This is a genomic window from Alistipes sp. D31t1_170403_E11, assembly GCF_015553985.1.
GTDB lineage: Bacteria > Bacteroidota > Bacteroidia > Bacteroidales > Rikenellaceae > Alistipes > Alistipes montrealensis.
Map to the genome: position 1 here is coordinate 1 of NZ_JADNHQ010000001.1, position 57,671 is coordinate 57,671.

Here is a 57,671-nt window from a genome sequence, read left to right on the forward strand (position 1 = left end):
CTTCGTTTGAGTGTAGTCGGGAACTACGGCAGAAACGCGTGTCGCATCCGAGACGATAAGCTGGGCGGCGGACGCCCCCGAGCATACGACGACGCTAAACAAAGCGGCGAGGGCGAAAATTTGGATTTTTGTGTTTTTCTTCATCTTTTTCAATATGATTTTAAAGTTCGGTTAGTCGGTTACGTCTGCCATCCGGGCAAACATCTCGGCCAGCGCAGCCTGTGAAAGCAACCACTTGCGCCCCTCGCGGCCCCGGCCGCTCCAGTCGGCGAGAAAACCCCGGCTGTCGCGGGCATGCGTCCACGCATGGTCGAGTGTCTCGCGGAAAGCATCCAGATACACCTCACGGCCGTCTTCACGGTAAAGTTCGATAAATCCGCGCAGCATCACGGCATCGAACCAGATTTTGTCACGCCGCAGGATTCGGACGGAACCGCCGCCGGGTTTGTGGAGGGGCCGGAAAAAATGGGACAGGCAGGACGCTGCCGTCTCGCGCGCTTCGGCAAGGTAGCGTTTCTTGCCGGTGATGCGGTAAAGCAGGGCGCCCGCCTGGATCATCTGGCCGCTGTTGTAGGAAAACTTGGTTTTGTTGAGCGTTCCCTTCAGCGAGATATTGTCGAAATAGAGGTTGTCGGAGGGGTCGAGAAGCCGTTTGCGCGTCCACTCGTAAAGGATGCGGCCCTGTTCGAGGTAGTGCTCTTTGCCGGTCGCCAGGTAGAGTTTCAGGGCAAAGACAGCCCCGGGGGCATTCGAGCAGGTGTTCTTCGAACCTTTTTTCTGCTCGCACCAATAGATGCCGCCACCGAGTTTGTCGTCGGTTCCGCTGGCGATAAAAAGCCAGATACGCTCCGCCTCGTCGAGAAAACGCTGCTGACGGGTTGCGGTGTAAAGGTCGGTAAAGTCGATACCGAGCCAGATATTGTCGTCGTAGAAACGGTCCGAAGCCGGGGCCGAAGCAATATAGGAGGCATAGGCGAAAGGCCGGCGGCGCACATCGCCGTATTCCCGCAGCCCGGGCAGCACCACCGAGTCGAGCAGAGGGCCGTAGGTCTCCCACCCCTGCGTTTCGACCAGCACGGCGACAGCCGAGAGCGTTCCCGAGAAGGGCCACAGGTAGGAAAACTGATTGGCGGCGGATTCCCCGGCAAGGTAGGTGGCTTTATAGGAAGCGTCGTCGGGATAGTTTTCCCGGAGTAACCGAGTCCCCGGAACCGAATAATAGGTATAGAGCGAATCGAGCGTCGCCGTGGCGCGCCGGGCATATTCGCCGCCCCGGTCCGCGGCTGCGGAGCCCGAGGCGAAAACGACGCAGAAAACGAAGGCAAGGGCCGGGCTTTTGAAGAGTGGCATAAATAAAAAACGCTTTTTTGATTTGCATACAAATTTAAACAGATTCGCCGGTCCGGAACACCAATATTTGACCAATCGACGACATATTTCCGTCAATGAAGCACCTCCAGGCCTATTTTGACTAAATCCTGCTTTTTTCTGATCAAAATATAGCGGGTAAAGAATTATTATTTCCGAAATTTGTATTCGGAAACAAGACCTTAAAACCGACCCAACTATGAAAATCCCCGTAAATACTGCGTCGCTGTGCCGGACTGCGGGCCTGATCATTCCGAGTCTGCTGTTCGCCCTGTTCACCTCGTGCGCAGGAAAAGAGACGGCCGACGACAACCTCTTCGAAAATCCCATCATCCTCAAATACGAAAATACGTCGATCTATTTCCACGAAGGATTGTACTATTACATTACCAATTCGAACGGCAACCTGGGACTCTATGCCGACGCGGACCCGACTCGGCTCGAGCAGACCGAGCCCTGCGTCGTGTGCCGGGCCAAACAGGAATACGGGCTGCTCCACATCTGGCATCCCCAGCTTGTGAACATCCGCGGAAAGTGGTATATCTACCTCAGCGCCGACGACGGCAACACGGACAACCACCAGATATACGTGTTGGAAAATCAGGAAAAGGATCCCCGCACAGGGACGTTTACGATGCGCGGACGGATCAAAACCGACCCGGACGACAATTGGGCCATCCACGCCCATGCTTTCGAATACGACGGGGAACTCTACATGATCTGGTCGGGATGGGAATCGCGCCGTGTTTACGCCGAGACGCAGGGCATCTACATCGCCAAGCTGGAAAACCCCTGGACGCAAAGCACCTCCCGGGTACGGATTTCGGTCCCCGAATACGAATGGGAACGGCAATGGGTAAACCCCAACGGGTATAAAACCGCATACCCGGTCTATGTCAACGAGGCTCCGTTCTTCTTCGGGAACGACCGCACGGACCGGCTCTACATCTACTATTCGGCCAGCGCCATGTGGACCCCCTACTACGCAATCGGCGAACTGTCGGCAGCGAAAGGCAGCGACCTGCTCAACGCCGCGTCGTGGAAAAAGAAGAGCAAACCCGTCTTCTCGATGAACGACCCTTCGTGGAAAAAAGCAGCGGAAAACCAGACTCCGGCCGCGGCGGGCGTCTATGCCCCGGGGTCCCCTTTCATCATCCCTTCGCCCGACGGAACCGAGTATTTCCTGGTTTACATGGCCCGCGATATCGTAGGAGACCCCTACCGGCCCTATTCGCGCACGGTACGCATGCAGAAAATCGGATTTTCGGCAGAGGGAACCCCGGAGTTAGGAGAACCCGAACCGATCGGCAAAGCGCTGAAAAAGCCATCAGGCGTAAAATCTACATCTAAAAAGCTTAACATAACGAACGATGAATCCAAGTAAACTAATTCTTCCGGTTTCGCTCCTGACCGCAGCGGCCGCCGAAAGTGAGCAATGTGCGGCCAAACCCAAAAAGGACGCGCGGCCCAATGTGATCGTGATCCTGGCCGACGACCTGGGTTTTTCGGACATCGGCTGCTACGGAGGTGAAATCCACACCCCGAACCTCGACCGGCTGGCATCCGAAGGCCTGCGTTTCAACAATTTCTACAATACGAGCCGTAGCTGCCCGACCCGCGCGTCGCTGCTCACGGGGCTTTACCAGCATCAGGCGGGCATCGGCCGGATGACCTTCGACGACCACCTGCCGGGATACCGCGGCACGCTGTCGAAGAACGCCGTGACCATCGCCGAGGCGCTCCGCGAAGCGGGTTATCACACGGGCATGGTCGGAAAGTGGCACATCGCCGAGACGCCCCTGCGCCCCGACCAGCGCGAATGGCTGGCCCACCATGTTTACCACGAGGAGTTCGCCGACAAAATCAACTACCCCACCCACCGCGGATTCGAAAAGTTCTACGGCACGATTTACGGCGTGGTGAACTATTTCGACCCGTTCAGCCTCGTGGAAGGCGAAGAGCCCGTACGCGAAGTCCCCGAAGGGTATTACGTGACGGACGACCTTTCGCAGAAGGCCGTCAGCTATGTGAACGAATATGCGAAGGACGACAAGCCCTTCTTCCTCTACCTCTCCTACACAGCGCCCCACTGGCCGCTGCATGCCCTGCCGGAGGACATCGAGAAGTATAAGGACACCTACAAAGTCGGCTGGGAGGCCATCCGCAACCAGCGTTACGAGCGGATCAAACAACTGGGCATCTTCCCCGGACAGGAGGATTTCCTTTCGCAGCGCCAGTTCAACGACAAATGGGAAGACAATCCCACGGCCGAATGGGACGCCCGCGCGATGGCCGTACATGCCGCGATGGTAGACCGCATGGACCAGGGCATCGGCCGGGTGCTGGAAGCGCTGGAAAAGAACGGACAGATGGACAACACGCTGATCATCTTCCTCTCCGACAACGGATGCAGCAGCGAGCAGTGCCAGAACTACTCGCCCGGTGAGAACGACCGTCCCGACATGACGCGCGACGGACGCGCCATCGTCTACCCGAAAAAGAAAGAGGTGATGCCCGGTCCCGAGACCTCCTATGCATCGCTCGGCGCCAAATGGGCCAACGTGGCCAACACGCCGTTCCGCTTCTGGAAAGCCAAGTCGTTCAACGGCGGCATCTGCACCCCCGTGATCGCCCACTGGCCCAAAGGCCTCAAGAAGAGCCTGCAAGGGAAGGTGACCGACCAGATGGGGCACGTGATGGACATCATGGCCACCTGCCTCGACCTCTCGGGCGCCGACTACCCCACTTCTTACGACGGCAACGAGATCATTCCGCTGGAAGGCAAGAGCCTCGTACCCGTGCTGCGCAAAGGCCGGCGCGAAGGACACGACTACCTGGGCTTCGAGCACTTCAACGAACGCGCGTTCATCTCGAAAGACGGCTGGAAGATCGTCCGCCAGGGCAACAAACGCCCCTGGGAGCTTTACAACCTCAGCGACGACCGCTCGGAGCAGCACAACCTCGCAGCAGAGAACCCCGCCAAGCTCCAGGAACTGGAAGCGGCCTACGAAACCTGGGCGAAGCGCTGCATGGTGGAACCTTACCCCGGACAGTTCAAAAAGAAGAAGAACCAATAAATCCATAACCCAATTCTTTTATTAATTCGTAATGAAAAAAACGATTCTGACAACCGTGGCGGCACTGAGCGTGCTGTGCACCTTTGCCCAGTGGAAACCCGCGGGCGACAAAATCAAGACGCCGTGGGCCGAAAAAATCGACCCCGCCAACGTGCTTCCCGAATACCCGCGTCCGCAGATGGTACGTTCCCGGTGGGTGAACCTCAATGGCCTGTGGGATTACGCCATCAAGCCGATCGGCGCCATGGAACCTAAAAAAATGGACGGAAAGATTCTCGTACCCTTCGCCGTCGAATCGTCGCTGTCGGGTGTACAGAAAACCGTCACCGACAAGGACGAACTGTGGTATCGTCGTACGTTCAGCGTGCCCGCCGCCTGGAAAGGCAGCAACGTGCTGCTGAACTTCGGCGCCGTGGACTGGAAAGCCGACGTATTCGTAAACGACATCCTCGTAGGCTCCCACACGGGCGGTTTCACGCCGTTCTCGCTCGACATTACGCCCTACCTGAACGCCAAGGGCGACCAGAAGCTGGTCGTACGCGTATTCGACGGAACGGACGCAGGTTACCAGCCCCGCGGCAAGCAGGTGCAGAATCCCAACGGAATCTGGTACACGCCGGTAAGCGGCATCTGGCAGACCGTGTGGATCGAGCCCGTGGCTAAGAGCCATATTTCGGGTATCAAAGCCATTCCCAACCTGGACCAGAAGAACATCGCCGTAACCGTAGCAGCCGAAAACTGCGCGACGGGCGACCTGGTGGAGGTGAAGATTCTCGACAAAGGTACGGTCGTAGCTTCGGCGACGGGATTCCCCGGCAGCCCGCTGCGCCTGGGTATCGCCGAGCCAAAACTCTGGAGCCCCGACTCGCCGTTCCTCTACGACATGGAGGTATCGCTCAAACAGGGCGGAAAAATCGTCGACAAAGTCGATTCGTACACCGCCATGCGTAAGATCGGAATCCTGCGCGACAAGGGTGGGATCGCACGCATGACGCTCAACGACAAGCCGTTGTTCCACTTCGGACCGCTCGATCAGGGCTGGTGGCCGGACGGACTTTTTACCGCACCGACGGACGAAGCGCTGCTGTTCGACATCGTGAAAACCAAAGAGTTGGGTTACAACATGATCCGCAAGCACGTGAAGGTAGAGCCGGCACGCTGGTACTACCACTGCGACCGCGAAGGTATTCTCGTATGGCAGGACATGCCCTCGGGAGACATGGGTAACAAGTGGGAAATGTACACCTACAACGGCGGCACGGACAAGGACCGTACGCAGGAGTCGAAGGACAACTTCAGCAAGGAGTGGAAAGAGATCATGGATTTCTGCATGTCCTCCCCGAGCGTCGTGGTATGGGTTCCGTTCAACGAGGCATGGGGTCAGTTCGACACCGAGCGCATCGTAAACTGGACCATGGAGTACGATCCTTCGCGCCTGGTCAACCCCGCCAGCGGCGGCAACCACCGTCCCTGCGGCCACATGCTCGACCTGCACAACTACCCGGGTCCCGCCATGAAACTCTTCGACCCGCAGCGCGTGAACGTGCTGGGCGAGTACGGCGGTATCGGCATGGCCCTCGAAGGACACCTCTGGTGGAACAAACGCAACTGGGGCTACGTGCAGTTCAAGAACTCGGACCAGGTGACGGCCGAGTATGAGAAATACGCCAAAAACCTCATCAAATACGTGCGTCTCGGCTTCTCGGGTGCGGTTTACACCCAGACGACCGACGTGGAAGGCGAAGTGAACGGCCTGTTCACCTACGACCGAAAGGTGATGAAGGTAAACCCCGAGCGAATCAAGGCTGCCAACGAAGCGGTGATCAAATCCATGCCGCTGGACATGGAGTAACCGCTCCCGGATCCTACCAAAAAAAGACATCCTCTGGAAAGAGGATGTCTTTTTTGCGTCTTACCGGAGCTATTCCTTGGTGCGGACCGGTTCGATCGGAGGCAGCGGACCGAACTCGCCGTGCGCAGCGGCCTTGATGCTGAATCCCTTGTACATCCAGTTATCGCGATACCAGGTACACGGTTTGAACTCGTCGTTCAAGCTCTCCATTTTGGCAGCCATCGCATCCCGGAGCGCAGCGAGCACCTTCGCGTATTTCTTGTCGCCGGCAACATTATGGATCATATGCGGGTCTTTCTTCCGGTCGAAAAGCAGTTCCGAACCGTCGCGCAGATAGCGGGCATAGGTATAGCGTTTATCCCGCACGGCACGCCATTCGAAGCCGTTGCGCCAAAGGTGGGTATGTCCCATTCCCTGCATAAAGGCGAAAGACGGCTCCTGTCCCTTCCCGCCGCGCACGGCGAAACTCAGGTCGTCGCCCTCCATCTCAGCCGGGATACTGTCGGAAAGTCCGACCAGGCCGAGCAGCGTAGGCGCGATGTCCGGCGTATTGAGGCAAACGTCCGTCTTGCCCGTCTTCGCCCCGGGACAGCGCATGAGGAAGGGAATGCGGCACGACTCGTCGTAGAAGATCATCTTGAACATGCGGCCCTGCGAAGTCATCATCTCGCCGTGGTCCGACGTGAAAACCACGATCGTATTGTCGGCGATGCCCAGGCTGTCGAGAAGCCCCACTACGCGTCCGAACTGCTCGTCGATGGAGTTAGCCATCGCATAGTAACAGCGCATGGCCTCGTTATACCCTTCTCCCTTGACGAAATCGTCGCGCCAACTGGCCTTGCCGTTGAAATACTCGGAGAAAAAACGGTCCATATAGGGATCGGGATTCTCGTTGAAGTTCTCCGGAAGCTTGAATTTTACGTCTTTGAATTTCTCATAGCAATGTTCGGGAACGTTCTTGCGGACCCAGGGATCGTGCGTGGGACTCCACGAGAGCATCAGCGTAAAAGGCTGTTCGTCGTCGGCATGTTCGCGGATGTAGTCGAGTGCAAGCCCGGTGAAAACATCGGGACCGTACTGTCCCTTGAGGCTGACATGCACGGATTCGCCGCCGGGACCGTCCGTATCGTAGAACGCGTTGTAATTGATGTGGTTGAACGAATAGGCCGCCCAGTATCCGTCGAATCCCATGCGCTCGGGACCGGGCTTGTAGGGCCGGCGGTGGGCGTCGTTCCAATGGACCTTGCCCACATAACCGGTCTGGTAACCCGCATCGGTAAGCACGTGCGCCAGGGTCCGGTGGTTGGGGTTGAGGTTGAGTTCGTTGATGACCATGCCCGTCGACGAAGTGTATTTGCCCGTTATGAGGCTGGCGCGGTAAGCGGCGCTCACGGGACTGACCGACACGGCGTTGGTAAAATCGAGCGACTGGCGTGCGAACCGGTCGATGTTGGGCGTCACGGCCAGTTCGTCGCCGGCATAACCCAGCACGTCGGCGCGCAACTGGTCCGCCATCATGTAGATGATGTTGGGACGCTGCTGCGCCCCGGCAGACCCTGCAAGGCCTGTCAGCGTACCTGCCCCGAGCAGGTACAGCAATCGTTTGTTCTTCATTACTTGGATTTTGAGTTTTGATCCTTATATTGCTTGGGCGTCATGCCGAACTCCTCGCGGAAGCAGGCCGAGAAGTAGCTCGAAGTCTTGAAGCCCACCTGCTCGTAGATTTCCTTGATCAGGAAGTCGCCGCTGCGGATCATCTCGGCAGCCTTGCGCAGGCGGTAGGTTTTCATATAATCGTTGGGCGATATGCCGAACAGGCTCTTGACCTTGCGGTAAAAGTTCGAACGGCTCATAAACATATTCTCGGCCAACTGCTCGATGTAGAAAGTCTCCTCGCAGAGGTGCTCCTCGATATGGGTGTTCAGCTTTTCGATAAACTCCGCGTCGCGCTTGCTGATACCCAGCGATGCCGTGTCGGCATGGCCCGTATCGGCGAGCAGCGCACGGCGGATGCGTTCGCGGTTCCGGATCAGGCTGTCGATCTGGGCCATGAGGTGCTCCGAGGAGAAGGGCTTCTCGATATAGGCGTCGGCGCCGTACTCCAGTCCGCGGACCTTGTCCTCGACCGAGGTTTTCGCCGTAAGCTGGATGATGGGGATATGGCTGTACCGAAGTTCCGACTTGACGTATTCGCACAGCTCGTAGCCATCCATTTCGGGCATCATGATGTCGCTGACGATCAGGTCGCAGTTGTTGTCGGCGAGTACTTCGAGCGCTATTTTGCCGTTGGCGGCGGTCAGCACGTCGTAACGGGCGCCGATGATCTCGGCAATCACGCTGCGCAGGTCGTCGTTATCCTCGACAACCAGTATCTTACAGGTTCCATTGTCCTCTGCGGGGGGGGGTATTTCCGCACCCGGACTGCTCTCCGGCCCCGGTTCGGACGACACCCCGGACTCTGCGGCCGCGGGATTGAGCGGAATCTCCACGGTAAACACCGCACCTCCCTGTTCGCAGTTGGAGCACACGACGCTTCCGCCGTGCTTGATGGCCAGCAGGCGCGCCAGGGGCAGTCCGATGCCGGTTCCGCCCTTGCTGTTGCCCGACTGGTAGAAGGTGTTGAAGATGCGCTCCATGTCCTCGGGAACGATACCCTGCCCGTCGTCGGAGATCGTGATGCGGAAAAGTTTGCCTTCCGAGGCGAGGGTTACGCAACAGTTGCTCCGGGCATATTTCAACGCATTGGATAACAAGTTATTCACGATTTTGGAAATCGCGTCGCGGTCGACCCGGGCCACCACGCCGGGTTCGATGGACCGTTCGATGCTGATTCCGCCGACCTCCGCAGCCGGACCGAAACGCGCACACAGGTCGTCGACCAACTCCGAGACATCGCACGTCTGCATCGACGGCGTATAGTCCGTATCTTCGGTTTTGCGCAGGTCGAGCAGTTGGTTGACCATCTCCAGCAGGTTGCTCGTATTCTTCTCCATGACATGGAGGTAGTCCCTCACTTTGGGCGGAAAATGTTCGTCTTCCTTCAGGATCGATTCCAGGGGAACCTTGATAAGCGAAAGCGGCGTCCGAATTTCGTGGGCGACGTTGGTAAAGAAGTCGATCTTCGACTGGTAGTTGATCTTCTCCTGCTGCAAGGCAAATTCGGCGAGTTTCAGGCGGTGTTTCCGGCGGACATACCAGGTTCCGTACCAGGCCAGCAGCCCCAGCAGCAACAGGTAACCGACGACAGCCACCGTCGAGCGGTAGAACGGCGGCTGGATCACGAAGGCGACGGTAGCCGTATTCTCGCTCCATACGCCGTCGTCGTTCGAACCGCGGACCTCGAAGGTGTATTTACCCGGCGAAAGGTTGGTGAAATGGGCTTCGTTGCGATCGGAATAGACCCACTCCTTGTCCTGCCCCGCAAGCCGGTAGGCATAGCGGTTCTTGGGCGAAGACTGGTAGCTCAGCGCCGCAAAGGTGAAACCGACCGAGTTCTGGTTATATTTCAGCCGGAGCTCCTTGTTCAGGTGCAACGGGCGTTTGAGCGGCGAAGAGTCCTTGCCGCCGCGGTCGATCTCCACCCACCGGTCGTTGAGCAAAAGTCCTGTCACGCAGACCGACGGAACGAATCCGTTGCGCTGCAAAGTCTCGGGCCGGAAGGCCGAATAACCGTTGATACCGCTGAAATAGAGCCGCCCGTCGCGGGCGCGCAACGAGGCGCGGTCGTTGAACTGGTTGCCGGTAAGGCCGTCGCGCACGGTCAGGTGGTAACGCACCTCCTGCGTCTCGGCATCGAGGCTGAAGATACCGTTGTTGCTCCCGATCCAGAGCGTTCCGTCGTCGCCTTCTTCCAGCGTTGCGACCGCCAACCCTTTCAGGATGCCGTCGGCAGCGTTGAACGGCACGAAATGGCGCGTCTCCCGGTTCAGCAGGAACAGTCCCGTCTCCGTTCCCAGCCACGTATTGTCGCGGCCGTCGGTCAGGATACAGACGCTGTTGGGCGTACCGCTCCGGGCGAACATGTAGTGTTTGAAGTCCCCGGTCGAAGTGTCGTACAGGAATCCGCCCTTATTGCGCGCCAGCACCCAGATCAGGCCCGGCCCGGCCTGGGCGAAGTCACAGACGGAGAGGTCGTTGCCGCCTTTGTTCACCCGCACGAAGTCGTCCAGACGCCGGTCGTACCGGGCAAATCCCCACGGTGTTCCGGCATAGACCGTTCCGGCATCGTCGCTAAAAAGCGTCTCCACGTCGTCGTCGCAAAGCGATGTTTTCACCCCCGGATCGTTCCGGTAGTTACGCACCGCCCCCGTTTTCAGGTCGCAGGCGTAAACACCCCCGGACATGGTTCCCAGCCACAGGCGGCCTCCGGCGACAAGCATCGCCCGGACGTTTTTCGTCTCGCGGCGGAACGATTCGGACCCGCCGCGGAAAGGAGCCTCATCGACACGGCCCGCGGCATCGACTTTCAGGACGCCCCGCTTGTCGATCGCAACCCACAGGCTGCCGTCGTCGTCCTCGGCAAAGGCCGTGGCGAGCGTTTTACCCCTCTCCGCGATCCGGAGCGACATGTGCTCGATGGGTTTGAGCCGGCGGGGAAGATAAGTAATACCGTTATACTGCGTAGCGACCCAGATTCCGCCCTCACGGTCGCGGTAAAGTGCATTGACCGTATGGGTGTAGTTTTCTCCGCGGGCGGTCATGTCCGTCACGGGATCGACCTGCCCCGAACCCGTATAGTAAACGAACAGTCCGTCGTCGGAGCCGATCATCAGTTCTCCGCGTGAAAGCGGCAGCAGCACCTGCGCCGAAAGGTCCCGGCGGTGCGTCCACTTAGCCGCGCTGTCGCCCGACCACGTCATTTTCGCAAGTCCGTCGGTTTCGAAACAGCCCCACAGTTCGTCGTTACTGTAACAAAGCGACCGGATAGAGGGCACATGGCCGCCCTGCTCCTTCGAATAGACGGCCAGGCGCTGTTTTCCTTCGCTGTCGAACTCCGCGACCGTCCCGTTGCGGGCGCTCACGAAAACATTCCAGTCCGGACCGCCGACCATATCGGTCACGGCATCGGCCAGGCGGCTGTTCTGTTCGAGTTCGCCGTCCTCGGGATGGTAGATGAAAAAGCCCTGGGCCTCCGTACCTATCCAGATTTTACCGTCGCCGTTCTCAAATATACGGGTGATGCGTCCTGTGATGACCACACCGTACTGGGTACGCACGCTGAAAGGGAAAAATACATCTTTACGCTCATCGTACAGATAAACGCCCTGCTCGGTTCCGACCCACAGGCGGTTCTTCCGGTCGGCACACAACGCATGGACCGACGTGTTCAGAAGCCCGTGCCGGAGATTTTCGGAATTATAAGCGCGGAATGCAATTCCGTCGAAACGGTTCAGGCCGTCCGCCGTGCCGATCCACATGAATCCCCGCTGATCCTGGGCAATGCAGCGGACCGTGTTGTGCGAAAGGCCGTTATCGGCGTTGTAGCTGACCAATGCGTAGTTCCTGGCCGCGGCGAAGCCCGCGCATCCGATCAGGAAAAAGAGCGATATGATGAATTTTTTCATACGGAGTACCACAGTAAAGGTAAAAATTTGTTTCTGAACGGACAAATTTAATGTTTTCGTATGTCCTTCGGGATGGCACAGCCCGGACATAACGAGCCGCGGGGTCGCCGCGGCTCGTATTCACCGGCCCAAAACCGGCACAACACGGGGACGGCATCCAACCATCCCGGGCTGCGAAAGCTATTTGTTCAGTTTCTTCGGGTATACCTCGTGCGTGTCGGCCCACACCTTCCATTTGGCCACGAGTTCGCTGAGAATCTCGGGATGCTCCGCGGCGACGTTGCGGCGCTCGGTGCGGTCGGCGGGAATGTTGAACAGCTCCCACTCCTTCGATTTCTCGTCCTTGACGGCCTTCCAGTCGCCGTGGCGCACGTAGCAGTTGTCGAAATGCTCGCCGAACAGGTAGTCGTGAAGCACGGTCTTCGGTTTGCGGATCGTCGGCACGAGACTCTTGCCCTCCAGCGGGTGGATGTCGTTTCCGTTGTAAGAGGCAGGATATGTCGCTCCCGAAACGTCCACGAAGGTCGCCATCAGGTCGGGCAGGAAGCTCACGTTGTTGCGAATCTGGCCGTCGAAGCGCGAGAAGCGCCCGGGCCACGAAACGATCAGCGGAACGGCAAGTCCGCCCTCGTAGGCACGCACTTTATACTTGCGCAGCGGCGTATTGCTGACCTGCGCCCACGGCAGTCCGTAGGACGGAGCCACCCAACTGTTGGGGTCGTTGATATCGGCCACCGTACCGAAACCGGTCTCGGTGTGCGGTTCGGCGCAGGCGCCGTTGTCCGAGAGGAAGACAATCAGCGTATTCTCCTTTTCGCCACTCTTCTCCACCCAGTCGAGCACGCGGCCCACGTTGTAGTCCATGCAATGAACCTGTGCAGCATAGACCGACATGCGCAGGGCGGAGTTTTTCCGCTCGGTCTCCGTCAAGTCCTCCCAATGGCGCGATTCCCACTCGGCGAGTTCCCACGTGTCGTCCACGAGGCCCAGTTCGGCCATGCGGCGGAAACGCGCTTCGCGGGTCTTCTCCCAGCCCGCATCGTACTTGCCGAGGAACTTGTCGATGTCCTCCTGCTTGGCGTGAAGCGGCCAGTGGGGTGCGTTATAGGCAAGGTAGAGGAAATAAGGCTTTCCGTCGCCCTTGTTGCTGTTGAGGAATTCGATGGCATAATCGGTGAAAGCGTCCGTGGTGTAATACGGCGCTTCCGGGGGCGGCAGCTTGGTGTTGTCGAGCGTAAGCCCGCGGCCGCCGTGCGGCCGGAGGTAGCTGCTCGCTCCGGCCAGGATGCCGTAGAAACGGTCGAAACCGCGCTGCAAGGGCCATTTCTCCTGCCCGTGCATACCCAAATGCCATTTGCCGGACATGTAGGTATGGTAGCCCGCACTTTTCAGCACCTCGGCCATCGTCACACAGTTCCGGTTGAGGTAGCCCTGGTAGGCGGCGGGCTTTTTAGGACGCGGATCGCCCGGTTTGCGTCCGGGAACAGGGTCTTCCGACATTCCGCCGATACCGGCCTGGTGCGCATAGAGTCCCGTCATCAGGCTGGCGCGCGTGGGACACGAGCGGGCCGTGGAATAGAACTGCGTATAGCGTACGCCGCTCTGCGCAAGGCGGTCGATGTTGGGCGTGGGAATCTCGCCGCCATAACATCCGACATCGGAGTAACCCATGTCGTCGACCATAATCAGGATAATGTTGGGTTGTTTCGCCGCCGTTGCGCTGCCTGCGGCGAGCGCCGCGGCCGAAGCTCCCAATGCAAAAAGGGTTTTGTTCATGATCTATAAATTTCTTTTGCCTGTTATTCCGTCTTCTCCTCGACCAGTCCGAAACTCATCTCGCACATCTGCGTAATGGAATACCCCGAAGTACCCGGCGTAATGGGCTGCAACTTGAACTGTATCTTGGTCGTCGTGTACTCCTGCTCGAAATAATAAAACTCCCAGTTGGAATTGTACAGCAGCTTGAATTCGCTGGGGACGGTGGGTTTCCAGACGCCGTCAGCATCGTCGTAGTATTGGATGTCGTAGATGTAACTCGTGAAATAGTAGTTGGCGACGTTCCAGAGTGCAAACGTATTGAACGTGACCGGCTCCTGCGAATACTCGAAGTCGTCGTCCTCGGGAGTATCTTCGCCCGGACCCGTGAAGTTCAGAATGTAGAACGGGATATGGGCCCACATCGAACCGGTCTCCGGCTGCATATGGCCGAGAAGTCCGTTCATGTTGCTGGTGTTGCCGTCGAACACGTTTTTCCAGGCCGGGTTGGCGATCGAGTTGCCGATAAACTTCGTCCCGTCTTTCTTGACGACCGTGTCGCACCGGGGATTGACCGGATCGTTATAAGCATTGTAATCCCAGGCTACGCCCCGCAGATACCAGTTGAGTTTGTCGTCGGCGTCTTCCATGTCGAATTTCAGTCGGCAGGAGGGTCGCGTGATGGTCTTGTTCGGAGTCCGTGTCTCGAACGAAGGTTCCGTAGAGCCGTCGTAGCTGGTCCAGAACTGCTCGTTCTCGCCCAGTTCACGGAACTGTTTCATATACCGGATGGCGATGGTCGAGCAGGGGAAATGCCAGCGGCGGAAGAACGGCAGCAGGTTGCGGTCGGCGTATTCGCAGGCGCTCATCACGAAGAAGTCGCAGGCAGCCTGCCCTTCGAGCAGTTCGTCGGGCTCGTATTTGAAACCGAGCTCACGGGCACGCTGGGAAAATGCTGATCGACCGCTTTGTGCACCGTCCCGAGTTCGAGTTCTACGACGTAGAGAACGATCCGTGGGAGATGAACAACCTGGCCGACAAACCCGAGCACCAGAACCGAATTCGAAAAATGAAGGCGGAACTGGTGAAATGGATGGAACAGCAGGGAGACAAAGGCGCCGCAATGGACGTAAGTTTCCCGGGGCAACCCAAGTGATGAAAAAGGCAGCGGTCGTGAAATTCACGACCGCTGCCTTATTAACCTGTTGCCGCCTACTTCAGCACCCGCTCGACATAGGCCTTATAATCCTTCACGACGGGCTCGTACTCGTCGTCCTCGTACAGCGGCGAGGAGATCAGGAAATCGGCCGACGAACGGTTGATGGCCGTCGGAACGTTGTAAAGCGTCGCCAGGCGCAGCAGCGCCTTCACGTCGACATCGTGCGGCTGGGCCGACATCGGGTCCCAGAAGAAAATCAGGGCATTGATCTTACCGTCGGCGATAAGCGATCCCAACTGCTGGTCGCCGCCCAGCGGGCCTGACTTGAGCAGCGTGATTTTCAGTTCGGGTTTCACCTCCTCTTCGTCCTCGTGTTCCTCCTTGTGGTCACGCAGGGTCTTTTCGACCATCTTGCCGGTCGTACCCGTGCATACCAGGTGGTGACGGCTCAGCTTGCGGCTGTTCCAGTCGACCCACTCCGCCAGGTCGCGTTTCATGTTATCGTGGGCAACCAGTGCCAGCACTTTCGTCTTCCTGTCCATATGAATATCTTTATCTTTGTGAAAACCTCCGGGGCTTTCGGGTTATTTTTACAGTTGCTTTACAAAGATAATACAATTTCCGACATGCGGAAAAAGCCCGTTGCGAACTTAACCGGATCGTCACAAACAAAATGTCCCGGTGAGAGCCGGGACATTGTTCGTTACTCGCTTTCCGCCGGGAGTTTGAACTCCGTAAATCCGGCCTTGACCAGCGTGTTGTACCACGCGAAGCATTTCTTGATGTCCGAAACGTGCACCCGCTCGCGGTCGTACTCGGGAAGCACCTCGGCAAATGCGGCCTTCAGGTTCTCGGGCGACTCTTTGGGGCTGATCGCCTCCTTGCCGCCCGTGTGCGCATAGATTTTGGTGAAAACGTCGGCCAGTGCAATGTCCTCGCCTTCGGTGAACATCGAAATCTCCGTAAGGGCGCTCACCTTGGCGTTCGCCGAGGCATTCATGCGCCGTCCGTCGAGCAGCGACTCGACGATCACGCCGCGCGCAGACTGCGCCACGAATTTATAAAGTCCGGGCTGGCCCGAGATGGCCAGAATTTCTTTCAGTTCCATAAATTGTTATTTCTTGTTAAAATGGGTTATTCGGGTTGCGTGCCGCCTTCCTCCTCTTCGTCCTCGGGAACCGTGTAGGAGCGAACCTGCGAATAGGCGGCCACGTTATAGAACGTAATGGCACGGACCTGGAAAGTCACCTTCCTGCCGCCTTTCTGTTTGGGAATCTTGCCGGAATAAGTGAACGAAGTGATTTCGGCCGAAGGAAATACCCGCGGCGAAGCGACCTTCACGTCCGAACTGTCGTCATCGAGCATATAAACGATGTCCACACGGCTGAATCCGTATTCGCTCGTAACGGGAACCTCCACCGTAACATCCGTATCGGACTTGATCACAGCGGGATAGAAGGAAACCGGCCCGAATTCCGCCGGGGTCGTATATTCGGGTCCCTGGCTCGAATTGCAGGCAAAGAGGCTCAATGCCGCAACGAAGGTGAAGAGGCGTGTTTTCATTTTTTATTCTTTTTTCACATGTACGTCCATCTGCGGGAACGGGAAACTGATGCCTGCTTTCGGCAGTTCCTTGTAGAATTGCTCGTTATGCTCGAAAAAGACGTTCCAGTAGTCGCCGTTCTTCACCCAGGCGCGGATGGAGAGATTCACCGAACTGTCGGCCAGCGCTGCGACCCACACCACCGGGGCAGGATCGGGCATGATGCGCGAATCAGCGGCCAGCATCGAAAGGATAGCCTTGCGGGCCGCATCCACGTCGTCGCCGTAAGAGATACCCACGGTCCAGTCCACACGGCGCAGTTCGGCAGTCGAATAGTTGTCGATGATGGCCGTGGCGATGGAGTTGTTGGGGATGTAAATCGTCTGATTGTCGGCCGTGGTGATCACCGTCGAGAAAAGTTTGATATCGCGGACCGTTCCCGACTGTCCCTGCGCCGAAATGTAGTCGCCGATGCGGTAAGGCTTCATCAGCAGGATCATCACCCCGCCGGCGAAGTTCTGGGCCGTACCGCTCAGGGCCATACCGATGGCCAGCGTAGCGGCCGACGCGACGGCGATGAGCGACGTTACGTTGACACCCAGCGTCGATACGACGATCAGGATGAGCAGCAACGTGAAAACCGCGCTGATGGTATTGCGCGTGAACGAGCGCAGCGACGTGTCGACATTGCGGTGCTGCATGGCGACATCGACCACCCGGAGGATGCGGCGCACGATCCAGCGGCCTACGAAATAGATCGCCAGCGCGATAAGTACTTTAATCACGATCCAGACAGACTCGCGCAGCAGCGACCCGACGAGTTCGCTGACATCCAGATTTACGATTCGGTTGACAGCTTCGGCGAAATGAGCCTTCTGTACGCTGTCGGGTACTATCACCGGGGCCTCAGTTGCTAAAAATGTCCACATAATTCCGTTTTTTAAGTTTATCATGCAAAAATAGCCAAAAAAAGGAGAACTTTATTAACTTTGTCTACGCTTTTTGCAGAAAGCGACGGAAAACATCACACACAACACGATGCAGAACAACGTTGAAATTATCCAGATAAACATTTCGGGCGAAGATAAACCGGGCATGACCTCGTCGCTCACCGAAATCCTTGCGCGTTACGACGCCTTCATCCTCGATATCGGACAGGCCAACATCCACCAGTCGCTGACACTCGGCATCCTGATAAAAACCACGGCCGACAAATCGGGAAGCATTATGAAAGAGTTGTTGTTCAAAGCCTCGGAACTGGGAGTCATGATCCGCTTCACGCCGATTCCCGAAGACCGCTACAACGACTGGGTAAGCCGCCAGGGCAAGAACCGCTACATCATCACCCTGCTAGGCCGCACCGTCACGGCACGCCACATCGCCCAGGTGACGAAGGTCGTAGCCGAACACGGACTGAACATCGACGCCATCAAACGCCTTACGGGCCGCATGCCCCTCTGCGAGGACGACCGGGCCGCGAAGTCGTGCATCGAACTTTCGGTGCGCGGATCGCTCACCGACCAGGAGCGCAGCACGATGCAGGAGGGATTCATGAACCTCTCGGAGATCGGCCTCGACGTGTCGTTCCAGCGGGACGACATCTACCGCCGGAGCCGCCGCCTGATCTGCTTCGACATGGATTCGACGCTGATCGAAACCGAAGTGATCGACGAACTGGCCGAGCGCGCCGGCGTGGGCGACAAGGTACGCGAGATCACGGCCAGCGCCATGCGCGGCGAAATCGACTTCCGGGAGAGTTTTGCACAAAGGGTCGCCCTGCTGAAGGGGCTCGATGTCTCCGTTATGGAGGAGATTGCCCGCAGCCTGCCGATCACCGAAGGGCTGGAGCGCATGATGACCATCCTCAAACGCGTGGGCTACAAAACAGCGATCCTCTCGGGCGGATTCACCTATTTCGGCAACTACCTCCGGCAGAAATACGGCTTCGACTACGTCTATGCCAACGAACTGGAGATCGAAGACGGACGTCTCACGGGCCGCTACGTCGGCGAAGTGGTCGACGGACGCCGCAAGGCCGAATTGCTGCGGCTGCTGTGCCAGTTCGAGGAGATCAACATCGCACAGTCGGTCGCCGTCGGCGACGGCGCCAACGACCTGCCGATGCTCAACCTCGCGGGTCTCGGCATCGCCTTCCACGCCAAGCCCAAGGTGAAAGCCACGGCCCGGCAGTCGATCTCGACCATCGGACTGGACGGCATCCTCTATTTCCTGGGGCTGAAAGATTCGCGCATCGAGCAGTAATGCGACCGCTGACGACGATCTGCGCCGCCGCGCTCCTGCTGGCCGGATGCTACGACTCCCGCTTCGGGGAGCCGAACGGCGGCGGACGGGATCAGGTTGCAACGGAGACCATCGCCCAGTTGCGCGCCCGCTACGCGGGAACTCCCTTTACCATTACGAGCGGCATCGTCGTCACCGGAACGGTTACGAGCAACGATCTCGCGGAAAATTTCTACCGCACGCTCTGCATCGAAGATGCTGAAGCGGGACTTGAGGTGATGGCCGGTATCGACCACCTGCACAACGACTTCCCGACAGGATGCCGTGTAATTTTGTACCTGGAGGGGTTGACCCTTGCCGAAAGCCGCGGCGTATTGCAGGTCGGCCGGCCGCCCGCCGCAGGAAGCGGCTACGCGACGGATTACCTCGGCTCCCGGGCAGCCCTGTCGGCCGTATTGGTCCGCAATGGCGAAACACTGCTCGCCGCGACTCCCGCCCTGCTCACCCTGCCTGCTCTTTCGCAGGGACAGTGCGGCACGCTGGTGCGCATCGACGGCCTGCGCTACACGCCCGAAGACCTTTCGCCTGCAACATGGGCCGGATACAAACGGTTCACCGACACGAACGGAAACACCGTCTACACTTACGTTCGCCCATATGCCCGATTCGCCGATGCGGAAGTACCTGCCGCGACACTCTCACTGACGGGAATCCTCCAGTACGATGCGGCGGGCGACGGGCGTTACATACTCAAACTCCGCGATGAAAACGACTGCCTGTATTAGCCTGCTGTTGCTGCTGCCGGGCGGATGCGACAAGGCGACCAAACCCGAATATGTGGTCTGCCCTCCGGAATCGGAGTACTCGATCTCCTATCTCAAATCGCTTTGCGACGGGAAAAGCAGCGTCGCAATCACGCAGGACATCACCGTCTACGGATTCGTCACGGCCAACGACCTCTACGGGGAATATGACCGGATGATCGTCGTCGAAGACGGCTCGGACGGCATTGCAATCGCCATCGACCACACGCCGCTGGCCGACCTGTTTCCGTTCGGATACATTGCGACCGTACGCTGCAACGGGCTGACGCTATACGATTACGGCGGAAAAATACTGTTGGGAACCGCGCCCGGCGACGACGGCATAGGGCGCATTCCGCGCGACGAACTGGCGCGTTACATCCACGCCGACCCTCCTGCCGGCGAAGCGCGTCCCGTGGAGCGCCTCACATTCGACGCCGTTTCGGCCCGGCACATCGACACCCGCGTCTGCTTCGAAGGGGTGCATTTCACCGAGGCGGGAAGTTGGTGCGACACCGATCCGGAAACCCACCGCACCGTCACCACCGAACGGCAGATCGCCGACGCACAGGGCCGCACCTTCACCGTGCGGACCGCCGGAACCTGTACCTACGCAAAAGAACCCGTACCGCAGGGTACAGGCTCCTTGTATGGAATTATCGACTATTTCGCCGGAAAATACACGTTGCGCGTCACCAACCGCGAAGCATTTTTCGCTACCGCTGCAACGCCTCCCACAGCATGTCTTTGAGCTGCTGAATATTCAGCCCCGACACCGATGATATGAAGACCGACGGCACGCCCTCGGGCAGATGGCCGCGCATCTCGGCGATCAGCCCTTCGTCGAGCATGTCGCATTTGGTAATAGCCAGCAGGCGCTCCTTGTCCAACAATTCGGGATTGTACTGCGTCAGTTCGCCCAGCAGGATGTCGTAGTCGCGGCGGATGTCGTCGCTGTCGGCCGGAATCATGAACAGCAGTACCGAATTGCGCTCGATATGGCGCAGGAAACGGGTTCCGAGGCCGCGGCCTTCGTGCGCGCCCTCGATGATGCCCGGGATGTCGGCCATGACGAACGATTTATGGTCGCGGACCTCGACGATGCCGAGGTTGGGCTCCAGCGTCGTAAAGGCGTAGTTGGCGATCTTGGGCTTCGCGGCCGAAACGACCGAAAGAAGCGTCGACTTGCCCGCATTGGGGAAACCCACCAGCCCCACGTCGGCCAGCACCTTCAGTTCGAGGATGAACGTGCCTTCCTCGCCATCCTCGCCCGGCTGGGCGTAACGCGGCGTCTGGTTCGTGGCGCTCTTGAAATGCCAGTTGCCCAGACCGCCCCGGCCGCCCTTGAGCAGCACGAGTTGCTCGCCGTCGGCAGTCACCTCGCCTACGACTTCGGTCGTCGTCGTTCCGTCCTCGTTTTCACAGATACGGTTAGCGACCGTACCCAGCGGAACGGGGATCACGATGTCTTTGGCATCCTTGCCCGACGAACGGGCTCCGGAACCGTGTTCGCCGTCTTCGGCGAACTGGTGACGCTGGTACTTGAGGTGGATGAGCGTCCAATACTGCTTGTCGCCCTGGAGAACAATACTGCCGCCCTTGCCGCCGTCACCGCCGTCGGGACCGCCGAACGCCACGAATTTCTCGCGGCGGAAATGCATCGAGCCGCCTCCGCCATGCCCCGAACGGGCAAATATTTTTACGTAATCTACGAAGTTCGATCCTGCCATGTTTATTCATCGTTTTTGCGCTGCCAACTCTCCTTATCGCCGCCTTCGGCGTCGTATACTAGTCGTAACCCTACCCCAAACGCCTCCCTCGGAAGGTACTTATCGCTTGCGATGGGAATGCAGCACTGTAATTAGGACTGCAAAGATAGTACAAAAAAAGCAGACCGCGAAAAGCAGTCTGCAATAACCCGTTATTTCAGAGGACCGTTATACGTTCGCGGCGACATAGTCTCCCACCTCCGAGGTCGAACAGGCCTTTTCGCCCGACGCCACAAGGTCCTCGGTGACGACGCCTTCGGCCAACGCCCTGTCGACGGCACGCCGCACGGCCTTGCCTTCGGCATCGAGGCCCAGGTGTTCCAGCAGCATCGCAGCCGAGAGGATCGTAGCCATCGGATTGGCGATATTCTTCCCGGCGGCCTGCGGATAAGAGCCGTGGATCGGCTCGAAAAGGGCCACCTCGGCGCCGACGCTCGCCGAAGAGAGCATCCCCAGCGATCCGCTGATGACGCTGGCTTCGTCGGTCAGGATGTCGCCGAACATGTTTTCGGTGACGATCACGTCGAAATAAGCCGGCTGGCGGATAATCTGCATGGCGGCGTTGTCCACAAACATGAAGTCCACCGCCACATCGGGGTATTCCCTGGCAATCCGCTGGGCCGTTTCACGCCACAGGCGCGAGGTTTCCAGCACGTTGGCCTTGTCCACGACGGTCAGCTTCCGGCGGCGCGACACGGCCAGCCGGAACGCCACGTGCAGCACCCGTTCGATCTCCCCGACGGTATAGGTGCAGGTATCGAAGGCGCGTGTGCCCTCCTGGTCACGGCCCTGCGGGCGACCGAAATAGATGCCGCCCGTCAGTTCGCGCACGCAGATGAAATCCGTACCGCGAACCACCTCCGCCCTGAGCGGCGAACGGTCGGCCAGCGCGTCGAACAGCGCCACGGGGCGCAGGTTGGCAAACAGCCCCAGCGACTTGCGCATCCGGAGCAAACCCTGCTCGGGACGCACCTTCGCAGTGGGATCGTTGTCATATTTGGGGTCGCCGATGGCTCCGAACAGCACGGCGTCCGCCGCAAGGCAGACGGCATGCGTCTCGTCGGGATAGGGGTCGCCCGTGGCGTCGATGGCCGCAGCGCCCACCAGCGCGGGCTGATACGTGATTTTATGTCCGAACCGGGCCGCCACACGGTCCAGGACCTTGGTAGCCTCGGCGATGATTTCGGGACCGATGCCGTCACCGGCTAAAAGAGCTATTTTAACATCCATTGTCGTTATAGTTTATTTCAATGATATTCAACATTTTGACAGTCGCCTTGATGGCGGCCTCCGTCTGGTCGGCGTCCAGTCCTCGGGTCTTGAATTCGCGCCCGTCCATCTCCCAGGTGATGATCGTCTGCACGAAGGCGTCGGTACGGCCTCCCGGCGGGATCGAAACGGTATAGTCGCGCAGCATCGGAAACTCGCGTTCGAGCTGATGCTTGTAGATTTGCCGCAGGGCCCGCATGAAGGCGTCGTACTGGCCGTCGCCCGCCGAGGTCTGCTCGTATTCCCGGCCGTGGATTTCGATCCGAAGCGTCGCGACGGGATGCAGTCCCTGCGCAAGCGAAAGGCTGTAATTGAGAATCCGGACCGGATTTTCGACCTGGTCGTAGCGCAGCACGTCGGCAATGATGTAGGGAAGATCCTCGGCTGTCACCTGCTCCTTCTTGTCGCTCAGTTCGACCACCCGCTCGGTCACCTTGCGCATGGCCGCCTCGTCGAGGTCGATGCCCAGGGCTTCGAGGTTCTTCAGGATATTGGCCTTGCCCGAAGTCTTGCCCAGGGCGTATTCGCGGACCCGCCCGAAACGTTCGGGCAGCAATTCGTTGAAGTAGAGGTTATTCTTATTGTCGCCGTCGGCATGAATACCCGCGCACTGCGTGAAGACGCTCGCGCCGACGATCGGGCGGTTTGCGGGAATACGGATGCCCGTATAAGTCTCGACCGTCCGGCTGGCGCGGTTGATCTTCGTCTCGTCGATGCCCGTCGTACGGCCCAGCCGGTCGTGCAGCACGGCCACGGTGCTCGACAGCGGCGCATTGCCGGCACGCTCGCCCAGCCCGTTGACGGTGACGTGGACGCCGTGGAAGCCGGCCTTCACGGCGGCAGCCGTATTGGCCACGGCGAGGTCGTAGTCGTTGTGGGCATGGAAATCGAAATGCAACGCCGGATAGCGCTGCACCAAATCGCGGCAAAAACGTTCGGTGTCGTAGGGATCGAGGACGCCCAGCGTATCGGGGCACATGAAACGGCAGACCGGGGTGTCGGCCAGGCCGTCGAGCATCGCATAGACGTAACCGGGCGAATGACGCATGCCGTTCGACCAGTCTTCGAGGTAGAGGTTCACCTTCATCCCGCGTTCGACAGCCATGCCGATCGTGGCCCGTACGTCGTCGAGATGCTGCTGCGGGGTGCGGCGCAACTGGCCGAGGCAATGTTTCTCCGAACCTTTGGCCAGCAGGTTGACCACACGGCATCCGGCATCCCCGAGCCAATCGAGCGACAGCCCGCCGTCGATGAACCCCAGCGCCTCCACGCGGTCGGTATAGCCCTTGTCGGCGGCCCAGTCGGCAATGGTGCGCACGGCCTGCTGTTCGCCCTGCGAGACCCGTGCCGAAGCGATTTCGATACGGCTGACGCGCAGTTCCTCCAGCAACAGCCGGGCGATGGAGAGTTTTTCACGGGCGTTGAAGGAAACGCCCGAGGTTTGCTCGCCGTCGCGCAGCGTGGTATCCATTATTTCAACCGGGAGAAGCATCGGCACAGCCTATTTGCGTGCGGCTTCGAAGGCCCCGATCTGGTCTGCGATACTGCGCAGGTAGTCCACGTCGTCGTAACCGTTCTCGAGACAGCGCTTTTTGTAGGCGTCGATCTCGAACCCTTCGCTGCGACCGTTCGAAGCGATCGTCAGGGTTTGGCGGTCCAGGTCGACAGTGAACTGCGCCGCCGGATTACGGCGGATTTCGTCGAAAACAGCCTTGAGGAACTCCTCGCTGACACGGATAGGCAGCAACCCGGTATTCAGGGCGTTGTTGCGGAAGATGTCGGCGAAGAAACTCGACACCACGACACGGAATCCATAGTCGGCGATGGCCCAGGCAGCGTGCTCGCGCGAACTGCCGCAACCGAAATTGCGCCCTGCTACGAGGATTTTGCCTTCGTAGCGCGAATCGTTGAGCGGGAATGCGGCGATGGGCTGCCCCGCAGCGTCGTAACGCCAGTCGCGGAAGAGGTTGTCGCCGAATCCTTTGCGCTCGGTGGCTTTCAGGAAGCGCGCCGGAATGATCTGGTCGGTATCTATATTTTCCACCTCGACGGGAACAGCCCCCGAGGTAAAAGTTACGAATTTGGGAATTGCCATAGTCTTACTGGTTTAGAATCCGAATACTTCGCGCGGATCGGCGATTTCGCCCATTACCGCGGCGGCGGCCGCAACGGCCACACCCGACAACATCGTGCGGGCCCCGGGACCCTGGCGGCCCTCGAAATTGCGGTTCGAGGTCGAAACGCTGTATTTGCCGGCAGGGATCTTGTCGGCATTCATCGCCAGGCACGCCGAACAGCCCGGCTGGCGCAGTTCGAATCCCGCAGCAGCGAGAATCCGATCCAACCCTTCGGCCTTGGCGGCGGCTTCGACGCCCTTCGAACCGGGAACGATCCACGCGATTACGTTATCGGCCTTGCGGCGGCCTTCGACCAATCTGGCGAAGCGGCGCAGGTCCTCGATGCGCCCGTTGGTGCAACTGCCGACGAATACGTAATCGACCTTTTTACCCAGCATCTTCTCTCCGGCCTTAAAGTCCATGTATTCCAGGGCCTTGGGATCGGCGTCGGCGGGAATCGCCGCATCGACGGCCATACCCATGCCGGGATTGGTCCCGTAGGTAATCATCGGAGCGATGTCTGCGGCATCGAAGCGGTATTCCTTATCGAAAACGGCGTCGGAATCGCTGTATAGTTTCCGCCAGCGGGCCACAGCCTCGTCGTAAGCGGCTCCCTGCGGCGCACGTTCGCGGCCGCGGAGGTATTCGAAGGTCTTTTCGTCGGGAGCGATCATGCCGCCGCGCGCACCGCATTCGATGCTCATGTTGCAGACCGTCATGCGGCCCTCCATCGAAAGCGAACGGATCGTGCTGCCGGCGAACTCGATAAAATAGCCCGTGCCGCCCGAAGCGGTGAGTTTCGAGATGATGTACAGGATAACGTCCTTGGCCTCGACGCCCGGGCGCAGCGCGCCGTCGACCACAATACGCATCGAGCGGGGTTTGGTCTGGAGGATGCACTGGCTGGCGAAGACCATTTCGACCTCCGAAGTTCCCACGCCGAACGCCACGGCGCCCAAAGCTCCGTGGGTCGAAGTATGACTGTCGCCGCAGACGATGGTCATGCCCGGCTGCGTAAAGCCCAGCTCCGGACCGATGATGTGCACGATGCCCTGCTGCGGGTTGCCCACGCCGAAGTGCTCGATACCGTGCCGGGCGCAGTTCTCGGCCAGAGCCTCGACCTGACGCCGCGATTCGGGCTCCCCGATGGGAAGGTGCTGGTCGACGGTCGGGATGTTATGGTCGGCCGTAGCCGTGATCTGCGACGGGCGTGCGACGCCGATTCCGCGGCGTTCGATGCCTGCAAAGGCCACGGGCGAAGTCACCTCGTGAATATACTGCCGGTCGATGTAAAGCACGCAGCGGCCGCCGTCCTCGACACGCACCGTGTGCGCATCCCATATTTTGTCCAAAAGCGTTCGTCCCATATCAATCCTCCTCCTCGATCTTTTCGGTTACGTTGAGTGCGCGCAGTGCGTCGAGGAACGCCTCGATCGAAGCCCGCGTGGTATCGGTGTGCGCCCCGAATCCGTGAACCGTGCGGCTGCCGCACTCGACCTGCACATGCACGCGGCCCACGTCGTTCGAACCGCGCGTAATGGCCTGCATCAGGAACTCCGCGAGCACGACCTTCTCGTTAATCAGCTTCTTGATGGCCGAGACCGCCGCATCGACCGGGCCGTTGCCCGTGGCGGTGGACATGCGCTCGTGGTCACCGAATTTCAGCACCACGGTAGCCGTCGGGACCAGCGTTCCGGTGGTCACCTGCAGGAACTTCAGCGCAATGGACTGCTGTTTCATGCGGTCGATATCGCCCACAAGGTACAACAGGTCGTAGTCGTGGATCTCTTTCTTCTTATCGGCCAGGGCAAGAAATTTTTCGTAGGTGGCGTCGATCTCCTCCTGCGTGAGGTCGTAGCCCAGCAGTTCGAGGCGGTGCACGAGGGCCGCACGGCCGCTGCGGGCCGTCAGGGCAATGATCGACTCGTTCAGGCCGATGTCCTGCGGGTCGATGATCTCGTAGGTCTGGCGCTGCTTCAGCACACCGTCCTGGTGGATGCCCGACGAATGGGCGAAGGCATTGCGGCCCACGATGGCCTTGTTGGGCTGCACGGGCATGTTCATCAGGCTCGACACCAGGTGCGACGCCTTGGTGATCAGTCGCGAATTGATATTCGTGTCGATGGCCACGTCCTTGTGGCAGCGCAGGGTCATCACCACCTCTTCAAGCGAGGTGTTGCCGGCCCGTTCGCCGATGCCGTTGATCGTCACCTCGGCCTGCCGGGCTCCGTTCAGAATGCCGCTCAGCGTATTGGCCGTAGCCATGCCCAGGTCGTTGTGGCAGTGGGTGGAGATAATGGCCTTGTCGATGTTGGAAACGTTGTCCACAAGGTACTTGATTTTCGCACCATATTCGTTCGGCAGGCAGTAGCCCGTAGTATCGGGGATATTGACCACCGTTGCACCGGCCTTGATGACCGCCTCGACCACGCGGGCGAGGTACTCGACATCGGCGCGTCCGGCGTCCTCGGCGTAAAACTCCACATCCTCGACGTAACGTTTGGCGTATTTCACCGCCTCGACAGCCGATTCGACGATCTTTTCGGGCGTGGAACGCAGCTTGTCATAGATGTGCTGCGGCGAAACGCCGATACCCGTGTGGATGCGTTTGTGCTTCGCCAGCCGCAGGGCGTCGGCAGCAACGTCGATATCCTTCTTCACGGCGCGGGTCAGCGCGCAGATCGTCGGAAGGGAAACAGCCTTGGAAATCTCCAGCACGGAGTTGAAATCACCGGGGCTGGAGATGGGAAATCCCGCCTCGATAACGTCTACGCCGAGGCTCTCAAGCAACTTGGCGACCTCAATTTTTTCGGTGGTGTTCAACTGACAACCGGGGACCTGCTCACCATCGCGCAGCGTGGTGTCGAAAATGTACAATCTCTCGCTCATACTAACCTCTTTATCGAATAAAACTCAATGACGCCGCCTCACGCTACCGTGCGGCGAACGCCACCCTAACTTCTCATATTGCTTACGATCCGTAACAAAAACAGTCACCGCACTTAAAAATCCGGCGCATTTCAACTCTCTTTCCAATCGGAATGAAACCGGAACACCGAACGTAACTGCCTTGCTCTCTTGCAAATATATGAATTATTTAAGAATTTCAAAAACAAAACGGCTAAATTTTCGCCCATTCGTACGCAAACCGTATGACATACCGACGGCCTCCCCGCCCCGAAAGGACCGGAAGGCCGTCAAAAAAACGAAACGCCGCTAAAGCGCCAACGGTTCGTAAGGCAGTCCCCAGGCCTCGGCGACGGGTTTATAGACCACCCTGCCGCCGACGATGTTCAGGCCCAGCGCCAGTTCGGGATTCTCCTGCGCGGCGCGCCGCCAGCCCTTGTCGGCAAGCTGGATGGCATAAGGCAGCGTCGCGTTGGTGAGCGCGAGGGTCGAGGTGCGGGGCACGGCGCCCGGAATGTTGGCCACGCAATAGTGCAGGATGCCGTCGACATAATACACAGGGTCCTCGTGCGTAGTGGGGCGCGAAGTCTCGAAACAACCGCCCTGGTCGATGGCAACGTCGACCATAACCGTTCCGGGTTCCATCTCCTTCAGCATATCGCGCGTAACGAGTTTCGGGGCCTTGGCTCCGGGAATCAGCACCGACCCGATCACCAGGTCGGCATGCTTCAGCTCCTCGCGGATGTTGTATTCGGAAGACATCAGCGTCTTGACGTTCTTGGGCATCACGTCGGCCAGGTAGGTCAGTCGCTGAAGCGAAATGTCGCAGATCGTCACGTCGGCGCCCGTTCCGGCTGCGGTCTTCGCAGCGGCCGTGCCGACGACTCCGGCTCCGATGACGAAGACTTTGGCGGGTTTCACGCCCGGCACGCCGCCCAGCAGCACGCCTTTGCCGCCGCGAGGCTTTTCGAGGAAATAACGGCCCTCCTGCGTCGACATGCGGCCTGCGACCTCCGACATCGGGATCAGCAGCGGCAATGAACGGTCGGCGCGCTCGACGGTCTCGTAAGCACAGCAGACCGCCCCGCTGTCGATCATGGCACGGGTGAGGGGTTCGCTGCTGGCGAAGTGGAAAAAGGTAAAGACCAACTGGTCCTTGCGGATGAGTTTATATTCGGGAGCAATAGGTTCCTTGACCTTAATGATCATCTCCGCCCGGGCGTAAACCTCCTCGATCGTAGGGAGTATCTCCGCCCCGACGGCCGTATAGGCATCATCGGCAAACCCGCTGTTCACACCGGCCGCAGCCTGCACATAAACCTGATGGCCCCGCTTCACGAGCTCCTGCGCGCCCGAAGGGGTAAGAGCAATGCGGTTCTCATTGTTCTTGATCTCTTTTGGAATACCGATAATCATGGATTTGGATGTTTTAAGGTTTTTAGCCTTTCCAAAATACGAATTTAACACGAAAATCCAAAAAATCAGGACGATTTTTTGCGCAGGGATCAGAAGCGGTAAGAGATTGTAAGATAGAACGAACGGGGCCAGGCGTAGGTGTAACGCGAAGCATGGGGCGCGTAGAGGGTATCATCGCCCGGACGGATACGGCGCACGCGCAGCGACTCGTAGCCGCCGTAGACCGTATCGGCGTTGCCCGTCAGGTTGCGCAGCATCAGCGACGCCGTCAGCCGCGAACGTTCGAAATAGAACGATTTGAAAAGCGAGGCGTCGAGCGTGATGGCGTCGGCAAGCCGCTCCTGCCGGGTAAAGGCGTCGAAAAACTCGCGCGTGATGCCGCCCTGTCCGGCGATCCGGTCGGTACGGCGCAGGGGCATCGGCTCGACGTAACGCCTCCCGGCATACCCCGCCGAGGCGCGGCATCCCCACCCTTTCGGGCCGAAATAAGCGATCCCGGCCAAAGCGGTAAGCTGAGGGACGCCACCGACCTCGCATCCGCGCATGCGGCTCACGGCACGCATGTCGACGGCCGAGTTATCGACATCGGAAAGCGCCGTAATGCGCGGGTCGCGCACATATTTATAGCGTCCGGCCGAAGCCGCCAGCGACAACTGCCAGCGGTAGGACAGCCGGATGCCGGCGGCGGCCTCAACGCCATAGGACATGCGCCCGACACCCGTTACGGCCATGTCGCAGTAGACCGAAGCCATGTCGTCGTAATAACGCCGCGTTTCGGAGCCGTCGAGTGTCGTCACGGCGAAGAGCGTCGCCTGGAAATCCACGACGGGACCTGTCAGGCGGTAGTTGAGTTCGGCGGCATAGATGCGTTCGGGCGCAGGATTGTCGACCGTGCGGTTGTTGTAAAGCGGCTGGTAAAACAGGTCTTCGGCCGCAGGAGTGCGAGCGGCAGCCATAGCGGCGATTTCGAGGTAGTGCCGCGGGGAGAAAGCCCAGCCCGCAAGGGCCTTGAGCGTATAGGGCGTGAAACGCACGACCCGCGAACGGCCATAGGACTGCGCACCGGGAAAGAGCTGCTTTTCGTAATAGCCCCGGCGGCTGACGGCGTCGCTCCCCAGCATCGCCGAAAGGTCGGCGCGAAAACGGTCGGAACGGTAATCGGCCTGCAGGCGGAAACCGGCTCCGCGTAGTGTCAGCGCATAGTCGTAGCCGAAACGGTCGCCCTCGCGGATCGTGCGGCCGGGATGCCGCAGGTCGTTCTGCAACTTGTTGCTGTACGTATCGTCGTCCACGAGAAAACGGTCGATGTCGGTGACGTACTCCGCACCCAGCAGGTCGCGCATCTGTTTATAGGAGCGTGTATGCTCGCGGCGCACGAAGACCCCGTAGCGGAGCGTCAGCCGGGCATCGGTTTCGGTGGTGAACAGTGCGTCGAAGGCAAGGTTGCAGAGCCGTTCGGCGCGGTCTTCCAATGCATAGACGGCGTGTCCGCCCGCCATGCGGTTCTGGCGGATCAGTTCGTCCCAGTCGACCTGGGTATAACGAGGGTCATTTGCGAGCCATGCCAGTTCGGTCTCCCGGTCGCCGGTATAACTGGGTAAACAGCGGTAATTGTCGGGCATCGGCGTACGGGCGTCGTACCAGTCGAGCATGCTGTACTTCGCAACGCCCGCCTCGGCGGCCAGCACGGCAGCAAGCGAGGTCGAAACGGACAACGGCACGCCATAGGTAAAAAGCGCCAGCGGAACCGTTTCGCGCCGCACGCGGGAGTTGCGCACCTTGCCGTCCTGCCAGCCCCAGGCCGGATTGTAAAGGCGGTCGCCCGTCAGCGTAAAAGCCTCTTCGGAAGAAGAAAGGCGCGTGCCCCGCACCGACGGCGGCACGATGCACAGCACGGAGAGTTCGTGCCCTTCGCCGAAGCGTTTGGCAAGGTGCAGGCCGACAGTCACGGCATTGGTGAAAACCCCTTCGACGTGCATGTCGCGGCCCGTGCGGGCATCGAGCGCTGCCGAAATGCGCCAACCGTTGCCGAACGACGACGCGGCGGCGACTTTTGCTCCGACGAGGTAGTTGCGGTCGGTAAAGCGGACCGAAGCCAGGAAGGGCTGCAACGGCTCCCCGTCCGGAAACCGGAATGTCCGGATGCCGCCCGCCGTACCCGGCTCCCCGGGCGCCGCGGCAAGTCCCGCATAGCGCTGTTCTTCGGCCCCGAGCAGTCGCAGGGCCGTCAGGTAACGGTAGGAAACCTCAACGCCCGTCAGCGACGTGCGTTCCAGCCGGTAATCCAGTCCGCGGCGCCGGAGCGCGACCTGCGGCAGGTTAAAATCGGTGTGAAGGCCGTAGAGGTCCGAAGGGGACTGTACGGCACGGTAGAAAACAGCCGAATCGGTCGTAAGCAGTTCGCGCCGCTCCTCGCGTTCGGCATAAGGATAGTATTCGTCGCCGGGGTACTGGGCCGCCGCCGCACACGGAAGCAGAAAACACAACAGGGCACAGCACCTTTTCAGCATATTTTCGCAACTTTATGAAATACAAAGATAGCAAAATATGCGAATGCAGCGATAAAATCCGGGATTATGTTACGCTTCCGGATGCGGAAAGGCAACTATTCAGCGGGCGGGAAGACCGAGATGCGGAGCCGGGCGGCCCCCATCGGGACCAGCTTTATGTCGGACACCGTATCGCTGCGCTCCGCCCAGGGGCCGGGCAGCACGCCGGTAAGGCCGTACTGGTCGATCGTCCAGTCCGGAACCAGCCGCCCCTTGGCCGAGAACTCCAGCGGCACGGACTCCAGCGTGAAGGGGTTGTCGTCCGCAGGCCACTCCCGCCTTTGGAGCGTTATCGGCGCACCGGACACCAGGGCGTAGTTCCACGGCGACGCCGCATGTATCTCGTAGGAGGGCCATTGCGCCACGTCGGCGTCAGCCTGCCATTTCGAATCGCTGATAGCCGTCGCGCGGCTGTCCACGCGGCGGTATTCCTCGTCGATTTTCAGCGAGAGCGTCAGCGGACCATAATCGACCGTCACGCCGTTCTGGTTGACCTGCCACGTCCGCTGCGAAAGTTTCATCGGAAGACAGAGTACGACTTCGTCGCCGTCCTGCCATTCGCGCGCGATTTTCGCATACTTCCCCGGCGTACAGGTCCCCTTCGCCTCATGTCCGTTGACATACACGGAAGCCCCATCGCACCATGTCGGAATGCGGAGATAGAGCGGAAACGAAACGCCGCCGTCGGTATTCACGGTGAATCGCACCTGCTCTTCGAACGGATAGTTTCCCGACTCGGTGATCGTAACCTGCCGCCCGTCCCCCACTTTCAGCGTCGCCGTACACGCGCTGTAAACGAGTGCGGCGGCTCCGTTGTCGGGCGTGGCCATCACGAGATGCTGGATGTAATAAGGCCATCCCATGCCGTGGTTGTGCTGGCAGCAACGGCTGCTGAACGGGTTCATGGCCAGAAACGGCCCGGAGTTGTCGACACCCGGATTGTGGTTGCGGGAGTCGCTAACGACATGGTTCGGACAGGTGAGGTAGCGCAGCGCCTTGTAATCGGGCATCAGCGCCGCGGGATAGCTGTTGAAGGCCACGTCCTCGCAGTTCTCGGCCCACGCGGGATCACCCGTTACCTGCAACAGAATATTGTCGGAAAGCATCTGTTCGACAAACGAGCAGGTCTCCGAACCCTGGCGCGGATCGAAGAAACCGATGCGGGCGTTTTCGTCGGCCCCGAACATGCCTCCGGGAACCTGTCCGAAGGCCCGGCGGATGAAACTGAAGACGTTATACGTCGCGTGAAGGGCCTTCCGGTCGCCCGAGAACATCCACCATTCGGCCGGTTCGCGAAACCCCTGCGCGATATTCACCACGTGCCAGTTAGGCAACTGAGTCGGTTTCGTCCAGTCCGCCGTATTGCGGTGTATCTTGCGGGCCAGTTCCGGCAGCGACTCGTCGCCCGTGCGGTTGTAAAGCCACGCCAGCGTCCACATCATGTCGCCGCCACGGCTGTTGTCCCAGTAATGTTTCAGGAAAAGCTCATCGGGGCAGGCTGCAAGCCACTTGTAGTAACTCGTCAGGAACGCGATGACGCGCTCGTCGCCCGTATAGTCGTAGTAGTCCTGCATGATCCAGCAGACGACCATGTTCGCCAGCAGGTCGCGGCTGCCGCGCTCGTTGGTAAGAACCGGGCCGAACCAGCCGTCGGGCCGCTGCGTCGAAAGGATGCCCTCGATCCACGAGCGGGCCTCGTCCGTCATCGCCCGGTCGCCGAGGATATAAGCCGTCGCGGCATATCCGCGCAGCCAGTAAGGAACCTCCTCCCAGCCGTTGCTGTCGCCGCGGCCCAGCCATGCGTTGCGGTCCTTCTCCAGCCACTGGCTGATACGCCCCAGGTTTCCGGCCAGTCCGTCGGCCTGGAGCCGGAGCTGGCGGGCGATCCACCCCGCAGGGCGCACGGCCCCGACAGGCAGCTTCACGAAATACTGGGGTTGCAGCGGAGCCCGGTTGCTCGGGTAATAGGCGTTGCGCGAAGCGATGTCAGGACGGTCGACGATGTCGAACCGTTCGGCCGAGCAGGCCGCAAATGCCGCCGAAAACAGCAAAATGACGAATCGGATCGGTTTCATGGGTTTCTTCGGATGACGGCAAACAAACGGTGCGTTGCGCAGCACCCTGCGACAACGCACCTTGAAATCGGGAATCAGAGCGTTTTCAAAACTTCGGCAAGCAGGCTCCAGAACTTGGGAACCGTGGCTATTTCGAGCCGCTCGTCGGGCGAATGCACGCCGCGCAGCGTCGGGCCGAAGGAAACCATCTCCAGGTCGGGGTACTTTTCGAGGAACAGGCCGCACTCCAGTCCGGCATGGATAGCGCGGACCTTGGGTTCGGTGTCGAACAGTCGTTTATAAGCATCGACGGTAACTTCCAGCAGTTTCGAATCGGGGTTGGGCGTCCAGCCCGGATAGCCGTCCGAATGGGCCACGTCGGCGCCCGCCAGCGCAAAGACCGACTCGACCATCTGCATCACATAAGTCTTGGCGCTCTCGACCGACGACCGCTGCGACGAGGTGACGACGATGCGGTTGCCCTCCTCGAACTTCACCGAAGCCAGGTTCGTCGAAGTCTCGACCAGTCCCGGAACGGCAAATGACATGGCGATAACCCCGTTGGGGACGCCCACGAGCGAGTAGACCAGCGCAAATTGGGTTTTGGCGTCGAGCACTTCGTCGACATGGGGCATCTCGTTGAGCGTAATCCGGAAGTTGGGTTCACGGAAGCGGAATTCGGCTTCGAGGTCAGCGGCAAAGAGGTTGTAACGCTTGACGAACTCGTCCTTGAACCGCGCGGGAACGCCGAAAATGGCATACGCTTCGCGGGGAATGGCATTGCGGAGATTGCCGCCGTTGAAATAGCACAGTTTCAACTCGAACGACTGCATGCCGTCCCACAGCAGGCGCGCCACGGTCTTGTTCGAATTGACGCGGCCTTTGTCGATGTCGTCGCCCGAATGTCCGCCCTGCAGGTCCGACACGTCGACGCGGAAAAACGTGTAATTCTTCGGAGCGGGTTCCATCGTATAATGGAACGTCGCGAGGGTGTCGATACCGCCCGCACAGCCGATAAATATTTCGCCCTCGTCTTCCGAGTCGAGGTTGATGAGGTATTTGCCCGTGAGCATCCCCTCGCCCAGTTCGAAGGCGCCGGTCAGCCCGGTCTCTTCGTCGACGGTAAACAGCGCCTCGACAGGCCCGTGTTCCACCGACTCGTCGAGCAGCACAGCCAGCGCGGCGGCCATGCCGATACCGCAGTCGGCGCCCAGCGTCGTGCCTTCGGCTTTGACCCATTCGCCGTCGATACGCGTGCGGATGGCGTCGTGCTCGAAATCGAACTCCACGTCGGAATTCTTCTCGCAGACCATGTCCATGTGCGACTGGAGAATCACCGCGGCGCGGTCTTCGAAGCCCGGCGTGGCGGGCTTGCGCATCACGACGTTGCCGATGGCATCCTTTTTATACTCGATATGGTGTGTTTTGGCGAAATCGACCAGGAAGTCGATAATTTTGCCCTCCTTTTTCGAAGGACGCGGCACACGCGTAATGGCATCGAACTGCTCCCAGACAAGACGCGGTTCCAAAGAGGTAATTTCTGACATAATGCTGATTGTTTTCGCAAATATAAAAAAATTCGGTAACTTTGGCAATATAAAATACAGAAACAATGGATTTCAGGATAGGACACGGATACGACGTACACGCCCTGGCCGACGGCCTCAGGCTGGTTCTGGGAGGCGTGGAGATCGCCCATACGAAAGGGTGCGTCGCCCACTCGGACGGCGACGTGGTGATTCACGCCGTATGCGATGCCCTGCTGGGCGCCGCCGCGCTGGGCGACATCGGGCTGCATTTCCCCGACACGTCGGCCGACTTCAAAGGCATCGATTCGAAAATACTTTTACGGAAAGTCGCGGCACTGCTGCGCAAAAAGGGATACGAGATCGGAAATGTGGACTGCACGATCCAGATGCAGCGGCCCAAGTTGCGGCCGCATATCGACGCCATGCGCGCCGCGATGGCCGACGCAATGGGCGTAGGCGATGACCGGGTGTCGGTCAAAGCTACGACCACAGAGCATCTGGGCTTCGAGGGCCGCGAAGAGGGTGTTTCCACTTCGGCCGTGGCATTGATATACAAGAAGTGAGCCATCGGCGGTTTTGCACGGGCGGAATCGGCCGGTTGCAACGAAAAAAGGCTGTCTGGGATAGGCAGCCTTCTGTTTTTCAATCCAGTCTCCGGAATTTCGGATCGTTCACCCGCTTGTTCCACAGCCACCCTACGTAGCGCATCGTGACATCGGGCGTCAGGAGCGTCAGCACCGTTTCGCCCGTAGCGGTCGAGACGGCGAAATCGGCGTGGTAGAGCGCATCGCCGCCGGTGATATTGAAAGAGATCGACCACCCCCACTGCACGCGGGCGGCGCGGTAGTCGCGAACCGACATCGAATCGAAATTCAGCATTTCGACATACTGGGTGATTCCCCGTTCGGTGGGCAGGTGCACCTCGACATGGTCGACGAAAACCCCGAAAAAGAAGTAGTCCGCATAGATCGAGCGAATCATTCCGCCGGGTTGCTGCTGCATCGAATTGGGGAAGAACATGTAATCGCGCGACTGCACCAGCGAGTCGATCTTCGCGGCGTAGACCCTGGCCTTATAAGCCCGCCGCTCGGCACGGTCCATGCCCGCCGGCTCCTCATAGACGGTCGTGCGCTCCACGACCTGCACCGGAGACTGCTGTACGGGAACGATCGTCGTCTGGGGTACGCTGTCCACAGCAGAGGTTTCGAGCGAATACTGCGGGGTTTGCGCCACGGCCGTGCAGGCCACGAGAAGCCCCGCAGCCGCAACGGACAGCCTGCGGACAAAAATCCCCGCCGAAGCGGGGGTTTTCGTGTCGATACGGTCGGCGGACGCGGCATGCCGCGAACCGCCGCCGGAAGAAGCGGAAGTCCGGCTCATACGCTGCGAACTAATAGAGTTGCGAAATCGATCCCGAATACTGTACGGGATTGTACCACGGGTTGGTGATCGTCAGCGTCGCACCGCCTGTGCGGGAGAAGATCTCGAAGGTGAAGGTGTAGGTCGACGCCGAGAAAAGCGAAGTCGAGAAGGTCACCATCCAGCCCTCGTGTGTCTGCTCGGTGATATAGCCCTGCACATCGGGAACCGTGTAGTTGATGATCGTCACATAGTAAGGCGGCACGTAACCCTTGATGTAGGGCAGCGTAATGTCCACCGTACCGTCCCAGACGCCGACGTTGAACGCGGGGTTCATGATCTGGCGCATAGGACCTGCGGGCTGGCGCTGGAAAGATGTCGGATTGAACTGGAAGTTACGCGACAAAACGAGCGAGTCCATGAACTTCTCGTAATTGGCGATACGCTCCGCACGACGTTTCTCGCGCACCTCGCGGCGTTCTTCTTTGGGCGACAGCACTTTTTTCTGTCCGATCACGGTAACGGCCGCTGCGCAGAGCAACAGGCCCACAACGATAATGACTGTTTTTTTCATAGCACATAAGGTTTGTTACGGCTATGACAGCAAAATCGATGCCGAACTCGTTAAAGTCCAATTTTTTTCAGGAATTGCCCCGTGTAACTCTGTTCGCACTGTGCGACCTCGTGCGGCGTACCCTCGGCGACGATCTTTCCTCCGGCAGCCCCGCCCTCGGGACCTATATCTATAATATGGTCGGCGACCTTGACGACATCGAGGTTGTGCTCGATGACGATAACCGTATTGCCGCGGTCGACAAGTTTATTCAGCACGTCGAGCAGCAAACGGATATCCTCGAAATGAAGCCCCGTCGTGGGTTCGTCCAGAATATACAGCGTACGGCCCGTATCGCGCTTCGAAAGTTCCGAGGAGAGTTTGATGCGCTGGCTCTCGCCGCCCGACAGCGTCGTGCAGGGCTGGCCGAGCGTCAGGTAGCCCAGCCCCACCTCCTGAATCGCTTTGAGTTTCTGGTATATATTAGGTATGTTCTCGAAAAACTCCACGGCCATGTTGACCGTCATGTTCAGCACGTCGTCGATATTCTTGCCCTTGTACTTCACTTCGAGCGTCTCGCGGTTGTAGCGATGGCCGCCGCATGCCTTGCAGCGCACGTAGACATCGGGCAGGAAGTTCATTTCGATAGTCTGCACACCCGCCCCGCGGCACTCCTCGCAGCGGCCGCCTTTGACGTTGAACGAAAAACGCCCGGCCTTGAAGCCGCGAATCTGGGCGTCGGGGGTCATTTCGAACAGCTTGCGGATGTCGGAAAAGACATTCGAGTAGGTTGCGGGATTGGAACGCGGCGTACGCCCGATAGGCGACTGGTCGACGACGACCAGTTTGTCGATGTGTTCGATCCCTTCGACCTTGTCGTACTCCAGCGGCTGGTCGAAGGAGCGGTAAAGTTCCTTTGCAAGAATCGGCCGCAGCGTTTCGTTGACGAGCGTCGATTTGCCCGAACCGCTGACGCCCGTGATGCAGATGAATTTGCCCAGCGGGAACTCCGCAGTGATGTTCTTGAGGTTGTTGCCCCGCGCGCCGCGGATCACGATACGCTCGCCCGTACCTTTGCGCAGCGTTTCGGGAATCCCGATCCGGCGGCGTCCCGTGAGGTAGTCGGCCGTGATGCTGTCCGATCGGAGGATGTCCTCGAACGTCCCAGCAGCCACGATGTTACCACCCTTGCGCCCCGCACGGGGACCCACGTCGACGATGAAGTCGGCGGCACGCATCATATCCTCGTCGTGCTCGACAACGATCACCGAGTTGCCCGCGTCGCGCAGCTCTTCGAGGCTGCGGATCAGGCGTTGGTTATCGCGCTGATGAAGCCCGATCGAAGGCTCGTCGAGGATATAGAGTACGTTTACGAGTTTCGAACCGATCTGCGTGGCAAGACGGATACGCTGGCTCTCGCCGCCCGACAGCGAACGCGACGAGCGCGACAGCGACAGGTAGCCCAGCCCCACGTCCATCAAAAAACGCAGGCGTTCGCGAATCTCCTTGACGATCTCCTGCGCGATCTTCCGCTCCTTCTCCGACAACTGCGGTTCGATGGTGGGAACCCACTCCGAAAATTCGGAAATGGACAGCGCCGACACTTCGGCGATGTTCTTGCCGGCGACCCGGAACTGGAGCGACTCTTTCCTGAGGCGCGAGCCGCCGCAGACCGAACATTTGCGGTAGACGAGGAACTGTTCGCGCCACTTCTGTCCGTGCTTCGAATCGTCGTCCTCGGTGCGGCCGATGTATTCAGCCACGCCCTCCCACGAAAGGAACTGGCGTCCGCCCGAAGAGCTGAACTCCTGCAGGTCGACCGTCAGCGGCTCCGAATCGCCGTACAGCACGGCGTTGAGCCCCTCTTCCGAAAAGGCCTCGATAGGGTCGTCGAGCGTGAAATCGTAACGGCGGCCCAGCATTTCGAGGATGGCGAAGAGCATGTTGTTGCGGTATTTCCCCAGCGGCTCGACGGCCCCTTCGCGCAGTGAAAGCCGGGCGTCGGGGATGATCTTCCCGATGTCGAAGACAGCCTCTTCGCCCAGTCCGTTGCAATGGGGACAGGCGCCTTTGGGCGAATTGAACGAGAAGGTGTGCGGCGCAGGATCCTCGAAAGCCACACCCGTCGAGGGACACATCAGGTGGCGCGAATAGAAACGCTGCTGCTCGGTCCCGTAGTCGTAGACGGCCATCGTGCCCTTGCCCTGGCGCATCGACTCCTTGAGCGAAGTCATCAGCCGGTCACGGGCCTCTTCGTTCGCCACGAGACGGTCCACCACCAGGTCGATCGTATGGATTTTATAACGGTCGAGCCGCATTCCGGACGATATTTCGCGGATTTCGCCGTCGATACGCGCATAGATATACCCCTTCTTGGCCAGCGATTCGAACAGTTCGCGGTAGTGGCCCTTGCGGCCCTTGACAATGGGGGCCATCAAGGCGATTTTTCGCCCTGCAAAACCCGTAAGGATCAGTTCGGCGATCTGGTCGTCGGTATAGTGGACCATCTCCTCGCCCGTCACGGGCGAATAGGCCCGCGACGCCCGCGCGTAAAGCAGGCGCAGGAAGTCGTTGATCTCAGTCACGGTTCCGACCGTCGAGCGGGGATTCTTGTTGGTCGTTTTCTGTTCGATAGCCACCACGGGACTGAGTCCCGTGATCTTATCCACGTCGGGACGCTCCATCGCCCCCACGAACTGACGGGCGTAGGTCGACAACGTCTCCATGTAGCGCCGCTGTCCTTCGGCGTAGATCGTGTCGAAGGCCAGCGACGATTTACCCGACCCCGAGAGGCCGGTGACGACTACCAGTTTGCGGCGCGGAATTTCGAGGTCCACGTTCTTGAGGTTGTGAACCCGGGCGCCCAGTATTTTGATCGTATCTTCCATTTTCGTGAGAAAAACGCACCGGAAGCCCCTTTTATTGGATGCGGGAACTTTTCCGGAGCGAAAAGTGCGTAAAGATACGACTTTCGCGTCTGAAAAACAAGCCGCAAGAACGTGATTATATACTTTTATGCACCAACAACCGAGAGCACCGATTTTGCCGCTTTGCGGCACTAAGTCCCACCCTGAGGGAGGGGTTTGGGGCGGGGTCAGACTTGTATACGACGCCAAAAGCGGCGAAAACGACGGTCGGATACGGGCTGTCGTACAACAAACACCTAATTCCCGAAATCAGATTTGAATCCAAAAATCATCCGCATCCCTCCAGGCGGGGAATTTCTCACGGAATGCCTCCAGCGCCCCGTCGTCGAGCGCGCCCGTCAGGATTTGCTCCCCGGCGCCTGCTTCGGCCAGCGTGCGGCCCTTGAAGTCGACGAGGGCCGAATCCCCGGCATAATGCGCCGAAGGATCGTCCCCCACCCGGTTCACGCCCGCAACATAGCATTGGTTTTCGATGGCCCGGGCGCGCAGCAGGGTCCGCCACACCTCCCGGCGCGGTGCGGGCCACGAAGCGCAGCACAGAATGGCATCGTAATCGCACCGGCAACGGCTCCAGACCGGGAAACGCAGGTCGTAGCAGACCAGCAGCAGGAATCGGAAACCCTTGTATTCGACCACCGTACGGCAGTTGCCGGGCGTATAATTCCGGGCTTCGCCGCCGGGTGCGAACAGGTGGCGTTTGTCGTACCACGCACATTCGCCCGAAGGCTTCACGAAATACATCCTGTTGTAGAAACACCCGTCTTCAACGACGGCGACACTGCCCGCAACCGCCTTATCATACTGCACGGCCCAGCGGCGCAGGGCCTCGGCGACGGGGCCGCCCGGGCCTTCGGCCACGCCGGCAGGATCGAGCGTGAAGCCCGTGGCAAACAGCTCGGGCAGCAGCACGACATCCGCTTCGGCGGCGGCAACCTGCGGTTCCAGCCGCGCAAGGTTCCGCGCAGGCTGTTCCCACTCGACGCCGCACTGGCAAAGGGCGATGCGGAGTGTCATCGGAATCAGAGTTTATAGACGGTAACCGACGAAGCGCGGTCGCGCTGGTGGAAGAGCGTCACCCGGCAGGGTACGAAGTCCGACGCGGCACAGCTCCACAGGTCGACGAACTGCTGGGGATTGCGCTCCGTGAGCGGGAACCACGAACTCTGCACCTGCACCATAATGCGGTGTCCGGCGCGGAAAGTGTGGGCGATGTCGGTCGTACGCAGCGGCACGGTCTCGGGCTTGCCCGGCACGAAAGCTTTCGGCCGTGCGAAACCGTCGCGGTAACGGCCGCGCGCCACGTCGCCGCGGACGAGCATCTGCATGCCCGCCTTTTCGCCCTCTTCGGGGAAAACATCGATCAGTTTCACGATAAAATCGGCGTCGGTGGTCGAAAGCGCCACTTCCAGCGCCGCCTCGACCGGACCGGCGAGGGTCATATCCTCCGTAAGCGGCTCGGTCACGAACGTCAGCACGTCGTTGCGCCCTTCGAGGAACCGCTGGTCGGCAATCATATACTCCTTGGGCCGCCGCGTCCCGGGAGTCGCGATGTACGGCACGGGATCGGAAGGATCGGAGGTATAACTCGTCGACGAGGCTTTGGCAGTCGGTTTTTGCGTGGCTATACGGCCGCCCTCAGTCAGGTAGAGGGTCAGTTTATCGGCCTGCGGAGGCGTCCACCGCTCGAACGTGCGCCAGCGGTTGTCGCCCGAGGAGAAAACCGCCACGGGCGGCAGGCGGTCGACCGTATCGCGCGCCCAGAGGTAACAGTCGAAGAAGGGAGCTTCGAAATGCTCCATGTAGTAGGCCCCGGAGGCCTCCTCGCCGAAGTTGAAATCGCCCAGCGAACGGCCGTCGCCGCGCCATGCCCCGTGCGCCCACGGCCCTACGACCAGGTGAAGCGGGGTCCGGGCGCTCTGCCGCAGCACGGCTTTATAAAGGCTCCAGGCCCCATAGCAATCCTCGGCGTCGTACGTACCGCCCACGACGAGCATCGCAGGACGGATGTTGTAGCAGGCCCGGCGGGTATCGCGTGCCCGCCACCACTCGTCGTAGTCGGGATGCCGGGCGATCTCGTCCCAGAAAGCGTTGGGAGTCAACAGCTTCGTCAGGTCGGCCAGCGTCGGATACTGTTCGAGAAAGAACGTACGGTCGTCGGGGGCAGTCGTCAGCGGGCGTTTCGGCATCTGGTCCGTCGGCGTATGTCCCGGAGGGGTGTTCATCGAATTGAGGAAACGCACGGCATCGCTCAGCATCAGCACGCCGTTGTGGTGTACGTCGTCGCCCATATACCAGTCGGTGACAGGAGCCTGCGGCGATACGGCCTTCACAGCAGGATGGCCGCTCAGTCCGCCCATCAGGGCGTAAAAACCCGGATAGGACGCCCCGGCGAAACCCACGCGGCCATTGTTGCCGGGGATATGCTTCACCAGCCAGTCCACCGTGTCGAAGCTGTCCGTAGTCTCATCGACATCGCCGAAACCCGCAGGGCGGATGTGCATGAACTCGCCTTCGCTCATGTAGCGTCCCCGGACATCCTGCTGGACGATGATATAACCGCGGTCGACATAGCTGCGCATGTAACCCGTCTCGAACCCGCCGGGGAACCGGCCTTCGCCGTAAGGTCCTGTACCGTAAGGGGTACGAAAAATAATCATCGGGGCCTTGCCGGGAGCCTTGGGCGTGAAGACGGTGGTGTGCAGGTGCACGCTGTCGCGCATGGCGATGCGGTATTCGGCCTTGTCGTAAAGCGTACTGACGGGCTGGGCGCACACCGCGGCCGCAGCCAGCAATCCAACCCAGAGCAGGGCCAGGAATCGGCGGAAGTTCATCATTTCGAGCGAATTTTACGTTTTGTAAAGATAACGTTTTTCGGCCAATCCGCAAAACTTTCGTTCTGCAACCGGCCAAATGGACCACATCCTCCGCCGAAGCGGCCTGCGAAGTTTGGATTCGGAGGAAAATAAACGTACTTTTGCACCGTATTAATTCATCCAGGACGACAATGCTCAGAGCAGGACGCACACAAACCCTCACCGTAAGCCGCGTATCGGAATACGGACTATACCTCGCCGACGAGGAGCAGAACGAAGTTCTGCTTCCCAACCGCTACACCTCGCTGACGGACAAGGCCGGCGATGCGAAGGAGGTTTTCCTTTACCACGATTCGGAGGACCGCCTCGTGGCGACTACCGAAACGCCGCTGCTGCGCGAAGGCGAAGCGGGCTACCTGCGCGTAGTGGACAAGACGGCCCACGGGGCTTTCCTCGACTGGGGACTCCACGGCAAGGACCTCTTCCTTCCCAACCGTAACCAGCAGGGCGGCATCCTGCCCGGACACAGCTACATCGTCTACCTCTACGAGGACAACATCACGGGCCGCTGCGTAGCCACGACCAAACTCAAAAGTTTTATCAACAACGACCTGATTACGGTGAAACCCCGGCAGGAGGTATCGCTGCTGGTGGCTTCGGAGAGTGAAATCGGCTTCCGGGTGATTATCGAAAACCGTCACTGGGGCATGATCTACCGCAACCAGATTTTCCGCCCCGTAGCCGTCGGCGACCGCCTGAAGGGCTATGTAAGCCGCATCACCGAAGACAACCGCATCGACGTAAGCCTCCAGCAGACGGGATTCGCGCAGGTGAAGGACTCCGCGGAGGTATTGCTTCAACTGATCCGCGACAACGGCGGCTTCCTGCCCCTGAACGACGACAGCGCTCCCGAAGAGGTGACGCGCCTGACGGGAACCAGCAAGAAAGTCTTTAAACGTTCGCTGGGCATGCTCCTCAAACGCGGAGAGGTCGAAATCGGCGAAAAAGGCATAAAAATCCGGGAACATGGCGAAGATTAACACCGCCGAACGCGTTTCGGCCGAAGCCTCGGACAATTTCGTATTCCAGCGTTCGCTGCTGGCCTACCACGCCGCCGCCGAACGCATCGCGGGCGAAGTGCTCGAAATCGGGACCGGAGCCGGCTACGGCATCGAAGTCGTGGCGCCCCAGGCCCGGCGGTTCGTCACCATCGACAAGCACGCTCCTGCTCCAGAATTGCTCGACCACGCCAATGTCGAGTTCCGTCGGGCCGTGGTTCCGCCGCTGGATTTTCCGGGCGAGAGTTTCGACTGCGTGATTTCATTCCAGGTAATCGAACATATCAAACGCGACGCATTTTTCGTGCGCGAAGTATACCGGGTGCTGCGTCCGGGCGGCCGCTTCATCGTGACGACCCCCAACGCCCCGATGTCGCTCACCCGCAACCCGTGGCACGTACGCGAGTACACGCCCGAGCAGTTGCGCAGGCTGCTCGCCACCCGGTTTTCGGAAGTCGAAACCCTCGGAGTCTTCGGCAATAAGAAAGTAATGGACTATTACGAAGAGAACCGCCGCAGCGTCGAACGCTTCACCCGTTTCGACATCCTCGACCTGCAGCACCGCCTGCCGCGCTGGATGCTGCAACTCCCCTACGACATCCTCAACCGGATGAACCGCCGCAAGCTCCTCGAAAAGAACACCGGCCTGACGACCTCGATCCGCATGGACGACTACGCCGTCGAGCCAGTCGACGACAAGTGCTTCGACCTGTTTTACGTCGCAACGAAATAAAAAAGGGAGGTTTTCAAAAACCTCCCTTTTCGTTTATTTCAACTTCACCCCGAGGCTCTGCCCCGCGCGAATCGTCTTGCGGACGAGGATTTTACCTCCTTGCGTCACCGAGACATCCAGCCCCTTCGCCGCACGGCGGACTTCGATGTCGAACGCCGAACCGAACGCCCGAACGTTGCGCAGGTTCATGTGGTTCCATGCGGCGGGCAGGCGCGGCGTCATCGTGAACGACCGGAGGCCCGTCGGACGGATTCCGAACACCCCTTCGGTCAGGATGCGGCAGTAGAGTCCGCTCTCGGCCGACAGGTGGCGCTGGGCGCCTTCGGGCCACGCTTCGATGGCGTAGGGAACGTGGTCGCCCAACAGGCGCGCCCGGGAATAATAAGAAAGGTAATCGGTCGCCTTTTCGGTCGCGCCCGAGGCATAGACGCCGCGCAGTGCATAAAGCGTCGAACGGTCCCAGAACGTTTTGTCGCCCGACTGGGTCAGCAGGCCGTTATCGGTCCACAGTTTCGGGGAAAAGAGCGCTTCAATGGTCGCTTCTTTGCGCTCGTCGATACCGACAGTCAGCGGAATGCAGATCCACGCACGCAGCAGATCGTTGCCCGTATAATAACGGTAGGTGTCGAATCCTTCGACCATTCCGCCGAAATGGCGGTCGATATTCTTCCGCAGGGCAGCGGCTTCGCGTTTATACGCCGCCAGTTGTCCGGCAGGCTTATGCAGTTCACGCCCCAGCATCGAGGCCGAAAGCAACGCATCGTAATAGAGCGACGAGGTGCACAGGTTGGCATCTCCGGCCGGGAAACGGCCTTCCAGTTCGTCCGCATCGGAGGCCACGACGCCGTCGCCGGTCAGTTGGCGGCGGCAGTATTCCAGACACCACTCCACAAGCGGCCACACCCGGGCCGCTTCGGCGGCGTCGCCGCGCGCCAGCGCATAACGGGCTGCACCGTAAGCGATCATGGCCGCATCGCCGCGGTCGCCGGCGCCATTCCAGAAACTGTCCCCCTCGGCGACGATCGAACTGGGAATCGGACGGTAATCAGGGTTCATATAACGGGCAAAATGCTCGAACGAACAGAGCGCCGAGCGATCGCCCTTTTCGTAACCCAGGAAGGGGAAGAACGGATTGATATATTCGGCCTGGTCGTTGGCCCAGATCGCCGCATAGTAACGTTCTCCGCCGGGACCGTGCATCAGGCCGCCTTTGGTGTCGTAAATGCTTTCGGCAGCACGGATTTTCGCAAAGGCGAACATGGCGTCGATCACCGGATCGGGAGTTTCCAACACCAGGTTGCGCTGCCATTCCGCGACCAATGCACGACGTTTGGCATATTCGGCGTCAGCGCTTAGCGCCAAAGCCTGTTCAGCGGGCTTGCGGCCGCTGAAAAAGGCTTCGAAAGCCACCTCCGCCTGCGGGGCGAGCATCAGCGCCGTGTCGCCGCAAATTTCGGCAACCAGTTCATAGCTCCCCTCCACGCCCTTCGCAGGCTCCGTCCGGATTACCGAACGGGCTCGGGGAATTTCGACGTAAAGCGGGTTTTTACCCGTATTTTTCAGAATATATTTTTCGCAGAAAGCAGCGGCATCGACCGAGGGGAACAGGATACGCGTCAGCGAAAGCGTGCCCTTGGCGGCGGTCCAGTCGCTCTCGACGGTCATTGTGCCGTCGAGCACGATCCGGCGCACTCTCTCCTGCTGCAAAAGGGCCTCGTTGACCGTGATCATCCGGGGAATATCCCACCCGAAACGCCGCATCAGCGAACCGTGCGTATTGTTGGGAACAGTGCGCAGCATCGGCCACACGATACTGCGGTCGAGCCGGAAACTACCGTCGGCTTCGACTCCGTAGCGCAGGACGGCGGAAATCTTCAGGCCGCTCATTTCGATATGGTCCCGGTGCGAATCGCCCTCGCGGACGTTCCACACGATAGCCGTGCTGTCGGGAACAATCTCCCAGCGGGTTTGGGCCCCGGCAAGAGCGGGCGCCGCCAGGCAAAACAGAAGCGGCAGGAAAAAACGGTAAGTTCGGGTCATCGGGTTTCAGTTTTCGGGTTTCAGTTAAAGAACAATCAAGGTTTCGAATTATAACAAAAGTACGATAAAAAAACAAGTCTGCAAAACAGCGCCGAACTATATCCGGCCGAACCGGGTCCATCAACCCCGGCAATGATACAATTCCACGAATACCTCTATTAAAAGGACTAAAACCTTTTGCGGCAATTTACCGCCGGGTTATTACATTCCATAATACAGTGATTACTAACGATGTAGCAATATATATACGATGTTTTGATGATTTTTCTTTGTTTTTCTCGTTTTTTTTATACTTTTGCAAACTAGTCATAACGGGCTAGCAACCCTTTGAGGCTACTAATCCGTTGATTATTGGGAACTTAAAAAATTGTGACTATGTATTGGACGCTTGAACTGGCATCGAAGCTCGAGGATGCTCCCTGGCCCGCGACAAAAGATGAATTAATTGACTATGCGGTACGTTCGGGTGCGCCGCTTGAAGTGCTCGAAAATCTGCAGGAGATAGAAGACGAAGGCGAAATCTACGAATCCATCGAAGATATCTGGCCCGACTACCCCTCCAAAGACGACTTCTTCTTCAACGAGGAGGAGTACTAAAAAGAATTTTGAGGATAATCGCCTCAGAATAATAAAGTTAAAAACGACGGCGGAACGATCTGAGAATCATTCCGCCGTCGTTTTAGCGTTTCCCGGAATCAGAAGTCAGGGAATCCACAATACTTCCTCCACGGCATAACGGGCCGTAAGCGAGCGTCCCAACAGGTAGAAATAATCCGAGAGGCGGTTGAGCCAGACCAGCACCGTGGGATCGACGCCGTATTTGGCGTCGGCGCGGAGCGCAGCGCGTTCGGCGCGGCGGCAGACTGTGCGACAAACATGGCACATCGACACGACGGCGTTTCCGCCGGGAATCGTGAATTTGTCGATCGGTTTGAGATTCTCCTGCAGGGCGTCGATACGCTCTTCGAGCCACGAAATAGTCTCCGGAGCCAGCGGGGCGACCTTGTCGCTCCCCGACTCACCCACCGCCAGCAGGGCCTCGACCGACATCAGCCGCGAAAGAATGCGGTTCAGGTCGTCGACATCGACCGTCAGCGCAGCATCGGCACGCATGTTGTCGGCCAGCAGCGCCGTGAAAGCCGCCAGTTCATCCACCGAGCCGTAGGCTTCGACCCGTTCGTCGGTTTTGAAGACCCGCTCACCGCCGATGAGCGAAGTCATCCCCTTGTCTCCCGTTTTCGTGTATACTTTCATATCCTGAAATGTTGTTTCGGCAAATGGTTGTTGAAAATCAGCAGGTAACCGCGGTTGTCGACCGTCGTCGAAGAGTGTCCCGCGACGATCTGTCCGCACAACGCCTGGCGTTCGCAGCCGTCGTAAGGCGACATCAGCGCCACGGTATGTCCCGCTTCAGCCGCCGCACGCACCAGGGCGAGCGTTGCGGCCCGCGGCAGGTCGCGCGTTGCGATGCAGAGTTCCGCATCCGCACGATTCACGCCAAAGGTCGTGTAACCGCAATGAATCATCAGGTTTTGCAACTGCACGGCACGGCGGCGGGAAACGCCCGCAGCAAGCAGGGCTTCGTACAAAGCCCGGTCGCCGGGCAGCAGGCCGTCGCACATGAATACGCGACGCACGATCTCGTAAACGAACGGCGAATGGACTCCGTGGCCGCGGAAATAGCGGGCGCGGGAGAGGCGGTTGCGCAGTTCGGAAACCCGTCCGGGCAGCCTGATGGAAATGGGATGTCCGCCGATCTTCATAACCGCTATTGTTTGAGCATTCCAGCCAGACGGCCCGTCGAGAAAGCAATCTGGAGGTTATAACCGCCCGTGTTGGCGTCGATGTCGAGCACCTCGCCGGCAAAATACAATCCTTTGACCTTCAGCGACTCCATCGTATAAGGATTCACCTCGTCGCAGCGCACGCCGCCGGCCGTCACCACGGCGTATTCGAACGGCGCATAATCCGTAATCGGGAAAGTCAGTCCCTTGAGCGTACGGACCAGCCGCATAATCTGCTCTTCGGTGAGTTTGCTGACGTAGCAATTCGCCCGGATGTCCAATTCCTGCGCCAACGGCATCACCAGCGGCTTGGGAACCAATTTGCGCAACAGTTCCCCGAAGAAATCCGTGGGTTGCAGTTCGGCAATTTCACGGGCGATACGCTCGTGCAGCACCTCCTCGGTCAGCGCAGATTTGAGGTCGAGAACCAACTTCACGCGCTTCTCGTCGATCAGCGCGTCCACCGCATCGCGGCTCATGCGCAGCGCCACGGCCCCTTCGATGCCGCGTTCGGAAAATCCGATCTCGCCGAACTCCTCGCGCACAGGTTCGTTATCGACGTAAAGGATCGCCTTCACGTTGCGCAACAGCACTTTGTCGAGAGAACGACCCAGGGCGTGCGAGGTCACGAGCGGCGTCAGCGAAGGACGCAGCGACTCGATCGTATGCCCCAAATCGGCGGCGAACGTATAGCCGTCGCCCGTCGATCCGGTCGCAGGATACGAAACACCGCCCGTCGAGACGATCACCTGCCCGCACTCCTCCTTGCGTTCGAAGCCCCGCCGGTTGATATATTTCACGCCGAAGACTTTGCTCCCGAGGGTCATGATCTCCGTAACACGCGTATTGTAGATGATTTTAACACCGTTATCGACGCAAAACTCCAACAGGGCATTGGCGATGTCCCAGGCTTTGCCGCTCTCGGGGAAAACCCGGTCGCCGCGCTCGATTTCGAGTTTCACGCCTGCGCGTTCGAAAAACTTGATCGCCGCCCGGTTGTTGAACTCCGAGAAGGCAACCTTGAAGAACTCGGCGTTCGCCCGCACCTGATCGGCAAACTCCTCGGCCGGCCGCGCGTTGGTGACGTTGCAGCGACCCTTGCCGGTGATGCGGACCTTACGGCCCGATTTCTCCATTTTTTCGATCAACAGCACGCGCTTGCCGTTGCGCGCCGCCGTGCCCGCGGCCATCATGCCCGCAGCGCCAGCCCCGATGACGATAACGTCGAAAGGCTGTTTTTCTTCCAATTCTTCCATACGGGTGCAAAATTAGGAATTAAAAATGAAGAATGAAGAATTAAAAATCAAAAACATCCAAAAACTCCCGCGAAATGGCCGACTACCCCGGATTGCTAATTTTTAATTTTTAATTTTTCATTTTTAATTTGCTTTTCACTACCTTTGCAGCCGTTAAAATCGTTCTAAAAGAAATGTTGAGCAGAAGATTACTCCGTATAAAGGTCGTCAAGGCGCTGTTCGCCCATCTCAAATCGGGTGCAGACAACATGATGGCGTCGGAAAAAACACTGATGGCATCCGTCGACAAGGCCTATGACCTCTATTTCCAGATACTGATTCTTCCCGTGGAGATCGCGCGTTACGCCGAGCAACGCCAGGAGCTGGCCAAACAGAAAAAACTGCCGACATTCGAAGACCTCAACCCCAACACCAAGTTCGTGGACAATGCCGTGATCCGCGTCATCGCCAACAGCGATGCCGTGAACGACCGTGTGGCGGCCCGCAAACTGGGCTGGGAAAGATATCCCGAACTGATCCGTACGCTCTACACGCAGCTCACCGAGAGCGAATACTACAAGGACTACATGGCGCGCGAAGAGCGCTCGTTCGACGAGGACAAGAAGCTGCTCGAAGATTTCTTCAAGGAGTTGCAGAGCTGCGAAGCGCTGGACGACATACTGGAAGAGATGTCGATCCTCTGGACCGACGACCTTCCCTATATCGTGATCATGATCCTGCGCACGCTTTCGAACCTGCGTCCTTCGCACACCGAACTGAAGGTTCCCGCGAAGTTCAAGAGCAGCGAAGACCCCGAGTTCGTCAAGACGCTGTTCGAAAAATCGCTGGTCAACTACTCCTCCTACCAGGACTACATCGAGAAATTCACTTCGAACTGGGACGTGGAGCGTATCGTCTTTATGGACAACCTGATCATCGGGACGGCGATGGCCGAACTGACTTCGTTCCCGTCGGTTCCGGTCAAGGTGACGCTCGACGAGTGGATCGAGATTTCGAAATACTACTCCACCCCGGGCAGCAGCACCTTCATCAACGGCGTACTGGACAAGATCGTCGAATCGCTGACGGCGGAAGGACGCATCAAGAAGACCGGGCGCGGCCTGATCTAACCCCACGCCTGTCCATGACCCGCGCGCTCGTGATTCTCGCCTTGGCGGCACTCACCGCGGCATGCGGCATACGCCCCCGCGCAGTCGAACGCAAAGGCCGGATTATCTCGCTAACGGATTCGATTCTCACTACGGGAGGTACGGACACCGTGCGTTTCGGACGCCTCGGCTCGGGTGAAATCGCCGTGCTGCGCCTGTGGCTGGCCAACGACTCGAGCCGCCCTGTAGCCGTCACCTCCTATCAGCGCAACTGCGGATGCACGACGCTCGAATTTGATTCACAACCGATTGCACCGGGCGATGCCCGCCAGGTGGAACTCACCTTCGATTCGCGCGGCGAACGGGGCTGGCAGCTCAAGGTCCTGGACATCACGCTGGCGGGAGCTCAGCACCCCCTGCGGCTGCTCGTCGAAGCCGATGTCGAATAAATACTTGTTTATTCGGCAATAATTTGTATCTTTGCTTCGTTCACTGAAATAAACACTTAAAACAGAATAACAGTATGATTAATTTTCTTCAGGCAGCACCCATAGAGCCCCAGCCGGGATTCATGCAGCAGTACAGTTTCGTAATTATGATCGGCCTCATGGTGCTGGTTCTCTGGCTCTTCATGTGGCGTCCCGAGGCCAAGCGCCGCAAGCAGATGCAGTCGTTCCGCGAAGGGCTGAAAAAGGGCGACAAGATCATCACCGCCGGCGGTATCTACGGTGTGGTGAAGGAGATCAAGGAGACTACCCTGCTGATCGAGGTCGACGGCAACGTCACGCTGCGCATCGACAAGAACATGGTCGTAGCCGACAATTCGGACCTCCAGCGCCAGTAGAGGTAACCCACGTATAAAAAAGAGCTGCAAGTATTTGCAGCTCTTTTTTTGTGTCTATCCGAACAGTTTCAGCGCCCCGATGTCGATAATCCGCTGGTTGGAACTTCCCCGGAAGTCGAGCGACAGATCGCGCAGCGCCTCGACATAACGTCCGTCGACCAGCGTGTCGATCCACCGCAGGCACTCCCGCCGGGCCGGGTCCGCAAGACACTCTTCGAGCGTATAACCCGTGTAGCACCAGACGTTCTGCCCCGTGCGCTCCTTCACGAGCCGCAGGAAAGCAGCCATCGGTTCGGGCCGCAGCAGCGGATCGCCGCCGCTGAGCGTCACACCGTCGAGGATCGGATTCGCGGCGATCGCCGCGCAGATATTTTCGGCCCACTCCACGGTCAGCGGTTCGCCCCGGCGGGGATCATGACTTTCGGGATTATGACAGCCGGGGCAATGGTGCGCACAACCCGCGAAATAGATCGCATAGCGCAGCCCGTAACCGTCGGAGATGGTTTCGGGGTAGGTGGCGATAATTCTTAATAAATCCATTGCGTTTTCATAACATGAATACAACTCCGTTGGTCTCGATTCACGGCGTCCCGCCGTGTTTACAAATCCGACCCACCCCTAAATCCCCGCCTTAGGCGGGGACTTGCCGCACGCGACCGGAGATGGCGGCAAAAAAAGAATCCTTCCGCCGGGTGAATTTTGATTTTAAGGGGGCGGATAGGGGTCCGCCAATTTCGATTATCGCAGAGCAGGTTTTGGGCTTCGTGAAGTGGGGCGAAGCAGGAGCATACAAGCGTATGTGACTGTTTCGCCCCGCAAGGGAAGTGCAAAAGATGCCAGTGAGAATCGAAATTACCGGTGCTTGACCCGATCACGCTCTTCGGCCTGCTTGGCCGAGTTCCACGATTCGAGGCTGCCGGTCAGGTAACCCGTGATGCGGCGCATACGCAGGATGTCGTCCGAACCGCAGACGGGGCATTTCGAGTAAATCACGCCGCGATGGCCGCACTTGCGGCAGGTGTCGATCGGATGGTTGATCGAGCCGTAGCCGATCCCCTCGTCCTGCATGACCTTCACGATCTTGAGGATCGCCACGGGATTCTTCTTCGCCTCGCCGTCCAGTTCGACGTAGGTGATATGCCCGCCGCGCGTGATGGCGTGGAACGGCGCTTCGAGGCGGATTTTCTCGACGATGGAGACCGGTTCGCGTACGTCGATATGGAACGAGTTGACGTAGTAGTCGCGGTCGGTGACGCCCGGAATCTCGCCATAACGTTTGCGGTCCATGCGCGTGAAGCGTCCGCTCAGGCCCTCGGCCGGAGTCGCCAGTACCGAATAGTTGAGTTCGTATTTGGCCTTGTATTCATCGACCACACGGTTCATCACCGCCACAGCGTCGTAAAGCGTCTGCCACGCCTCCTTCGAAGCGGCATGCCCCTCGCCGTAGATCGCCACCATCGCATTGTGGCCGCCGATAAAACCGATGCCCAGCGTGCCGTGCTTGAGCACGTCGCCCACCTCGTCGTTGGGCTGCAACTTGCCGCCGCCCTTCCAGACATCGTTCGACATCATGAACGGGAACTGCCGCGCCAGTGCCGTACGCTGGAACTGGTAGCGCTCGTAGAGCTGCTCGGCCATCATCGTCGCGGTCTTGCGCACCGATTCGAGGAAAATTTCGCGCGCCTCCTTGCGGATCGCGTGTTTGTTGCCGTCGGGAATCATATCTTCGGCCTCGCGCATCGCCTCGATGGCCAGCCGCGGCAGGTTCATCGACGTAAATGAGAGGTTGCCGCGCCCCCACGACGATTTTTCACCGTGCAGGTCCTCGAAGACACGCGTACGGCATCCCATCGTCGCCACCTCGTAGCGGAAGCGGTCGGGATCGTCGATACGCCACTTTTCGTGGCGGTTGAACGGCGCGTCGAGGAACATGAAGTTGGGAAACAGCGCCACGGAAGTCGTACGGCACGCTTCGATCAGCAGGTCGAAGTTCGGAGTCTTGAACGCGATCTCCCCGGCCAGCGCCTTGTCGAAATCCTTAACGGCTGCGGCATAATCCTCCTCGGACCACGAAACCCCCTCCTTGATCTTGAAAATCTGGATCGGGAAGACCGGAACTTCGCCGTGCCCCAGGCCTTCGATCGTGGCGGAGAGCAGTTCGCGGATGACCATGCGGCCTTCGGGCGAGAAGTCCGTACCGTAATTCACCGAGCTGAACACCACCTGGTTACCGCCGCGCGAGTGCATCGTATTGAGGTTGTGGATAAATCCCTCCATCGCCTGGTGCGTCTCCTTACGCGTCGTGTCGTAGGCCTGTTTCCAGATGCGGCGGATGTCCTCGTCGGCAACCTCCACGCCCGATTCGCGCAAGGCGGCGAACAAGCGGCCCACTGCGGCTTCGCACGGTTCGATCGTCGGCACGTGTTCGGCGACAAGCGCCTTCAGCGCGGCACGTTCGGGCATGCACGCCCCGGTTACCTGGCACAGGAACAGCGTCATATCGGTCAGGTGTTTGCGGAAGGTCTTCAGCACGCCCGGGGCCATGAAATGGTCGAAAGCCGGGATCGACTGCCCGCCGTGCTGTTCGTTCTGGTTGGTCTGGAAGACGATCGTGGCCAGCGTGGCGTAGCTCTGGATCGACTGCGGCGTGCGCACCGAGCCGTTCTTGGTCGCAAAGCCCCGTTCGTAGATGTCGCCCAGATCGTACTGGATGCAGGTCGTGGTCTTGGTGGGATAGTAGTCCAGGTCGTGGATATGGATATCCCCGTCGCGGTGGGCACGGCCGTGGCGCACACCCACGAGGTATTTCAGGGCATAATCCTTAGTAATTTCCGACGCGAAGGTCATCATCTGCCCGGCAGGCGTATGCGACGACATGTTGGCATTCGAGAGGTTGATATCATTTTTCTCGACGGTCACGATGCCGTCCATCACCCCTTTGATCGACGAACGGCGGTCGCGCTCAACGTTGCGCCACTCCCGGTAGATAATATAACGTTTGGCGATCGAAGGGTTGCGCTTCATCAGCCGCTCCTCGACCATGTCCTGAATCTCTTCGACCGAAATCTCGGCCTTCGTAATCGCAGCCGCCACATCGGAGGCGATTTGTGCGACAGCCTGCTCTTCATCCGTTATGCCGCCCGCGCGAAAGGCCTTCGTAATGGCGCGGACGATTTTCTCCAAGGAGAAAGGCTCGGTTTTACCATCACGTTTAATGATGGAAATTTGCGTGTAATCCATTGTAATTGAGTATATACGTTTCACAATCGGCCCCGTTGCCCCGCGGGTCCGCATCGCATGCGCAAAGGCAGGTCTTCTGACTCGCACCGACCCTCAGGCAGCCTTCCCGTCCCCGACGGAACAGTGGCTCGACGATTTGCCTGCGGCATAAAGTGCATACAGCAGCGGGAACTGTCCGGGATTCGCACCCGATTCCCTCTTCTCCTCCGTCCCGCCGGGGCGGAGGACACCTTTGCGGATGACAAAAGTCCCCATTATTCCCCGACTTTCAAAATTCCGGAGACAGAAGTTTTCAACATTTTGTGAAAGGTTCCGAGTTTCGTATCTTTGCACTATCAAACTGAAAAACCGTAACTCCATGACACAGAAAATATCGCACGCCTGCCTGGGAACCTGCTCGCGGCAAATCGACATCGAGATCGAAGATGGCATCGTCCGCAACGTCGTATTTACGGGCGGCTGCCACGGCAACCAGCAGGGAATCGCAGCGCTCGTACGCGGGATGAAGGCCGCGGAAGCCGTCGCACGGCTCGAAGGCATCGACTGCCGCGGGCGCGGGACCTCGTGTCCCGATCAGTTGGCAAAAGCGCTGAAAAAGACTTTATAAAAGACGGCCGCCGAATCGGGTACGGATTTTGTGCTCAATCCAGCGTCCTAAATTGCAAAACTATGTATTTCTTATGGTATCTGCTGATCGGTCTGGCGGCCGGATGGATCGCCAACCTGATCGTCAAAGGCGGGGGCTCAGGGCTTTTCGTCAACCTGATCGTCGGACTCATCGGCGGCGTGCTGGGCGGCTGGCTCTTCTCGTTTTTCGGATGGGTTCCCGTCGGTACGCTGGCCAGCCTGGCGACAGCCGTCATCGGCTCGATCATCCTGTTATGGATCGCAGCGCTCATCTCCCACCGCAAGATTCGTTAAACCAACAAACCTATGAAAAACCAGAAAATCGACCAGGCGGCCGATCAGGCCAAAGAGACGATGGAGTTTTTCGGCGAAAAACTCGACGATGCGACACAGTGCGCGGCGGAAGCCGAAGACAAACTGAAAGAAGGTGTGCTCCGCGCCGCGGACAAGGCCGAAGAAGCCGTTACGGCCGCTGCCGACCGGGTGCGCGAAAAGGTGCGCAACTAGTCCGGCGACATGTCCTATTCAACAAAAAAGGTGGTTATACAACCACCTTTTTTTGTTGAGCTGCCGGGATTCGAACCCAGAACGACAGAACCAAAATCTGCTGTGTTACCATTACACCACAGCTCAAACATTCGCTCGAAAGCGAGTGCAAAGATAAACAAAAAATCGCAAAAACCAATCCGAGACACAAAAAATGCCCCATCCGGCAGCCGCGATGCCCGGTAATTTATTAACTTTGCGGCTAACGGACTTTCTAAGAAACATATAAATATGATAGCTACAATGATTCTGCTCTTCGTGGTGGGTTATCTCTTCATCGCGTTGGAGCACAAAACCAGGATCGACAAATCGGCCATCGCCCTGTTGATGGCCGGAGCGATCTGGACGGTTTTCAGCCTGCTGGGCAACGATCCCAAAATCCAGTCCGAACTGGTGGAGCAGCTCGGCGACACCTGCGAAATCCTCGTTTTCCTGATCGGGGCCATGACAATCGTGGACCTGATAGACAGTTACGGCGGGTTCAACGTCATCACCGACCATATTACCACGCGCAACAAGCGCAAGCTGATGTGGCTGCTGGCGATCATCACCTTTTTCATGTCGGCCGCCCTGGACAACATGACCACCACGATCATCATGGTCATGCTGCTGCGACGGCTGATCGCCAACAAGAAGGAGCGGTGGATTTTCGCCAGCGTGATCGTCATCGCGGCCAACAGCGGCGGCGCATGGTCGCCCATCGGCGACGTGACGACCATCATGCTGTGGATGCGCGGCAACGTCTCGGCGGCAAATCTGGTCGCCAACCTCTTCCTGCCGTGCCTCGTGTCGGTCGTCATCCCCACGGCCATCGCCTGCCGCTACATCCACAACACGGAAGCCGCACCGGTCAGCTCCAAGGCCCTTGCGACAGGATGCCCCGAGTGCATCGGTCCGCGCCTGCGCAAATTCATGCTCGTCACGGGCGTGCTGAGCCTCTTGTTCGTCCCCGTATTCAAGAGCCTGACGGGCCTGCCGCCCTACATGGGCATGATGGTGTCGCTGGGATTCATGTGGGTGCTCTCCGAAATCATCTACGACCGCAAGCGCAGCATCCGCAACATGGAGGCGTCGATCCAGCCGCGTGTTTCCAAGACCCTGAAGCACATCGACATGCCGACGATCCTCTTCTTCCTCGGCATCCTGATGGCCGTAGCCGCCCTGCAAACGGGCGGCGTGCTGACCGACATGGCCGACTGGCTGGACAAGACCGTACACGAAGTCTTCACCATCGCGGGCGCCATCGGCCTGCTCTCGTCCGTGGTGGACAACGTGCCGCTGGTTGCGGCCTGCATGGGTATGTACCCGGTAGCGGACGCCGCTGCCGTGGCGGCGAGCGTCGATCCGGCATTCGCACAATATTTCGTGGAGGACGGCCTGTTCTGGCATCTGCTGACCTTCTGCGCCGGCGTGGGCGGCAGCCTGCTGATCATCGGCTCGGCGGCGGGCGTCGTGGCGATGGGACTCGAAAAGATCAATTTCGGCTGGTATTTCCGGAAAATAAGCCTCCTGGCCCTGGCCGGCTATGTGGCCGGCATCGCGGTCATCTGGCTCGAACACATGCTGATCGGCCTCTGATAAAAAAAGCTCCTCGTTGCGAGGAGCTTTTTTCTTATTCCAATTTGGCCATGAATTTTTCGCGGTCGACGATGTAGCGGATGTGAATGCCTTCGCCGATCATTCCCCCGGCATCGCGGGCTCCCACGTTGAAGGTCAGTTTGCGCCCCTCGATCTCGGTCAGCACGGCCGTCGCCGTGATTTCGGCCCCCGGCCCCGAGGGTTTGATATGCGTGACGTTCATCTCGGCGCCGACGGTGGTCGACCCTTCGGG

At 59.0% G+C, this 57,671-nt stretch carries 49 protein-coding genes, 1 tRNA gene and 1 riboswitch (1 of these 51 running past the window's edge); of the genes, 18 read left to right on the forward strand and 32 right to left on the reverse strand.

Features of this window, described 5'->3' with window-relative positions; translation table 11 throughout:
* Window positions 1–171 precede the first annotated feature (171 nt).
* Entirely contained in the window at window positions 172–1,350 is a 1,179-nt protein-coding gene (locus tag I2E69_RS00005) for a glycoside hydrolase family 76 protein (RefSeq protein ID WP_195458109.1), read from the reverse strand.
* A 217-nt stretch (window positions 1,351–1,567) separates the two neighbouring features.
* Between I2E69_RS00005 and I2E69_RS00010 the strand changes: the two genes are divergently transcribed.
* The 3 genes from I2E69_RS00010 to I2E69_RS00020 are packed head-to-tail and all read left to right on the forward strand — an operon-like array spanning window position 1,568 to window position 6,297.
* Window positions 1,568–2,752 (forward strand): family 43 glycosylhydrolase, encoded by a 1,185-nt coding sequence (locus I2E69_RS00010; protein WP_195458110.1) that lies wholly within the window; start codon window positions 1,568–1,570, stop codon window positions 2,750–2,752.
* The gene (locus I2E69_RS00015; RefSeq protein WP_195458111.1) at window positions 2,739–4,445 is read left to right on the forward strand and encodes an arylsulfatase; all 1,707 of its coding nucleotides are present in this window, start codon (window positions 2,739–2,741) and stop codon (window positions 4,443–4,445) included. Before I2E69_RS00010 ends, I2E69_RS00015 begins: the two co-directional genes overlap by 14 nt.
* 31 nt (window positions 4,446–4,476) lie before the next feature.
* Entirely contained in the window at window positions 4,477–6,297 is a 1,821-nt protein-coding gene (locus I2E69_RS00020) for a glycoside hydrolase family 2 protein (protein WP_195458112.1), read from the forward strand.
* Between the two features lie 69 nt (window positions 6,298–6,366).
* Here I2E69_RS00020 and I2E69_RS00025 read toward each other — a convergent pair whose 3' ends face one another.
* From I2E69_RS00025 to I2E69_RS00040, 4 genes are all read right to left on the reverse strand, one after another.
* Window positions 6,367–7,911 (reverse strand): sulfatase, encoded by a 1,545-nt coding sequence (locus I2E69_RS00025; RefSeq protein WP_195458113.1) that lies wholly within the window; start codon window positions 7,909–7,911, stop codon window positions 6,367–6,369.
* Entirely contained in the window at window positions 7,911–11,861 is a 3,951-nt protein-coding gene (locus I2E69_RS00030; RefSeq protein ID WP_195458114.1) for a hybrid sensor histidine kinase/response regulator transcription factor, read from the reverse strand. Before I2E69_RS00030 ends, I2E69_RS00025 begins: the two co-directional genes overlap by 1 nt.
* 180 nt (window positions 11,862–12,041) lie before the next feature.
* On the reverse strand, window positions 12,042–13,637 hold the full coding sequence (locus I2E69_RS00035) for an arylsulfatase (protein ID WP_195458115.1): 1,596 nt from the start codon (window positions 13,635–13,637) through the stop codon (window positions 12,042–12,044).
* Window positions 13,638–13,660: 23 nt separating this feature from the next.
* Window positions 13,661–14,485, reverse strand: a complete 825-nt coding sequence (locus tag I2E69_RS00040; protein ID WP_195458116.1) for a hypothetical protein — start codon at window positions 14,483–14,485, stop codon at window positions 13,661–13,663.
* Window positions 14,486–14,568: 83 nt separating this feature from the next.
* Between I2E69_RS00040 and I2E69_RS00045 the strand changes: the two genes are divergently transcribed.
* Entirely contained in the window at window positions 14,569–14,772 is a 204-nt protein-coding gene (locus tag I2E69_RS00045) for a sulfatase/phosphatase domain-containing protein (protein WP_229095286.1), read from the forward strand.
* A 56-nt stretch (window positions 14,773–14,828) separates the two neighbouring features.
* Here I2E69_RS00045 and I2E69_RS00050 read toward each other — a convergent pair whose 3' ends face one another.
* From I2E69_RS00050 to I2E69_RS00065, 4 genes are all read right to left on the reverse strand, one after another.
* Window positions 14,829–15,317, reverse strand: coding sequence for a methylglyoxal synthase (locus tag I2E69_RS00050; RefSeq protein ID WP_195458117.1), 489 nt, complete (start codon window positions 15,315–15,317; stop codon window positions 14,829–14,831).
* 161 nt (window positions 15,318–15,478) lie between these two features.
* Entirely contained in the window at window positions 15,479–15,883 is a 405-nt protein-coding gene (locus tag I2E69_RS00055; protein WP_195458118.1) for a DUF5606 domain-containing protein, read from the reverse strand.
* A 26-nt stretch (window positions 15,884–15,909) separates the two neighbouring features.
* On the reverse strand, window positions 15,910–16,338 hold the full coding sequence (locus I2E69_RS00060; RefSeq protein ID WP_195458119.1) for a hypothetical protein: 429 nt from the start codon (window positions 16,336–16,338) through the stop codon (window positions 15,910–15,912).
* 3 nt (window positions 16,339–16,341) lie between these two features.
* On the reverse strand, window positions 16,342–17,247 hold the full coding sequence (locus tag I2E69_RS00065; RefSeq protein ID WP_195458120.1) for a mechanosensitive ion channel family protein: 906 nt from the start codon (window positions 17,245–17,247) through the stop codon (window positions 16,342–16,344).
* Window positions 17,248–17,356: 109 nt separating this feature from the next.
* Between I2E69_RS00065 and serB the strand changes: the two genes are divergently transcribed.
* From serB to I2E69_RS00080, 3 genes are read left to right on the forward strand one after another with little or no spacing between them, the layout of a single operon-like run.
* Window positions 17,357–18,580, forward strand: a complete 1,224-nt coding sequence (gene serB, locus I2E69_RS00070) for a phosphoserine phosphatase SerB (RefSeq protein ID WP_195458121.1) — start codon at window positions 17,357–17,359, stop codon at window positions 18,578–18,580.
* Window positions 18,580–19,344 (forward strand): DUF5689 domain-containing protein, encoded by a 765-nt coding sequence (locus I2E69_RS00075; protein ID WP_195458122.1) that lies wholly within the window; start codon window positions 18,580–18,582, stop codon window positions 19,342–19,344. The genes serB and I2E69_RS00075 overlap by 1 nt, the downstream gene beginning before the upstream one ends.
* Window positions 19,322–20,113, forward strand: coding sequence for a DUF5689 domain-containing protein (locus I2E69_RS00080; RefSeq protein WP_195458123.1), 792 nt, complete (start codon window positions 19,322–19,324; stop codon window positions 20,111–20,113). Before I2E69_RS00075 ends, I2E69_RS00080 begins: the two co-directional genes overlap by 23 nt.
* Here the strand turns inward: I2E69_RS00080 and obgE are convergent.
* The 10 genes from obgE to I2E69_RS00130 all read right to left on the reverse strand — a co-directional run bounded on the left by obgE (window position 20,079) and on the right by I2E69_RS00130 (window position 34,990).
* Window positions 20,079–21,092 carry a GTPase ObgE gene (gene obgE / locus I2E69_RS00085; RefSeq protein ID WP_195458124.1) on the reverse strand — a complete coding sequence of 338 codons (1,014 nt, stop codon included), beginning with the start codon at window positions 21,090–21,092 and terminating at the stop codon, window positions 20,079–20,081. The genes I2E69_RS00080 and obgE overlap by 35 nt on opposite strands.
* A gap of 207 nt (window positions 21,093–21,299) precedes the next feature.
* A complete protein-coding gene (gene leuB, locus I2E69_RS00090; RefSeq protein ID WP_195458125.1) occupies window positions 21,300–22,361 on the reverse strand; it encodes a 3-isopropylmalate dehydrogenase in 1,062 nt (353 codons plus the stop codon).
* Window positions 22,351–23,871, reverse strand: a complete 1,521-nt coding sequence (locus I2E69_RS00095; RefSeq protein ID WP_410489077.1) for an alpha-isopropylmalate synthase regulatory domain-containing protein — start codon at window positions 23,869–23,871, stop codon at window positions 22,351–22,353. Before I2E69_RS00095 ends, leuB begins: the two co-directional genes overlap by 11 nt.
* Before the next feature lie 30 nt (window positions 23,872–23,901).
* Window positions 23,902–24,495, reverse strand: coding sequence for a 3-isopropylmalate dehydratase small subunit (gene leuD, locus I2E69_RS00100; protein ID WP_195458127.1), 594 nt, complete (start codon window positions 24,493–24,495; stop codon window positions 23,902–23,904).
* A gap of 12 nt (window positions 24,496–24,507) precedes the next feature.
* Window positions 24,508–25,884, reverse strand: a complete 1,377-nt coding sequence (gene leuC, locus I2E69_RS00105) for a 3-isopropylmalate dehydratase large subunit (protein ID WP_195458128.1) — start codon at window positions 25,882–25,884, stop codon at window positions 24,508–24,510.
* 1 nt (window position 25,885) lies between these two features.
* Window positions 25,886–27,406 carry a 2-isopropylmalate synthase gene (locus I2E69_RS00110; RefSeq protein ID WP_195458129.1) on the reverse strand — a complete coding sequence of 507 codons (1,521 nt, stop codon included), beginning with the start codon at window positions 27,404–27,406 and terminating at the stop codon, window positions 25,886–25,888.
* Between the two features lie 327 nt (window positions 27,407–27,733).
* Window positions 27,734–28,840: an alanine dehydrogenase gene (gene ald / locus I2E69_RS00115; RefSeq protein ID WP_195458130.1), complete on the reverse strand. Its 1,107-nt coding sequence runs from the start codon at window positions 28,838–28,840 to the stop codon at window positions 27,734–27,736.
* 89 nt (window positions 28,841–28,929) lie between these two features.
* Window positions 28,930–31,350 carry a TonB-dependent receptor gene (locus I2E69_RS00120; RefSeq protein WP_195458131.1) on the reverse strand — a complete coding sequence of 807 codons (2,421 nt, stop codon included), beginning with the start codon at window positions 31,348–31,350 and terminating at the stop codon, window positions 28,930–28,932.
* 95 nt (window positions 31,351–31,445) lie between these two features.
* Complete coding sequence (locus I2E69_RS00125) at window positions 31,446–33,464, reverse strand: beta-L-arabinofuranosidase domain-containing protein (RefSeq protein ID WP_195458132.1); 2,019 nt, start codon at window positions 33,462–33,464, stop codon at window positions 31,446–31,448.
* Between the two features lie 74 nt (window positions 33,465–33,538).
* On the reverse strand, window positions 33,539–34,990 hold the full coding sequence (locus tag I2E69_RS00130; protein WP_195458133.1) for an aminoacyl-histidine dipeptidase: 1,452 nt from the start codon (window positions 34,988–34,990) through the stop codon (window positions 33,539–33,541).
* Window positions 34,991–35,055: 65 nt separating this feature from the next.
* Between I2E69_RS00130 and ispF the strand changes: the two genes are divergently transcribed.
* Complete coding sequence (gene ispF, locus I2E69_RS00135; RefSeq protein ID WP_195458134.1) at window positions 35,056–35,535, forward strand: 2-C-methyl-D-erythritol 2,4-cyclodiphosphate synthase; 480 nt, start codon at window positions 35,056–35,058, stop codon at window positions 35,533–35,535.
* Window positions 35,536–35,614: 79 nt separating this feature from the next.
* Here the strand turns inward: ispF and I2E69_RS00140 are convergent, their stop codons facing one another.
* From I2E69_RS00140 to I2E69_RS00160, 5 genes are all read right to left on the reverse strand, one after another.
* The gene (locus tag I2E69_RS00140) at window positions 35,615–36,352 is read right to left on the reverse strand and encodes a hypothetical protein (RefSeq protein ID WP_229095290.1); all 738 of its coding nucleotides are present in this window, start codon (window positions 36,350–36,352) and stop codon (window positions 35,615–35,617) included.
* A 10-nt stretch (window positions 36,353–36,362) separates the two neighbouring features.
* Entirely contained in the window at window positions 36,363–36,905 is a 543-nt protein-coding gene (locus tag I2E69_RS00145) for a DUF4251 domain-containing protein (RefSeq protein ID WP_195458135.1), read from the reverse strand.
* A 50-nt stretch (window positions 36,906–36,955) separates the two neighbouring features.
* The gene (gene uvrA / locus I2E69_RS00150; protein ID WP_195458136.1) at window positions 36,956–39,772 is read right to left on the reverse strand and encodes an excinuclease ABC subunit UvrA; all 2,817 of its coding nucleotides are present in this window, start codon (window positions 39,770–39,772) and stop codon (window positions 36,956–36,958) included.
* Window positions 39,773–40,060: 288 nt separating this feature from the next.
* The gene (locus tag I2E69_RS00155; RefSeq protein WP_195458137.1) at window positions 40,061–40,825 is read right to left on the reverse strand and encodes a nitrilase family protein; all 765 of its coding nucleotides are present in this window, start codon (window positions 40,823–40,825) and stop codon (window positions 40,061–40,063) included.
* 5 nt (window positions 40,826–40,830) lie between these two features.
* Window positions 40,831–42,642: a CocE/NonD family hydrolase gene (locus I2E69_RS00160; protein WP_195458748.1), complete on the reverse strand. Its 1,812-nt coding sequence runs from the start codon at window positions 42,640–42,642 to the stop codon at window positions 40,831–40,833.
* A gap of 173 nt (window positions 42,643–42,815) precedes the next feature.
* Here I2E69_RS00160 and I2E69_RS00165 point away from each other — a divergent pair, with 173 nt between their 5' ends.
* On the forward strand, window positions 42,816–43,664 hold the full coding sequence (locus tag I2E69_RS00165) for a S1 RNA-binding domain-containing protein (protein ID WP_195458138.1): 849 nt from the start codon (window positions 42,816–42,818) through the stop codon (window positions 43,662–43,664).
* Window positions 43,651–44,415, forward strand: a complete 765-nt coding sequence (locus tag I2E69_RS00170; protein WP_195458139.1) for a class I SAM-dependent methyltransferase — start codon at window positions 43,651–43,653, stop codon at window positions 44,413–44,415. The genes I2E69_RS00165 and I2E69_RS00170 overlap by 14 nt, the downstream gene beginning before the upstream one ends.
* A 33-nt stretch (window positions 44,416–44,448) precedes the next feature.
* Here the strand turns inward: I2E69_RS00170 and I2E69_RS00175 are convergent, their stop codons facing one another.
* Entirely contained in the window at window positions 44,449–46,455 is a 2,007-nt protein-coding gene (locus I2E69_RS00175; RefSeq protein ID WP_229095291.1) for a hypothetical protein, read from the reverse strand.
* Between the two features lie 375 nt (window positions 46,456–46,830).
* On the opposite strand from I2E69_RS00175, the gene I2E69_RS00180 reads away from it, so the two are divergent.
* A complete protein-coding gene (locus tag I2E69_RS00180) occupies window positions 46,831–47,052 on the forward strand; it encodes a DUF2795 domain-containing protein (protein WP_009597992.1) in 222 nt (73 codons plus the stop codon).
* 105 nt (window positions 47,053–47,157) lie between these two features.
* On the opposite strand, the gene I2E69_RS00185 is transcribed toward I2E69_RS00180, so the two are convergent.
* The 3 genes from I2E69_RS00185 to I2E69_RS00195 are packed head-to-tail and all read right to left on the reverse strand — an operon-like array spanning window position 47,158 to window position 49,495.
* Entirely contained in the window at window positions 47,158–47,709 is a 552-nt protein-coding gene (locus I2E69_RS00185; RefSeq protein WP_195458140.1) for a cob(I)yrinic acid a,c-diamide adenosyltransferase, read from the reverse strand.
* The gene (locus I2E69_RS00190; RefSeq protein WP_195458141.1) at window positions 47,706–48,218 is read right to left on the reverse strand and encodes a hypothetical protein; all 513 of its coding nucleotides are present in this window, start codon (window positions 48,216–48,218) and stop codon (window positions 47,706–47,708) included. Before I2E69_RS00190 ends, I2E69_RS00185 begins: the two co-directional genes overlap by 4 nt.
* A 5-nt stretch (window positions 48,219–48,223) precedes the next feature.
* On the reverse strand, window positions 48,224–49,495 hold the full coding sequence (locus I2E69_RS00195) for an NAD(P)/FAD-dependent oxidoreductase (protein WP_195458142.1): 1,272 nt from the start codon (window positions 49,493–49,495) through the stop codon (window positions 48,224–48,226).
* A 173-nt stretch (window positions 49,496–49,668) separates the two neighbouring features.
* Here I2E69_RS00195 and I2E69_RS00200 point away from each other — a divergent pair, with 173 nt between their 5' ends.
* The 3 genes from I2E69_RS00200 (at window position 49,669) to yajC (ending at window position 51,427) form a co-directional block, all read left to right on the forward strand.
* Entirely contained in the window at window positions 49,669–50,604 is a 936-nt protein-coding gene (locus I2E69_RS00200) for a transcription antitermination protein NusB (RefSeq protein ID WP_195458143.1), read from the forward strand.
* 14 nt (window positions 50,605–50,618) lie between these two features.
* Entirely contained in the window at window positions 50,619–51,032 is a 414-nt protein-coding gene (locus I2E69_RS00205) for a DUF1573 domain-containing protein (protein WP_195458144.1), read from the forward strand.
* Between the two features lie 74 nt (window positions 51,033–51,106).
* Window positions 51,107–51,427 carry a preprotein translocase subunit YajC gene (yajC, locus tag I2E69_RS00210; protein ID WP_195458145.1) on the forward strand — a complete coding sequence of 107 codons (321 nt, stop codon included), beginning with the start codon at window positions 51,107–51,109 and terminating at the stop codon, window positions 51,425–51,427.
* A 54-nt stretch (window positions 51,428–51,481) separates the two neighbouring features.
* Here yajC and nrdG read toward each other — a convergent pair whose 3' ends face one another.
* Window positions 51,482–51,967 carry an anaerobic ribonucleoside-triphosphate reductase activating protein gene (nrdG, locus tag I2E69_RS00215; RefSeq protein ID WP_195458146.1) on the reverse strand — a complete coding sequence of 162 codons (486 nt, stop codon included), beginning with the start codon at window positions 51,965–51,967 and terminating at the stop codon, window positions 51,482–51,484.
* A 312-nt stretch (window positions 51,968–52,279) separates the two neighbouring features.
* On the reverse strand, window positions 52,280–54,667 hold the full coding sequence (locus tag I2E69_RS00220; RefSeq protein ID WP_195458147.1) for an anaerobic ribonucleoside triphosphate reductase: 2,388 nt from the start codon (window positions 54,665–54,667) through the stop codon (window positions 52,280–52,282).
* Between the two features lie 48 nt (window positions 54,668–54,715).
* Window positions 54,716–54,916: riboswitch (cobalamin riboswitch) on the reverse strand.
* 109 nt (window positions 54,917–55,025) lie between these two features.
* On the opposite strand from I2E69_RS00220, the gene I2E69_RS00225 reads away from it, so the two are divergent.
* The 3 genes from I2E69_RS00225 to I2E69_RS00235 all read left to right on the forward strand — a co-directional run bounded on the left by I2E69_RS00225 (window position 55,026) and on the right by I2E69_RS00235 (window position 55,801).
* Window positions 55,026–55,274 (forward strand): TIGR03905 family TSCPD domain-containing protein, encoded by a 249-nt coding sequence (locus I2E69_RS00225; protein WP_195458148.1) that lies wholly within the window; start codon window positions 55,026–55,028, stop codon window positions 55,272–55,274.
* 62 nt (window positions 55,275–55,336) lie between these two features.
* Window positions 55,337–55,588: a GlsB/YeaQ/YmgE family stress response membrane protein gene (locus tag I2E69_RS00230; protein ID WP_195458149.1), complete on the forward strand. Its 252-nt coding sequence runs from the start codon at window positions 55,337–55,339 to the stop codon at window positions 55,586–55,588.
* 12 nt (window positions 55,589–55,600) lie between these two features.
* Entirely contained in the window at window positions 55,601–55,801 is a 201-nt protein-coding gene (locus tag I2E69_RS00235) for a hypothetical protein (RefSeq protein WP_195458150.1), read from the forward strand.
* A gap of 55 nt (window positions 55,802–55,856) precedes the next feature.
* On the opposite strand, the gene I2E69_RS00240 is transcribed toward I2E69_RS00235, so the two are convergent.
* A tRNA-Gln gene (locus I2E69_RS00240) sits at window positions 55,857–55,927 on the reverse strand.
* Between the two features lie 144 nt (window positions 55,928–56,071).
* Here I2E69_RS00240 and nhaD point away from each other — a divergent pair.
* The gene (nhaD, locus tag I2E69_RS00245) at window positions 56,072–57,418 is read left to right on the forward strand and encodes a sodium:proton antiporter NhaD (protein WP_195458151.1); all 1,347 of its coding nucleotides are present in this window, start codon (window positions 56,072–56,074) and stop codon (window positions 57,416–57,418) included.
* 34 nt (window positions 57,419–57,452) lie between these two features.
* Here nhaD and I2E69_RS00250 read toward each other — a convergent pair whose 3' ends face one another.
* Window positions 57,453–57,671: the 3' portion of a thioesterase family protein gene (locus I2E69_RS00250; protein ID WP_195458152.1), read on the reverse strand. The gene runs 156 nt beyond the window's last position; only the last 219 of its 375 coding nucleotides appear in the window; its start codon lies beyond the right edge, outside the window; the stop codon is at window positions 57,453–57,455.

Coding starts and splice junctions, on each gene's coding strand:
- I2E69_RS00005 (WP_195458109.1), bottom strand. CDS start 1,350: ATGCCACTCTTCAAAAGCCCGGCCCTTGCCTTCGTTTTCTGCGTCGTT.
- I2E69_RS00010 (WP_195458110.1), top strand. CDS start 1,568: ATGAAAATCCCCGTAAATACTGCGTCGCTGTGCCGGACTGCGGGCCTG.
- I2E69_RS00015 (WP_195458111.1), top strand. CDS start 2,739: ATGAATCCAAGTAAACTAATTCTTCCGGTTTCGCTCCTGACCGCAGCG.
- I2E69_RS00020 (WP_195458112.1), top strand. CDS start 4,477: ATGAAAAAAACGATTCTGACAACCGTGGCGGCACTGAGCGTGCTGTGC.
- I2E69_RS00025 (WP_195458113.1), bottom strand. CDS start 7,911: ATGAAGAACAAACGATTGCTGTACCTGCTCGGGGCAGGTACGCTGACA.
- I2E69_RS00030 (WP_195458114.1), bottom strand. CDS start 11,861: ATGAAAAAATTCATCATATCGCTCTTTTTCCTGATCGGATGCGCGGGC.
- I2E69_RS00035 (WP_195458115.1), bottom strand. CDS start 13,637: ATGAACAAAACCCTTTTTGCATTGGGAGCTTCGGCCGCGGCGCTCGCC.
- I2E69_RS00040 (WP_195458116.1), bottom strand. CDS start 14,485: ATGAGCGCCTGCGAATACGCCGACCGCAACCTGCTGCCGTTCTTCCGC.
- I2E69_RS00045 (WP_229095286.1), top strand. CDS start 14,569: ATGCTGATCGACCGCTTTGTGCACCGTCCCGAGTTCGAGTTCTACGAC.
- I2E69_RS00050 (WP_195458117.1), bottom strand. CDS start 15,317: ATGGACAGGAAGACGAAAGTGCTGGCACTGGTTGCCCACGATAACATG.
- I2E69_RS00055 (WP_195458118.1), bottom strand. CDS start 15,883: ATGGAACTGAAAGAAATTCTGGCCATCTCGGGCCAGCCCGGACTTTAT.
- I2E69_RS00060 (WP_195458119.1), bottom strand. CDS start 16,338: ATGAAAACACGCCTCTTCACCTTCGTTGCGGCATTGAGCCTCTTTGCC.
- I2E69_RS00065 (WP_195458120.1), bottom strand. CDS start 17,247: ATGTGGACATTTTTAGCAACTGAGGCCCCGGTGATAGTACCCGACAGC.
- serB (WP_195458121.1), top strand. CDS start 17,357: ATGCAGAACAACGTTGAAATTATCCAGATAAACATTTCGGGCGAAGAT.
- I2E69_RS00075 (WP_195458122.1), top strand. CDS start 18,580: ATGCGACCGCTGACGACGATCTGCGCCGCCGCGCTCCTGCTGGCCGGA.
- I2E69_RS00080 (WP_195458123.1), top strand. CDS start 19,322: ATGAAAACGACTGCCTGTATTAGCCTGCTGTTGCTGCTGCCGGGCGGA.
- obgE (WP_195458124.1), bottom strand. CDS start 21,092: ATGGCAGGATCGAACTTCGTAGATTACGTAAAAATATTTGCCCGTTCG.
- leuB (WP_195458125.1), bottom strand. CDS start 22,361: ATGGATGTTAAAATAGCTCTTTTAGCCGGTGACGGCATCGGTCCCGAA.
- I2E69_RS00095 (WP_410489077.1), bottom strand. CDS start 23,871: ATGGATACCACGCTGCGCGACGGCGAGCAAACCTCGGGCGTTTCCTTC.
- leuD (WP_195458127.1), bottom strand. CDS start 24,495: ATGGCAATTCCCAAATTCGTAACTTTTACCTCGGGGGCTGTTCCCGTC.
- leuC (WP_195458128.1), bottom strand. CDS start 25,884: ATGGGACGAACGCTTTTGGACAAAATATGGGATGCGCACACGGTGCGT.
- I2E69_RS00110 (WP_195458129.1), bottom strand. CDS start 27,406: ATGAGCGAGAGATTGTACATTTTCGACACCACGCTGCGCGATGGTGAG.
- ald (WP_195458130.1), bottom strand. CDS start 28,840: ATGATTATCGGTATTCCAAAAGAGATCAAGAACAATGAGAACCGCATT.
- I2E69_RS00120 (WP_195458131.1), bottom strand. CDS start 31,350: ATGCTGAAAAGGTGCTGTGCCCTGTTGTGTTTTCTGCTTCCGTGTGCG.
- I2E69_RS00125 (WP_195458132.1), bottom strand. CDS start 33,464: ATGAAACCGATCCGATTCGTCATTTTGCTGTTTTCGGCGGCATTTGCG.
- I2E69_RS00130 (WP_195458133.1), bottom strand. CDS start 34,990: ATGTCAGAAATTACCTCTTTGGAACCGCGTCTTGTCTGGGAGCAGTTC.
- ispF (WP_195458134.1), top strand. CDS start 35,056: ATGGATTTCAGGATAGGACACGGATACGACGTACACGCCCTGGCCGAC.
- I2E69_RS00140 (WP_229095290.1), bottom strand. CDS start 36,352: ATGAGCCGGACTTCCGCTTCTTCCGGCGGCGGTTCGCGGCATGCCGCG.
- I2E69_RS00145 (WP_195458135.1), bottom strand. CDS start 36,905: ATGAAAAAAACAGTCATTATCGTTGTGGGCCTGTTGCTCTGCGCAGCG.
- uvrA (WP_195458136.1), bottom strand. CDS start 39,772: ATGGAAGATACGATCAAAATACTGGGCGCCCGGGTTCACAACCTCAAG.
- I2E69_RS00155 (WP_195458137.1), bottom strand. CDS start 40,825: ATGACACTCCGCATCGCCCTTTGCCAGTGCGGCGTCGAGTGGGAACAG.
- I2E69_RS00160 (WP_195458748.1), bottom strand. CDS start 42,642: ATGAACTTCCGCCGATTCCTGGCCCTGCTCTGGGTTGGATTGCTGGCT.
- I2E69_RS00165 (WP_195458138.1), top strand. CDS start 42,816: ATGCTCAGAGCAGGACGCACACAAACCCTCACCGTAAGCCGCGTATCG.
- I2E69_RS00170 (WP_195458139.1), top strand. CDS start 43,651: ATGGCGAAGATTAACACCGCCGAACGCGTTTCGGCCGAAGCCTCGGAC.
- I2E69_RS00175 (WP_229095291.1), bottom strand. CDS start 46,455: ATGACCCGAACTTACCGTTTTTTCCTGCCGCTTCTGTTTTGCCTGGCG.
- I2E69_RS00180 (WP_009597992.1), top strand. CDS start 46,831: ATGTATTGGACGCTTGAACTGGCATCGAAGCTCGAGGATGCTCCCTGG.
- I2E69_RS00185 (WP_195458140.1), bottom strand. CDS start 47,709: ATGAAAGTATACACGAAAACGGGAGACAAGGGGATGACTTCGCTCATC.
- I2E69_RS00190 (WP_195458141.1), bottom strand. CDS start 48,218: ATGAAGATCGGCGGACATCCCATTTCCATCAGGCTGCCCGGACGGGTT.
- I2E69_RS00195 (WP_195458142.1), bottom strand. CDS start 49,495: ATGGAAGAATTGGAAGAAAAACAGCCTTTCGACGTTATCGTCATCGGG.
- I2E69_RS00200 (WP_195458143.1), top strand. CDS start 49,669: ATGTTGAGCAGAAGATTACTCCGTATAAAGGTCGTCAAGGCGCTGTTC.
- I2E69_RS00205 (WP_195458144.1), top strand. CDS start 50,619: ATGACCCGCGCGCTCGTGATTCTCGCCTTGGCGGCACTCACCGCGGCA.
- yajC (WP_195458145.1), top strand. CDS start 51,107: ATGATTAATTTTCTTCAGGCAGCACCCATAGAGCCCCAGCCGGGATTC.
- nrdG (WP_195458146.1), bottom strand. CDS start 51,967: ATGGATTTATTAAGAATTATCGCCACCTACCCCGAAACCATCTCCGAC.
- I2E69_RS00220 (WP_195458147.1), bottom strand. CDS start 54,667: ATGGATTACACGCAAATTTCCATCATTAAACGTGATGGTAAAACCGAG.
- I2E69_RS00225 (WP_195458148.1), top strand. CDS start 55,026: ATGACACAGAAAATATCGCACGCCTGCCTGGGAACCTGCTCGCGGCAA.
- I2E69_RS00230 (WP_195458149.1), top strand. CDS start 55,337: ATGTATTTCTTATGGTATCTGCTGATCGGTCTGGCGGCCGGATGGATC.
- I2E69_RS00235 (WP_195458150.1), top strand. CDS start 55,601: ATGAAAAACCAGAAAATCGACCAGGCGGCCGATCAGGCCAAAGAGACG.
- nhaD (WP_195458151.1), top strand. CDS start 56,072: ATGATAGCTACAATGATTCTGCTCTTCGTGGTGGGTTATCTCTTCATC.